46 protein-coding genes and 1 pseudogene (2 of these 47 cut by a window edge) are annotated in these 57,671 nt (G+C 41.6%); 23 read left to right on the top strand and 24 right to left on the bottom strand.

The window, feature by feature from the left end; translation table 11 throughout:
* Together BGP78_RS15860 and BGP78_RS15855 are read left to right on the top strand one after the other, a co-directional pair.
* Positions 1-302: the 3' portion of a hypothetical protein gene (locus tag BGP78_RS15860; protein WP_147386084.1), read on the top strand. 409 nt of this gene lie to the left of the window's left edge; 302 of the gene's 711 nt are visible here — the last part of the coding sequence; its start codon lies off the left edge, out of view; the stop codon is at positions 300-302.
* A 143-nt stretch (positions 303-445) separates the two neighbouring features.
* Positions 446-1,258 carry an ABC transporter substrate-binding protein gene (locus BGP78_RS15855; protein WP_119862291.1) on the top strand — a complete coding sequence of 271 codons (813 nt, stop codon included), beginning with the start codon at positions 446-448 and terminating at the stop codon, positions 1,256-1,258.
* Here BGP78_RS15855 and BGP78_RS15850 read toward each other — a convergent pair.
* Positions 1,209-1,922: an SIMPL domain-containing protein gene (locus BGP78_RS15850; RefSeq protein WP_119862290.1), complete on the bottom strand. Its 714-nt coding sequence runs from the start codon at positions 1,920-1,922 to the stop codon at positions 1,209-1,211. The genes BGP78_RS15855 and BGP78_RS15850 overlap by 50 nt on opposite strands.
* A gap of 132 nt (positions 1,923-2,054) precedes the next feature.
* Between BGP78_RS15850 and BGP78_RS15845 the strand changes: the two genes are divergently transcribed.
* Positions 2,055-4,733 (top strand): bifunctional acetate--CoA ligase family protein/GNAT family N-acetyltransferase, encoded by a 2,679-nt coding sequence (locus BGP78_RS15845; protein WP_119862289.1) that lies wholly within the window; start codon positions 2,055-2,057, stop codon positions 4,731-4,733.
* A complete protein-coding gene (locus BGP78_RS15840; protein ID WP_119862288.1) occupies positions 4,730-5,674 on the top strand; it encodes an ion transporter in 945 nt (314 codons plus the stop codon). Before BGP78_RS15845 ends, BGP78_RS15840 begins: the two co-directional genes overlap by 4 nt.
* Here BGP78_RS15840 and BGP78_RS15835 read toward each other — a convergent pair.
* The 3 genes from BGP78_RS15835 to BGP78_RS15825 are packed head-to-tail and all read right to left on the bottom strand — an operon-like array spanning position 5,671 to position 10,791.
* Positions 5,671-10,158: an EAL domain-containing protein gene (locus tag BGP78_RS15835; RefSeq protein ID WP_119862287.1), complete on the bottom strand. Its 4,488-nt coding sequence runs from the start codon at positions 10,156-10,158 to the stop codon at positions 5,671-5,673. The two genes, BGP78_RS15840 and BGP78_RS15835, sit on opposite strands and share 4 nt — an antisense overlap.
* A gap of 16 nt (positions 10,159-10,174) precedes the next feature.
* A complete protein-coding gene (locus tag BGP78_RS15830) occupies positions 10,175-10,564 on the bottom strand; it encodes a GNAT family N-acetyltransferase (protein ID WP_259386342.1) in 390 nt (129 codons plus the stop codon).
* A 17-nt stretch (positions 10,565-10,581) separates the two neighbouring features.
* Positions 10,582-10,791, bottom strand: coding sequence for a DUF3283 family protein (locus BGP78_RS15825; protein ID WP_119862285.1), 210 nt, complete (start codon positions 10,789-10,791; stop codon positions 10,582-10,584).
* Between the two features lie 117 nt (positions 10,792-10,908).
* Here BGP78_RS15825 and BGP78_RS15820 point away from each other — a divergent pair, with 117 nt between their 5' ends.
* Positions 10,909-11,595, top strand: coding sequence for an ABC transporter substrate-binding protein (locus tag BGP78_RS15820; protein WP_119862284.1), 687 nt, complete (start codon positions 10,909-10,911; stop codon positions 11,593-11,595).
* Here the strand turns inward: BGP78_RS15820 and BGP78_RS15815 are convergent.
* The 4 genes from BGP78_RS15815 to zntR form a co-directional block, all read right to left on the bottom strand.
* On the bottom strand, positions 11,592-11,840 hold the full coding sequence (locus BGP78_RS15815; RefSeq protein WP_119862283.1) for a DUF1289 domain-containing protein: 249 nt from the start codon (positions 11,838-11,840) through the stop codon (positions 11,592-11,594). The two genes, BGP78_RS15820 and BGP78_RS15815, sit on opposite strands and share 4 nt — an antisense overlap.
* A 222-nt stretch (positions 11,841-12,062) precedes the next feature.
* A complete protein-coding gene (locus tag BGP78_RS15810; protein WP_119862282.1) occupies positions 12,063-13,157 on the bottom strand; it encodes a 1-acyl-sn-glycerol-3-phosphate acyltransferase in 1,095 nt (364 codons plus the stop codon).
* A 106-nt stretch (positions 13,158-13,263) separates the two neighbouring features.
* Positions 13,264-14,493 (bottom strand): SO_0444 family Cu/Zn efflux transporter, encoded by a 1,230-nt coding sequence (locus BGP78_RS15805; RefSeq protein ID WP_119862281.1) that lies wholly within the window; start codon positions 14,491-14,493, stop codon positions 13,264-13,266.
* A complete protein-coding gene (gene zntR / locus BGP78_RS15800) occupies positions 14,480-14,890 on the bottom strand; it encodes a Zn(2+)-responsive transcriptional regulator (protein ID WP_119862280.1) in 411 nt (136 codons plus the stop codon). Before zntR ends, BGP78_RS15805 begins: the two co-directional genes overlap by 14 nt.
* 72 nt (positions 14,891-14,962) lie before the next feature.
* On the opposite strand from zntR, the gene BGP78_RS15795 reads away from it, so the two are divergent.
* Positions 14,963-15,910 (top strand): D-2-hydroxyacid dehydrogenase, encoded by a 948-nt coding sequence (locus tag BGP78_RS15795; RefSeq protein WP_119862279.1) that lies wholly within the window; start codon positions 14,963-14,965, stop codon positions 15,908-15,910.
* A gap of 149 nt (positions 15,911-16,059) precedes the next feature.
* Complete coding sequence (locus BGP78_RS15790) at positions 16,060-16,440, top strand: DUF3192 domain-containing protein (protein WP_119862278.1); 381 nt, start codon at positions 16,060-16,062, stop codon at positions 16,438-16,440.
* Positions 16,441-16,474: 34 nt separating this feature from the next.
* Here BGP78_RS15790 and BGP78_RS15785 read toward each other — a convergent pair whose 3' ends face one another.
* The 3 genes from BGP78_RS15785 to BGP78_RS15775 form a co-directional block, all read right to left on the bottom strand.
* Positions 16,475-17,377 (bottom strand): diguanylate cyclase domain-containing protein, encoded by a 903-nt coding sequence (locus BGP78_RS15785; RefSeq protein WP_119862277.1) that lies wholly within the window; start codon positions 17,375-17,377, stop codon positions 16,475-16,477.
* The gene (locus tag BGP78_RS15780; RefSeq protein ID WP_119862276.1) at positions 17,378-21,088 is read right to left on the bottom strand and encodes an ATP-binding protein; all 3,711 of its coding nucleotides are present in this window, start codon (positions 21,086-21,088) and stop codon (positions 17,378-17,380) included.
* Between the two features lie 142 nt (positions 21,089-21,230).
* The gene (locus tag BGP78_RS15775) at positions 21,231-22,637 is read right to left on the bottom strand and encodes a PhoH family protein (protein ID WP_119862275.1); all 1,407 of its coding nucleotides are present in this window, start codon (positions 22,635-22,637) and stop codon (positions 21,231-21,233) included.
* Positions 22,638-22,916: 279 nt separating this feature from the next.
* On the opposite strand from BGP78_RS15775, the gene rapA reads away from it, so the two are divergent.
* Complete coding sequence (rapA, locus tag BGP78_RS15770) at positions 22,917-25,811, top strand: RNA polymerase-associated protein RapA (protein WP_119862274.1); 2,895 nt, start codon at positions 22,917-22,919, stop codon at positions 25,809-25,811.
* 122 nt (positions 25,812-25,933) lie between these two features.
* Here the strand turns inward: rapA and BGP78_RS15765 are convergent, their stop codons facing one another.
* Complete coding sequence (locus BGP78_RS15765; RefSeq protein ID WP_119862273.1) at positions 25,934-26,977, bottom strand: hypothetical protein; 1,044 nt, start codon at positions 26,975-26,977, stop codon at positions 25,934-25,936.
* Between the two features lie 297 nt (positions 26,978-27,274).
* Here BGP78_RS15765 and BGP78_RS15760 point away from each other — a divergent pair, with 297 nt between their 5' ends.
* Entirely contained in the window at positions 27,275-28,438 is a 1,164-nt protein-coding gene (locus BGP78_RS15760; protein WP_119862272.1) for a LamG-like jellyroll fold domain-containing protein, read from the top strand.
* Between the two features lie 140 nt (positions 28,439-28,578).
* A complete protein-coding gene (gene rluA / locus BGP78_RS15755; RefSeq protein WP_119862271.1) occupies positions 28,579-29,232 on the top strand; it encodes a bifunctional tRNA pseudouridine(32) synthase/23S rRNA pseudouridine(746) synthase RluA in 654 nt (217 codons plus the stop codon).
* 34 nt (positions 29,233-29,266) lie between these two features.
* Here the strand turns inward: rluA and BGP78_RS15750 are convergent, their stop codons facing one another.
* On the bottom strand, positions 29,267-30,592 hold the full coding sequence (locus BGP78_RS15750) for a M20 family metallopeptidase (protein ID WP_119862270.1): 1,326 nt from the start codon (positions 30,590-30,592) through the stop codon (positions 29,267-29,269).
* A gap of 190 nt (positions 30,593-30,782) precedes the next feature.
* Here BGP78_RS15750 and BGP78_RS15745 point away from each other — a divergent pair, with 190 nt between their 5' ends.
* Entirely contained in the window at positions 30,783-32,723 is a 1,941-nt protein-coding gene (locus BGP78_RS15745; protein WP_182912300.1) for a diguanylate cyclase domain-containing protein, read from the top strand.
* Here BGP78_RS15745 and BGP78_RS15740 read toward each other — a convergent pair.
* Complete coding sequence (locus BGP78_RS15740) at positions 32,702-33,028, bottom strand: HIT family protein (protein ID WP_119862268.1); 327 nt, start codon at positions 33,026-33,028, stop codon at positions 32,702-32,704. The two genes, BGP78_RS15745 and BGP78_RS15740, sit on opposite strands and share 22 nt — an antisense overlap.
* 60 nt (positions 33,029-33,088) lie before the next feature.
* Positions 33,089-33,814 (bottom strand): S24 family peptidase, encoded by a 726-nt coding sequence (locus BGP78_RS15735; RefSeq protein ID WP_119862267.1) that lies wholly within the window; start codon positions 33,812-33,814, stop codon positions 33,089-33,091.
* 263 nt (positions 33,815-34,077) lie between these two features.
* Between BGP78_RS15735 and BGP78_RS15730 the strand changes: the two genes are divergently transcribed.
* The 3 genes from BGP78_RS15730 (at position 34,078) to BGP78_RS15720 (ending at position 36,329) form a co-directional block, all read left to right on the top strand.
* Positions 34,078-34,329, top strand: a complete 252-nt coding sequence (locus BGP78_RS15730; RefSeq protein WP_119862266.1) for a helix-turn-helix transcriptional regulator — start codon at positions 34,078-34,080, stop codon at positions 34,327-34,329.
* A gap of 46 nt (positions 34,330-34,375) precedes the next feature.
* The gene (locus BGP78_RS15725) at positions 34,376-34,975 is read left to right on the top strand and encodes a 1-acyl-sn-glycerol-3-phosphate acyltransferase (RefSeq protein ID WP_119862265.1); all 600 of its coding nucleotides are present in this window, start codon (positions 34,376-34,378) and stop codon (positions 34,973-34,975) included.
* A gap of 88 nt (positions 34,976-35,063) precedes the next feature.
* Positions 35,064-36,329 carry an amidohydrolase family protein gene (locus BGP78_RS15720; RefSeq protein ID WP_119862264.1) on the top strand — a complete coding sequence of 422 codons (1,266 nt, stop codon included), beginning with the start codon at positions 35,064-35,066 and terminating at the stop codon, positions 36,327-36,329.
* Positions 36,330-36,420: 91 nt separating this feature from the next.
* Here BGP78_RS15720 and BGP78_RS15715 read toward each other — a convergent pair whose 3' ends face one another.
* Positions 36,421-38,418 carry a S8 family serine peptidase gene (locus tag BGP78_RS15715; RefSeq protein WP_119862263.1) on the bottom strand — a complete coding sequence of 666 codons (1,998 nt, stop codon included), beginning with the start codon at positions 38,416-38,418 and terminating at the stop codon, positions 36,421-36,423.
* Between the two features lie 490 nt (positions 38,419-38,908).
* Here BGP78_RS15715 and BGP78_RS15710 point away from each other — a divergent pair, with 490 nt between their 5' ends.
* From BGP78_RS15710 to phaC, 5 genes are all read left to right on the top strand, one after another.
* Positions 38,909-40,684 (top strand): ABC transporter transmembrane domain-containing protein, encoded by a 1,776-nt coding sequence (locus BGP78_RS15710; RefSeq protein ID WP_119862432.1) that lies wholly within the window; start codon positions 38,909-38,911, stop codon positions 40,682-40,684.
* 158 nt (positions 40,685-40,842) lie between these two features.
* The gene (locus BGP78_RS15705) at positions 40,843-41,811 is read left to right on the top strand and encodes a phosphatidylinositol transfer protein (RefSeq protein WP_119862262.1); all 969 of its coding nucleotides are present in this window, start codon (positions 40,843-40,845) and stop codon (positions 41,809-41,811) included.
* Between the two features lie 298 nt (positions 41,812-42,109).
* Entirely contained in the window at positions 42,110-42,859 is a 750-nt protein-coding gene (locus BGP78_RS15700; RefSeq protein ID WP_119862261.1) for an SDR family oxidoreductase, read from the top strand.
* A gap of 78 nt (positions 42,860-42,937) precedes the next feature.
* The gene (locus BGP78_RS15695) at positions 42,938-43,288 is read left to right on the top strand and encodes a phasin family protein (RefSeq protein WP_119862260.1); all 351 of its coding nucleotides are present in this window, start codon (positions 42,938-42,940) and stop codon (positions 43,286-43,288) included.
* Between the two features lie 169 nt (positions 43,289-43,457).
* Positions 43,458-45,227, top strand: coding sequence for a class I poly(R)-hydroxyalkanoic acid synthase (phaC, locus tag BGP78_RS15690; protein ID WP_119862259.1), 1,770 nt, complete (start codon positions 43,458-43,460; stop codon positions 45,225-45,227).
* A 62-nt stretch (positions 45,228-45,289) separates the two neighbouring features.
* Here the strand turns inward: phaC and BGP78_RS15685 are convergent, their stop codons facing one another.
* The 3 genes from BGP78_RS15685 to BGP78_RS15675 are packed head-to-tail and all read right to left on the bottom strand — an operon-like array spanning position 45,290 to position 47,224.
* A complete protein-coding gene (locus tag BGP78_RS15685) occupies positions 45,290-45,592 on the bottom strand; it encodes an AzlD domain-containing protein (protein ID WP_119862258.1) in 303 nt (100 codons plus the stop codon).
* Complete coding sequence (locus BGP78_RS15680) at positions 45,589-46,335, bottom strand: AzlC family ABC transporter permease (RefSeq protein ID WP_404936052.1); 747 nt, start codon at positions 46,333-46,335, stop codon at positions 45,589-45,591. Before BGP78_RS15680 ends, BGP78_RS15685 begins: the two co-directional genes overlap by 4 nt.
* A 40-nt stretch (positions 46,336-46,375) precedes the next feature.
* The gene (locus tag BGP78_RS15675; RefSeq protein WP_119862257.1) at positions 46,376-47,224 is read right to left on the bottom strand and encodes an AraC family transcriptional regulator; all 849 of its coding nucleotides are present in this window, start codon (positions 47,222-47,224) and stop codon (positions 46,376-46,378) included.
* A gap of 509 nt (positions 47,225-47,733) precedes the next feature.
* Between BGP78_RS15675 and BGP78_RS15670 the strand changes: the two genes are divergently transcribed.
* Complete coding sequence (locus BGP78_RS15670) at positions 47,734-49,023, top strand: hemolysin D (protein ID WP_119862256.1); 1,290 nt, start codon at positions 47,734-47,736, stop codon at positions 49,021-49,023.
* 212 nt (positions 49,024-49,235) lie between these two features.
* On the opposite strand, the gene BGP78_RS15665 is transcribed toward BGP78_RS15670, so the two are convergent.
* Together BGP78_RS15665 and BGP78_RS15660 are read right to left on the bottom strand one after the other, a co-directional pair.
* On the bottom strand, positions 49,236-50,903 hold the full coding sequence (locus BGP78_RS15665; protein ID WP_119862255.1) for an alpha/beta fold hydrolase: 1,668 nt from the start codon (positions 50,901-50,903) through the stop codon (positions 49,236-49,238).
* A gap of 147 nt (positions 50,904-51,050) precedes the next feature.
* A pseudogene (locus BGP78_RS15660) lies at positions 51,051-51,692 on the bottom strand (MBL fold metallo-hydrolase); the annotation flags it as partial.
* Between the two features lie 20 nt (positions 51,693-51,712).
* On the opposite strand from BGP78_RS15660, the gene BGP78_RS15655 reads away from it, so the two are divergent.
* Together BGP78_RS15655 and BGP78_RS22960 are read left to right on the top strand one after the other, a co-directional pair.
* Entirely contained in the window at positions 51,713-51,955 is a 243-nt protein-coding gene (locus BGP78_RS15655) for a TetR/AcrR family transcriptional regulator (RefSeq protein WP_259386341.1), read from the top strand.
* Positions 51,874-52,068: a TetR/AcrR family transcriptional regulator C-terminal domain-containing protein gene (locus tag BGP78_RS22960; protein ID WP_310732137.1), complete on the top strand. Its 195-nt coding sequence runs from the start codon at positions 51,874-51,876 to the stop codon at positions 52,066-52,068. Before BGP78_RS15655 ends, BGP78_RS22960 begins: the two co-directional genes overlap by 82 nt.
* 252 nt (positions 52,069-52,320) lie before the next feature.
* Here the strand turns inward: BGP78_RS22960 and BGP78_RS15645 are convergent, their stop codons facing one another.
* Positions 52,321-55,008, bottom strand: a complete 2,688-nt coding sequence (locus BGP78_RS15645; RefSeq protein ID WP_119862253.1) for an Ig-like domain-containing protein — start codon at positions 55,006-55,008, stop codon at positions 52,321-52,323.
* Positions 55,009-55,525: 517 nt separating this feature from the next.
* On the opposite strand from BGP78_RS15645, the gene BGP78_RS22955 reads away from it, so the two are divergent.
* On the top strand, positions 55,526-55,648 hold the full coding sequence (locus tag BGP78_RS22955) for a hypothetical protein (protein WP_259386339.1): 123 nt from the start codon (positions 55,526-55,528) through the stop codon (positions 55,646-55,648).
* A gap of 311 nt (positions 55,649-55,959) precedes the next feature.
* On the opposite strand, the gene BGP78_RS15640 is transcribed toward BGP78_RS22955, so the two are convergent.
* On the bottom strand, positions 55,960-57,072 hold the full coding sequence (locus BGP78_RS15640) for an RNA polymerase sigma factor (RefSeq protein ID WP_119862252.1): 1,113 nt from the start codon (positions 57,070-57,072) through the stop codon (positions 55,960-55,962).
* Positions 57,073-57,247: 175 nt separating this feature from the next.
* Positions 57,248-57,671: the end of a hypothetical protein gene (locus BGP78_RS15635; RefSeq protein ID WP_119862251.1), read on the bottom strand. 584 nt of this gene lie beyond the right edge of the window; the window shows 424 of its 1,008 coding nt (coding positions 585-1,008); the start codon falls outside the window, past its right edge; its stop codon occupies positions 57,248-57,250.

Raw genomic sequence — 57,671 nt, 5'->3', positions numbered from 1 at the left:
CTAAAGGGTTGTCGTATACACCCCCCCATTCATCATCAACTCAGCAAAAAAGAATTAACGTCCCTGCCCACTATAAAAACACAAATAAAGGAGAAGCATTGGTCATTTCAAAAAACCAGACCTTCACTGAGTATCAAAACGGTACGACCTGTTTTAAAGTGTTTAATGGCGATGTGAACAATCGCGTTTCAGATAGCGGACTCACAAACCAGTGGCAGAGCTTGCCATATACATGCAACAAAACAGCTATCACTCAAGCATATGACAAAGCAATGGGTAAGTGGCTCAAGAAAAAACCATAACATTGTAAACCTCACTTTCTAGCACCATGCTAGGAAGCAATTACGTGCGACCTAACATCGCAATGATTGAAATAACAAATTACTACTATCCCTTAATGACTAAATTCCCTACAATCAAAAATCACTTATGAAGAGGTAGTTGTATGCGATGTACGCTTTATATACTCGTTTATCTTGCGCTTTTTTGGCCGAAGCATAGTCATGCACAGCCCCTAACGTTTGTCGCCGAAGATTTACCTCCGTACCACTATATTGACAAAAATGGGAACGCAGCAGGTGCATTGGTAGATATTACAAAAGCGATACTGCATGAAGCGCAGCTCAGTGGGCAATTTGAAATAATGCCTATGGCACGAGCGTATCATGAGCTCAAAAATAATCCCTTAGCGTTAATGATGTCCTTATTACAGACCCCTGAACGTCAACCCCAATTTACTTGGTTAGGTCAATTGTATTTTGCAGATGCTTATCTTGTTGGCTTAAAAAACTTACCTCATCAAGTCGTAAGCCTCACTGACGCTAAAGGATTAAAAGTCAGTACTATTCGGGGGTATTCAAGTGCACATTATTTGCAAAAAGAGGGATTTCAAGAGGATAAAAACCTGGTGCTTGCAAGCCATTACAAGCAATTGTGGGATCTACTCTTTAAACAAAGGGTAGATTTAGTTATGACAAATACCATGACACTAAAAAAAGAATTAAAAAACTCAGGGTATAGCGTAAACCAAGTTTCCAAAATGCTACATATTGATCGTTTTCCCTCTGCACTACAGCTAGTTGCCAATAAGCATATCCCTCGCAATATATGCCAGCAACTAGCCAAAGCGTTACAAAAAATAAAGCAAACGGGCATGTATGAAAAAATACTCACCCGCTGGCAATTGGCGATACCGCGTCAACATATAGCTAGTCCGACAGATAATATTCCACACCCGCGACAACCCGCACAACTTTAATGTATGGCGTATTGCTGTCTCTATCTCGAATACTAAATTGACCTTGTCGAGCTGATTTAATTTTACCTAGTTGAGAGTCTGAGTCTTTTGCAAATTTAAGCGCGACTTCTCTGGCTTTTTGGGTCGCCAATTGAACCATCTGGGGTTTAATATCATTAAGCCCTGTAAACATATATTCTACGCGATTTTGATAATCGTCTTGAGTGATGGCTATCCCTTGCTTTGCCAATTGACTCAGTTGCGACAATGCGGTTCTCACTTTATCTGGAGAATGACTAAAAACAGTGATGCCCGCTTTGGCCACATAACGAAAACCACGCTCATTTTGACTATATTCTTGCGCAAATTTGTCCACAATAGAGGGCGCTGTGACGCTGACTTCATCATCATTAAACCCCTGAAGCACTAAAAAAGCGCGAATTGCAGCATTCTTCTTATCAACACGTGCAATTAACACATCTAAATCATTATCTGCATCTTTATAAAAAACGGGCCAAATAACCGTATCTGCGGGCACCTCTTGCTCCGCTAACCCCTTCACTTGCACCGTTCTTTCCATTGCCTTTACATCAATGACAGTATGTTTAATCAACCAAGTACTACACACTAAACCCAATGCTAGAACAGTCGCCGCCCCAACATGCTTGAACACGTCAGCCCTCATACCTGTTTCTCCTAAAATAATTACTCAGATCAAAGTCTAATGTAAATCAACTCGATCATTGCTAAAAAAATGATAGAGTGATACCTAGCCGATGAGCCTAAGCTGAACTCGAAAAATAATTAAGGAACCTTTATGAGCGTGAAACGCATAAGTCAGTTTTTTTCCCCTCGCTCTGTTGCCGTCATTGGTGCATCTAATAACCCTAGTCGAGCCGGCTATATTGTTATGCGTAATTTGTTACAAGGCGGTTTTAAAGGACCTATTATGCCTGTTAGCCCCAAACATAACGCTGTCCATGGTGTTTTGGCGTACCCTGATATAAGTAGCTTACCCCATACGCCTGATCTAGCTGTCATATGCACGAATAAAACCACTGTAAATAGCATTATTGAGCAGCTCGGAAAACATGGCTGCCAACATGCAATCGTGATTGCTGCAGGCTTAAATGTGCAGCAAAAAGCCTCTTTAAAACAAATCGCAAACGCGGTTAACGTCACTTTACTTGGCCCAAATTGCCTAGGGTTACTCATCCCACATCTTGGCCTAAATGCCAGTTTCTCTCACACAGTTGCCAAACCAGGGCGACTTGCCTTTGTATCCCAATCCGCAGCCGTATGCTCTACAATTCTGGATTGGGCTAAAAACAAAAGAATAGGGTTCTCATATTTTATATCGGTTGGCGATTGCCTAGATATTGATTTTGACGAGCTGCTCGACTTTCTTGGCCGCGATGCTAAAACAAAAGCAATCTTGCTCTATATCGACAATATCGAAGATGTAAGACGATTTATCTCTGCAGCTCGAGCCGCAGCATTCAGCAAACCGGTCATCGTCATTAAGACCGGCCGCACACAAGCTGGAGCTGAAGCCGCTTTTATTCATACTGGCGGTAAAACATCTGATGATGCGGTATACGATGCGATGTTCCAACGGGCAGGAATGCTACGTGTTAACGACTTAAGGGAGCTATTTGCTGCAACTCAAACCCTCGCTTTACACCCAAAGCTATTGCAAGTCGAGCAGCTGACCATTTTAACCAATGGAGGGGGCCCGGGGATCATGGCCGTAGATACCCTGTTACAACGCTCAGGTAAATTGGCGCAACTTTCACAACAAACCAAAGATGCTCTGAATAAAGTGATCCCGCAATCAGACATGACCTCTAACCCTGTTGATATCTTTGGTGACTCCTCTCCTAAGCGTTACCAGCAGGCACTTGAGATTTTACTCAAAGCCCCAGAGGTTAAGAACTTACTCATTATGCATACCCCCTCAGCTTTGGCTCCCAGTGAAGAGTATGCTCAAATTATCGCTACAACGCTCAATAAAATACCGAAAATGGCACGCCCGTATGTCATGACTAACTTTATGGGTGAGGAAGCCGCCTACGAAGCACGCTATGAATGTGCTGAACACGGTATTCCAACTTATCGCACGCCTGAGGGAGCGGTTGGAGCCTTCATGCATTTGGTGAGTTACCGAAGAAACCAAAAACATCTAACACAAACCCCGGAATCCACCAGCGAAGATAATCAAGTAGATAGCCTGTCAGCAAAACAGCAAGTTGAACACTTCATCGAGCAAGGCTTCACACATTTATCAACTCATCTAGCCAGCCAAATACTGTGTCATTATGGCGTGAACTGTATAGAAACATTAGTTGCCCTAACCCCCAGCGAAGCAAAAGAGCAGGCTCTATTATTGGGCTTTCCAATTGCGTTGAAACTTATCAGTGCATCAATCCCATCCAAGTCTGAAGTGGGAGGCGTAGTATTAAATCTCAATGACGCGAATGAAGTTGAGCAAACGGCTTTTGCCATGCTATTGCGTATCAAAGAAACCTACCCTGATGCTGAAATAGAAGGGTTTTCACTACAAAAAATGGCACCGCGTGCGGGTGCACAAGAGCTTCGTATCGCGGTAAAAACGGAACATAATTTTGGCCCTGTCATATTATTGGGTGAGGCTGGCACAGGCTTGGAGTTTTCTCAAGCCGCAGTATCGCTCCCACCATTAAATATGAACTTAGCGAAATATCTCATTGCCGCAGCACAAGATAAAGGCGTCCTAAAAAATCGCACGTTACCAGATAAAGTTGATAAATATCGTTTATGTGCGCTATTAACACGCGTATCCCAGCTAGTGGTAGATCAGCCGAATATCCACAGTATTGAGCTTAACCCTATTTTAGCAAGCTCCGGACAATTTCTCGTATTGGATGCCAATATTACGCTGCGTGCATATCAGCCACAACAAGGGAAAAAAAGACTTGCGATCAGGCCTTATCCAAAAGAACTCGAATCACAAATCACCCTGAAAAACGAGACTATTGCGACATTACGCCCTATCAAGCCAGAAGATGAACGTGCTCATCAAGAGTTTGATCAATCACTTACCAAAGAAGACCGATACCGACGCTTTTTTGGTGAGCTTCCCCAGTTTAATCATGACCAGCTCGCCAAGATGACACAGATTGACTATGATCGTGAAATGGCATTTATTGTCTCACAACCCTATAAAAGCACCTATAAAACACTCGGGGTGTCACGGGTGTTAATGGACCCTGATAATTATAGCGCGGAGTTTTCAGTCATTGTACGCTCCGACTGCCAAGGACTTGGACTTGGAAAAGTGTTAATGCAAGCTGCTATTAAACATTGCCAATCTCTTGGTGTTTCAATCATTGAAGGCATTACGCTCCCAGAGAATACCGGTATGATTGAACTATCGAAAAGGCTGGGGTTTTCCGTTACTCGGGATTTTGAAGAAGGTACCGTAAATATGCGCTTAATAGTAGGTAGCGAAGCATGACGGCATATCGTACAAAGGTCGCTGCACTATTGGCGGGTCAAGGCGCTTATCAAAAGGCTGGCGGATATCTAGATGCTTTCTTAATTACACTCATTATGATTAATGTCGTCGCCATTGTATTGGAGTCTGTACCTGAACTAACCGCGCAATATCACCATCACTTTTTATTATTAGAGGTGACATCGGTGGGGATCTTTGCCATCGAGTACTTACTAAGACTCTGGTCTTGTGTAGAGCAAACAGGCGATAAAGAACTCAACACATCCAACAGTAGAAAACGCATCAAATACCTATTTTCCCCCTTAGCGCTTATTGATTTGATGGCGATTCTTCCCTCTTTACTCATGATGTTTTTTGCATTTGATTTACGCTTCTTAAGGGTAATACGGTTATTTAGGATATTTAAACTCACCCGATACTCTCGAGCCATGCAACTGTTGCTCGCCGCATTTAAACAAGAAGGCAGTAGTTTACTTGCAGCCTTTTTTATTATGTCTGTGGTGCTCATTATGGCATCGTGTGGCATATATTTGCTCGAACATGATGTACAGCCTGACAAATTTGGCTCAATCCCTGAGTCCATGTGGTGGGCAATGGCAACGCTAACCACCGTCGGTTACGGTGACGTTGTGCCAATTACACCCATAGGCCGGTTTTTTGGCGGCGTGATCACATTACTGAGTATGGGTATGGTGGCTATTCCTACTGGTTTACTTGCATCGAGTTTCGCTGAACAGCTTAGAAAACGTAGAGATGCATTTAATGAAGCTGTATTGCATAGCCTCCATGATGGTGCTTTAGACGAGCAAGAGCGACAACATTTAGAAACCCTACGCATTGAACTAGGGTTAAGCCCCAGCGAAGCAAACCAAGCCATCAAACTTATGACCAGTCAACGGGCATATGCGATGTATTGTAGGCATTGCGGTCACAAACTTTAAAAGCGTTGTTGCCACCCATATTTGAGCAATTCATCAACGTGCTCACCGAGCACAGGCTCACTAAACAGTGCGCCTTGAAAGTAATCACAGCCAAGTAAACGTAAAAACTTCATTTGAGCACGCGCTTCAATGCCATCGGCAACACATTGGATCCCCAAACTGTGCGCCAAAGATAATATTGAATGAATAATGATTTCATGCTCAGTATCAATGCCAATATCTTGAATAAAGCCTTTATCAATTTTAAGGACATCAACCGGGAATTTTTTCAAATACGTCAATGAGGCATAACTGGTACCAAAGTCATCCATAAACAAGCGGCAACCAAGTACCTTCAACTGATACATGCGCGCTAATGCGTTGGGTATATCTGTCATCATGACGGGTTCTGATACCTCAAACACCACATACTTACCATGTACCTGTGCTCGCTTTAAGATACCATCTATCTTATTTACTAAGTCCGGATACTGAAAATCGTAAGGAGACAAGTTAACCGAAATATACAACTGTGGAGCAATCAAATGCCATTGTTTTAACTCAATTAACGCCCTTTCTAAGGTATGCAACATTAACTCTGTGATCAAACCAGACTGCTGCGCAGCGTCGGATAATTCCGTTTGGCTATAATTGTCGTTTTTCGGCCAGTGTAACATGACTTCAAACCCATCAATCACTTTGCTCGTACCGTTTATAATGGGCTGATACAAATTACTAAATTCACTCCTTTGACATGCTATTTGTAGCATATTCTCAATTTCAATGGTCTTTTGTACCTGCTTATTAAGCTCACTTCGATAAAATTGGTAATGATTACCCGCATGCTTTATTGCATGACTTAACGCTATTTTCGCATTATCACTCAGTGTAAACGCATCCATTGCATCTTCTGGGTACATTGCAACACCTATACTTAACTGCATATTACAGCTTTGCTCTAGGACACAAATCGGGGCATCAAAACGACTCATTAAGCAACTCACATAACGTATCACCTGAGACACATCATCAACTTGTTCCATGAGTACATAAAACGCTTTATTGACGCCAATGGCTAAACTGTCTTGGTCTCGAAAGCAGCATTGCAATGTCGTCGCCAATTGTTGTACCAGCGCTTCAAAAAAATCTCGATCGTAACTGTCTTGGTAATGTTGTAAACGCTTAAAACGAATCGCTAATACAGCCACAGGTTGCGTATTATGATTTTGTTCAATGGCATGGTGCGTTCTATCAATAAATAAGGCTTTGTTAGGTAGCTGTGTTAATGCGTCATAATTCGCTAATTGATATAGCTCTTTCTCTGTACGCTTTTGCGAAGATATATCAGTTAAAACAACAACATAATTATGTAACTCACCTTGTAACCCATCCACTGCACTTATTTTTATCAACACATGACATGTTTGATTATTCGCTAATACTAATTGCTCTTCAGCACTAATATGCTCCCCCACTTTTAATTGGGTCATTTTACGTAAATAGTCCATGCGTGTATGGCGACTAAGGCCCAAGTGCAAATTAGTGCTGGATTTGGGTTCAGCCTCAATGTTAAAGGCGTGCTGTAATGCAGTATTACATGCTTGGATACGCAAGTTCTTATCCAAAATAAACACCCAGTCACGGGTTTTTTCAAATGCGGCCCCAAACAACCGGGCTCGCTCTTCAAACATTCGCTCCCGGGTCAAGTTCGTATATGTGCCCGTCACACGTTCAGGTGTGCCATCACGCCAAGCCATCACTTTGCCAAAGTCTTTATACCAACGCCAGTGACCTTCTGCATGCTTAAGTCGATAGGTGCAATTGAACACACCTTTATTGGTAGACACGAACTCCAACCACTCGAGTCGAAATAGACCTCTATCATGCGGATGAATTAGCTGTAAATACTCATCAAGACCAATATTACTTTGTGCGTACTCTAATTCTGAAAATAACCGAGGCTGATAAATCAACTGACTTTGTAAGTGCCAATCCCATACGCCAGAACCACTACTTTCAAGCGCAAGCTTTAACCGGGCTTCACTATTTTGCGTCTCCTTGTGGGCCGCAATGATCATCTGCTCAATACGACTTTTTCGGTATAGCCACAAGCCAAAAATAAACAATGCCAACATCAAATAAATGACTAAGGCGGTCGGTGAGCGCCAAACTGGATACTTAACACGAATATTCAATTTTGCGGGTTTCGTATAATCTCCAGTTAAAGGGTCTTTTGCCCACACTTTTAATTGATAATGTCCTGGATTAAGTTTTGGAAAAGTAACGCGATTATTGCCACGGGTGAGAATTTTTTGCCCACCCGATATTTGATACTCATACACAATGCCCTGCTGATAATTGAATACCATGGCAGAAAATGCGACTTCAAGGCCAATATCATCATGATTCAACACAATATCGCCGAAGGTTTTTAAGCCATATGAATGTAATTTTCGTGACATGAGGTCCACAGAGGTAATGTTAACACGAGATAGCAAGGGTTCATGAGGACGGTTTTTTTGGGGATCAAAAATAGTAAAACCTTTTAAGGAGCCATAAACAATCCGACCATCCGATAATTTTAATGATGAGCCGCCATTAAACTCATTGGTAGACAAACCATCATTGATGGTAAATTGCTGCATATGTAGGTTATCGGGGTCCAAACGCCAAATTCCCTTGTGTGACGACATCCAAATCATTTGTGCGTCGTCTTGGTGCATCCCATACATTGGGGTTCCCAGTTTTAGCTTTTTTAAATCAATGGTATGAACTACTTCAAAACCATCTAGAGATAAACCCACTAAGCCAAAGTTTGAAAATGCCAACCACAGGATATTATTCTTATCGACGCTATAAGTTAACAGAGAAACGGGAAGGTTTTCATTTGCATCTGGTACAGAGTAAATAATATCTAACTCACAAGTATCTGGGTCCATTCTGTATAACACACCACCAGAGTAATACAGGGGGGACGTAGGCTCATCAGGTAATGGCGGTAAAAAACCATAAGACAAAAACGGGTTTCTCGACCCAATATCTCCCTCAAGCTTCTGTAATGACTCTTTCTCAATGTCATAATAAAAAAAGCCTTCGCTTGGGTGGATAAAATATAACTTCCCGTTAGGCATCAAAAGTGTTCCAAACAAAAATCCATCAATGACTTTTTGCTGCTCGCTATTTTTGACTATTGGCCGGCTGACTTCGTAGGTATTAGGGTCAAAGGTATATAACCCTCGGTTACTTTCGAGCCAAATTTTGTCTTTATATAAGAAAGTACGAGAAATAGAAAACTCTGGCATAACAGGTTCTCCCATGTACCCTTTAAGATAAGCAGCTGTTTCATTGCTCGCAATATCATAACTTGTCAGGCCATCATTGGTTGATGCCCAAATCTTGCCTTTATATTCCAATAAGGACCACACAGTCGAATGAGAAAACCCAGAGCCATTTACTGAGCTGTTGTTTACGTTTTTAAACTGCGTTTTTTGTTTTGGAATATAAAAGGCCCCATCACGTTTAGTGGCTAGCCATAAAGCCCCATATTTATCCTCCAAAAAATCAATGATGCTTTTATCTGTTAATGTATATTGACTAGTCGCTATCCGTTCATCTCTCGTCAGTGTGCCATCAGAAAGACGATAGTGCATGAGCCCTTTATCTGTTCCCAATAATAGAGCTTCTGGTTTTACGGCTATTTTCCACACGTTCATGTCATGTAAAAGTTGCCTCCCCTGCCAATCGTGAGTCCCTTCCTCTAACCTCTCTAAGTGTGCAATATTTACTTCATATAATCCGTTAACTGCGCCAACAAGCAGTTTATCATCACCTAAAAGCGCCAAAGATTTAGTATGTTGTTGTAAGTTATGAGCTGGGTTGTTGACATGTGTAATGTGACTTAAAACCTTGGAATCAAGGTTATATGCGAATGCACCTTCTGACGTCGCAATAAATAAATGGTTTCCTTTACGCAGTAACTGCCTAACAAAACCCGACTGCTTATTGATCGGAAGTGTCACCTCTATAGATACATCACCCGATGCAATATCCAATAACGCAACATTATCCCCGCGTCCCAGCCAAAGCTGTTCATCGTTTTTTGCCAGCATTTGATTGACTGACTGCTCTATCATTTCTTCTTGAGATTTAACGGCTTGCAAATATTTTTGGTATACATCTAAGACTGGATCATAGCTGTAGAGACCTAAGCGACGTGACGCTATCCAAATGCGGTTTAGTGGGTCTTGGTAAATTCGATCGATGACAACTTCTTCAAGCTCACCTTGCGGACCTTTAACACGTAAGACTTGATATCCATCGTATCGATTTAAACCGCCTTCAGTAGATAGCCATAGATAACCTTTGTTGTCTATGATGAGCGTATTTACATAGCTTTGCGATAACCCCTCTGAAGGAGATAATCGTTTTATTTCAGCTGCAACACTAAAACAAGAACTAAAACTCAAAATTATCAGTAAAGTATATAAAAATACCAAAGATTTCATAAACGACAGTTAACAATTATTTATAAATACACATAGCCACAATATCACGTTTTTGCCTCACGTAATTAGCAAAACTAATCGATAAATGCTCAGGCATGCTTAATGCTCGTTCAAAACCTAACCCCTGATAAAACGGCTCAAGGTCACGATATGCAAAAGTGAAAATGCTACAGTGCTGCGATGCTACCGCGGTGACGATTAACTGCCTTGCCACACCTTGGGATCTAAATGCAGGGTCAACAAATACGGTCGATAAGAAAAGGGCTTCACCTTTATGTTGTACTCTACATGCCGCAATGATTCTGTCGGACTTAGCAACCCAACATTGATCTTGTTTGTTCGCCCGCCCCCTTACTGAGAATTGCTTATAAAACTTATTTACCAAAGGGACTGTTATCGGCTGCAAACAATGAACCGAGTACACTATGATCCTGCAAGCATAATACTAAGATAATACTCAAATCGCTGTTTTAAAAAGGTCTGCTCTGATACAGGGCGGCTATTGATGGTGTCGTACACCATTTCTCTAGAGCGCTTTCCGCGTTTAATTTGATATGCCCAAAATGACGATTCATATTCTAACTGGATTTGATACTTTTCATGGCGAGGTAATTTGCAAAGATTAAAACTCATAATGACATTATTGCAGAAGTAAACATTTTGCTAGTGTAACATAAATTATTAATTTGCTAGACTGAGATATGCAACACCTATAAAACAGCCTGAAATAATAATAAAATAACAGGACCTATGAACATTACACTGCGCGCCTTGGCATTATGCCTTTTAATTTTTAGCTCTACTGCCAATAGTAGCAATACCTTATTGTTTAATCGCCCTGCCGACAACCCTCAGTCTCGGTATGTTATTGAGTTAATGACGTTAGTTTACAAAGAGCTTGGCTATTCATTAAAAGTGATAGACTTCAATCATCAAAGTGCTTTAGTCGCCGCTAATGAAGGGGTATTAGATGGTCAGTTAGGGAGAGTGAATAGTGTAACTGAGCAGTACCCTGCATTAATGCAAATTAGTTTCCCAATTATGCATGCTAATCTGCAACTCCTCAGTTACTGTAAAACGTGCTCTATGTTTGAATCCGAGTCCATCGTTATTATAAGCTCTTATGTAGCGCCAGAAGCCTATTTAAAGGCTCAGAATTATCAAGGGGAAATCATTAAAGTTAAGAGTAGCTCTGCACAGCTCAACCTTCTTATACAGAAAAAAGTCAGTGCGGCCCTTGTCGTCGAGTTTCATGTAAAAAAATATAGAGAAAAGCTACAGTCATTAGACATCACCAGCAAAACATTACACAAAATAAATATCTATCATTACTTACACAAAAAGCACGCTAAGCTGATCCCTCAAATTAATCATATTTTAGGAACTATGGCTAAGGAAGGTACTATCGCTATGCTCAAGCAAAAGTATGGCATTTAAAAATCGAGTTGTTGCTGTTCTTTATTATCCTTTGTGACTGTCTTGCTGCTTGTTTTCTTTTTTAAGTAGCGCTGATACCTTTGCTGGCATAAAATCACAACAGCGCGTTTTTGTTGATCTGTTAGTTGCCCCCAAGTAAACCGTTCATCTCTGCTACGATAACAGCCTTTGCAATAGCCCCTATTATTTACTTCGCATACCCCTTTGCACGGACTTGGGATCTCAAATATTTCAATTTGTTCCACACACTCTCACTACACGTCGAATTTATACTGATAAACAAAACCATAGCACTGTGCTTAGTTGAGTCTAAAATCAGACAATCTAACGAAACCCAGTATTTGCCTACCTAGAGTATAAACCCATTTTGTATGATAAATCACCAAATCTAAGAAACATGATTTTATGAAACAAAAAACGCCACATTAAATATGGCGTTTTCTAATGAAGACTGTTGCTCGTTGCTATTATGTCGCTTTACGTTTTAAAGGTTCAGCGTACATATCCAACACTTGCTTTTTTAACTCTTCCGGCACTAGCTCTAGCCGACTCATAAAATCAAGTTGTTCTTCATCTGACACCTCATGCTTATTACCAGCGGCAATGTAGTTACTGGGATGCAAAAAATACTGTCCAATAATTTGTTTATCTATGGTTTCTGCCAACATTTCTGGTGAGTCACACTGTTCAGTGATCGGTTGCCCAAACGAAATATGAACATGCCCTTTATCTGAACGGATCCCCTCAAGAATACTCTCTATATCTTCTCCGTCAGCCTTAACGTAGCTCCCATGTTGTTGCTTATGCACTAACTCTTTGGCTTTGGCAACCGCACAGGGTTCATACTGATAAGAAATAGACACAGGAACAATCTTTAACTGCTTTATATACTCACTAAAAGGCAGTTTTTGTTTTCTTCCGTACAGCTGTAACATTTTAAGTAATGCAGGATCAGTTTGATCCACCCCATCTTTCGCACGGCCTTCTTTCTGTGCGATCCAAATAGACTGCCCGGAGTCCAAAGAATCAAAAATATAACTTGAAAGATGTGTGAGTGCTTTTAGCATCTCTTTAGGCGCCTTTGCTGAGCGCTTTACTATAAAGCTTTTGTTTAGCCTCATTAACTCCGTGATGTAAGGTACTTGTAGTAAGTTATCACCAATTGCGATGCGCACTGTATTCATATTATGACTGTGCAAACCCCAGTTCATTAGTGCGGGGTCCAGCACAATATCTCTATGGTTAGAAATAAACAAATACGCAGACTCTTTATCCAATGAATCAAGGCCTGAATATGTCACTTTACTCGTTGTATTGTGTACCAGCATCTCTAAATAACGCGCAACTTCATTTTGCACTTGTTTAACCGTATTGAAGTCCCCCCATTTACGACGTAATTGACTACGCACGAGAGGGCGGCACAATGCAGACCATCTGCTTAACCATGTAGGTAAAGTATGTGTTGTGATCACATCAATGAAGCTATTGTCTGCGAGCAACCGACTTAATGCCGCGGCAACTTCTTCATCATTGTAAGGTCTTATATCTGCGTATTTATCCACTCAACGGCTCTTTTTGTCAAAAATTAAACGAAATAACGGGACTATTTTATCGTGCTATTGGCTGTTAAGCTAAGATTAACAAGTCTGACCACCATTGCAAGTAATACTACTGCATTGAAACATAATGACTTTTAGTCCATTTAATCAGGGACAGCCGTAACATTAATAAAGACAGTATTATTGCACAGCCAGTAGAAAACCAATGAGGTAATATTTCGTGCTGCATTATCATTGTCGAATTCACTTCAAATCCATAGTAATCAACTAAATAGTCTGTCAAAAAGCCAAATGCAATCGCAACCCCTATCACGCCTATTAAATACGCGAAAACGGCTCTTTTCCCTAACTCTTTACCCACCACACCCAATGTGGCAATATTCGTTGCCGGCCCTGCCAACATAAAGACCAATACCGCACCTGGTGACACACCCGCCATCAATAACCCTGCCGCAATAGGTGTTGAAGCTGTTGCACATATATACATTGGAATGCTTACTAAGATCACCACCAGCATGGCAATAATCCCATTACCCCACTGACTGAGAAACGAAGTCGGCACAAATGTTTGCACCAATGCAGCAAAAAAGAGCCCTATCATTAACCAAACCATGGTGTCTGATAATAATTTGTTTGAACTGAACTTAACGGCTTGCCACATCTTACTTAAAAGTGCATTTTGTTCAGGTTGGGAAGCTTGAGAGGCGCAACACGAACTAACTATTGCTGCATCATCGTTTTGTACTTTTTCCTGATGTTCAAGCTGTGTTTGAGTAACCATCTGTGTTTGAGCCGGTGTTGCAGAGTTACAACATGCCGTACTTTGCCTAGGTTGTGGCTTTGCAGAAGCGCAGCAGCTAGATGAGGTACTGCCCTCTTTTTCATCAAGGTTTTGTGTGCTGTCGCTAGAAAGCGTATTACATTCTCGGTCTGTGTTTATCGGCTTTTCACTGCCAACAAGTATCCCTGCAACAATCGCACTCGTGACGGCTGCAATAGGCCTAATAACCGCCATAAAAGGGCCCAACAAGACGTAAGATACCGAGACTGAGTCTACCCCAGTTTCTGGTGTTGAGACCAAAAAGGCAGTGGTTGCACTCTTTGATGCGCCTGCTCGTCTTAAGCCCACAGCGGCAGGAATAACACCGCAAGAGCATAACGGCATGGGAGCTCCAATCAGTGCGGCTTTAATGGTAGTCCATACCCCTTCTTTACCTAAATGACGCTGCAAAAAATTAGCGGGTATAAAAACATTTAGTATTCCCGCTAACAATAACCCCAGCATGAGCCAAGGTGCCGACAGTAAAAACAACGCCCAAAAGTTATTAATTAATATCATCTATTTCCTCTAAAGCCGTTAATATTGAACAATAGTCAGCACTTTCTTTACCGCCACAGCAGCGGTCAGCCAAAAACGTTAATGAACGTTCAAATCTCTGCAATTCATTAATTTTTTTTTGCACCAAATCTCGCTTTTGCAGCGTAATATACTTTACTTCTTCACAGCGGTGTTGATGCTTATCAATTTGAATATGCAACAGCTCCTGAATTTCTCGTAGACTAAAGCCAACGTCTTTCGCTCTCAGTATAAAGTGCATTTGCTGTAAGTGCATTTCGGTATAAACTCTATAACCAGACTCAGTACGTGAAGATGGCGCTAGTAATCCATGCGCTTCATAGTAACGCAACGTATCTGTACTCACATCTAGTGCCTTTGCTAACTGACCAATTTTCATATCTTCCTCCTGAGTATGATAGAGTATAAACCTTAGAGTAAACCCCAAGGTCAAGCATAGCAAAGGTCGTTTATGAAAATAGTTCTTCTCGACGCCAAAACGTTGGCAAACAACCCCCTCACTCCAATTGAATTATTGGGCGAGTTAACTTCTTACCCAATCACGGATGGCGCTCAGGTTGTCACTCGCTGTATAGACGCTGACATTATTATTACGAATAAAGTCGTTCTCAACGCAGAGACATTATCAGCACTACCTAAACTAAAACTCATTTGCGTGGCTGCAACTGGCACAAACAATATCGATCTCGTTGCTGCTAAAGCACACGGTGTTGCCGTGTGTAATGTGGCTGGGTATTCCACACCAGCCGTTGTGCAACACACCTTTACCTTACTCGGTAATTTAATGGGTAATATGCACCGCTATCTTAATGACAGCAGCAATGGTTTATGGCAAAAAAGCGATATGTTTTGTAGATTAGATCATTCAATCAATGAAATTGCACATAAAAACTTTGTCATAATTGGCTATGGTACGCTGGGTCAAGCCGTTGCAACTGTTGCACGCGCGTTTGGCGCTAACGTCATTATCGCTGAACGCCCAAATGAAACATCCGTAAGAGCTGGACGCGTTGCATTTTTAGACGCTGTGCAATCGGCTGATATTATTTCAATACATTGCCCACTCAATGAGCAAACTAAAGATTTATTTAATGCTCACGTATTTAAACAACTGAAGCCTTCTGCCGTATTGCTCAATACTGCCCGCGGCGGTATCGTTAACGAACAAGCGCTGGTAGATGCCCTAAAACAAAAGGTTATAGCTGCTGCCGGATTTGATGTACTCACGGTAGAACCGGCACAAAATACCAATCCTTTATTAAATTACACGGGAGATAACTTACTCCTTACTCCACACAATGCATGGGCGGCCCAAGAGTCAATTAACAGGTTGATAAAGTGTATCGCTGAGAATATTACCGCTTTTCACCGTGGTGATAATATCAACCGCATTGTATAAAAAGCTAAGTGTTAGCTAAAAATACTAATAAGTTGTCTATTATAAAAAACCATAAATTAGATTAAACTCAAAATACTGATTTTATTGAAAAAAATTATTGGCAGTTTATTTGCACCTGTTTAAGTAAAATGACTCTCTAGGAAGAAACAATGAAAAAACTACTTATCGCCGCATTACTAGCAACGCCATTCTTATCTGGCTGTATCGTCGCGGTATCTGATGGTGAGGCTGACTATGGCTGGAAATCAAAGCACAATGGCAAAAATTGGCAAGCGCATCAAAAATCTAATAGAGATAAAATTGCCAACTTGGTAAGTGGTGCTGACTATAGCACTGTAATTCAACAGTTCGACACGCCAGATTTTTCAGAGCTAGTAAGTAAAGGTGACACTGTATTTCAAGTGCTATATTTCTCAACAAACAGCAAACATTCAGACGGTAAAGTGACCAAAGATGAGTGTACTCCATTAGTATTCAAAGATGGTAAATTAATTGGATTTGGTCAAAGCGCAATCACTGAATATCTCTAACACCCGTTTATTGGTAGTGCTAAACAAATAGCTGTTATTTGTTTATCACTACTACTCGCTCTTGGTGCTGGTGCGCTTGATGTAGCGCACTATCGGCTAACTTAAACACTTGCAGTTCATTGCCACCAAAGTCTGTCGCAATATGCACTATACCTATACTAATACTTAAATGTGCACAAATTGGTGACGTGCCATGTGCGATCATTAAACAATCAATTGCATCATGCATATGAGATGCGGCTTCTAACGCACTTTCGCTACTATGACCTGTTAATATAACGGCAAAGCGAACGCCATCATAACGCGCAACAAACCCCTGATGAGCTTGAATAGCATAATCCAAAGCATGGGCAACTTTAACTAAGCACTCATCCCCAGCTGCATACCCATAGTGCTCATTGAATTCTTTAAAATAGTCTATATCAATTAGCAATAAACTAAGAGGCCTACTATGTTCAGCACACAGCAGATACTGTTGAGACAAGGTGTCATCAAGCAAACGCCTGTTAGGGATCTCTGTTAACCCATCAATTGATGCTAACTTCTCCAACAAATCGTTTTTCTGTTTAATTGCTAAATGATTTTTTACTCTGGCTTTTACAATTAATGGGCTAAAAGGCTTCGTAATATAGTCCATCGCCCCCATTTGTAGCCCTTTCGCTTCATCATTATAGCTATTACTTGCGGAAATAATGATGACAGGGATTGCATATGTGTTCTGGTTAGCTTTCAGACGCTCAAGTAAATCGTATCCAGACATGCCCGGCATGCGAATGTCTGAAATAATCAAATCAACCTTATTATCAGCTAAAAATGTTAAAGCTTGCTCAGCACTTTCGCATTGCGATATTTGATACTCTTCCGATAATGTATTGTCTAATACCACCCGATTTAGTGGATCATCATCAACAATTAGAATTCGAGCAGTCTTTTGCATTTAATCCCCTTGGCATTCAATCGCCAGATATGACTCGGTTTGTTTCAGCTTTTGCTTAAGATTGGTAACGAGTGCCTGTTCTTTAATTCCATCTGTTTGTTTTATATGCAGCTCTAGCAACTTTGCAGCCTCAGCAAGCCTATTGAAACCCAAACCAGCAGCGGCCCCTTTAATACTGTGGGCTAACAACGCCACGTCAGTGGCTGGCTGTGGCTCTTCCAATTGTTGCATATATCCTATGCATAGCTTAGCAAACTTTTGCAACATTGTGAGCAAAAACGCTTCTTTGCCCATAACCTGTTTTAGCGCGAATGTACGATCAAAAAAACTAACTGGCGACTTTGTATATTGTGCCAGCACCTGTGTGAGTAACTCTCTCGACACCGGTTTTATCAAATAATTATCCATACCATGTGCCAAAGCTTGATCAATTTCTTGAGCTTGCTCATTTGCTGTAAGCGCGACAATTGACACTGGTAATTCGGGAGTTTCTCGGCGTAATAGTCGTGTTGCTGTATAGCCATCTAGCTCAGGCATATGTACATCCATTAATATCACATCAGGTTGTAATTGCCTTACAAGCAAAACAACATCTTTTGCTGAGTTACACTTTACAACACTGGCTGATTGCTGCTGGAGTAGGTTCGCTGTGATATCTAAATTCAATTCATTATCATCTATCACCAAGCACAGCATACCTTCAATAGTAGCTAGTTTATCATTGGCTTTTTCTGGGTTCTGTTGCTGAGCTTCAATATCATTGCGTATGCGTTGTATATAGCCATCTTGCAACACTCCAACCACTGTTTCATTGTGTTCAATAAACGAATGTGAGCTATCAGGCATATAAATCCGTTGCACTAAACTCATTACCTCTTCACTCATGAGCATATCCATTATTGGCGGCTCAGGTGTGACTTCACATAGTAAGTAGTCAAAATCATGCTCTTTTAATCTCGTAATCACATGTGCGATATCTGGTTCACGCTCCATATGAACATCATTAAGTACAATTGGAGGTCTTGAACCGCCAAACCATAGAACTCTGACGTGACCTAAATTAGACTCAGCCTTAGATAAGGGTAGAGAGAAATAGAATTGACTCCCTTGTCCATATTGACTGTGAAGTTTTATTTCACCTCCGAGTAAGGCAACTTCTTGTTTTACGATTGCAAGCCCCAGTCCAATACCTTCATGTTTGCGTGATAATGAATCATCACCTTGCGTGAAAGCATCAAACAACCGCTCTTGGTTCTGCGCTTTTATCCCTACTCCCGTATCACTGACGCTAAAACACAAGTGCTCTTCTTCCTGTTCTTTTACTGGCGTGACAGATAAAGTGATCTGGCCACTTTCTGAGTACTTAACTGCATTATTGAGTAGATTAATTAAAACCAATTTAAGTTTATTCATATCACCAAGACGCTTAGGTGACACAGAGCTATCTATTTGGTTCACTAAAACCAAGCTTTTTTGATCACACAAAGGCTTAATTAACCGAGAGCAATCATCAAATAAGTCGATTAGATTAAAATCCTTCATAACCAAACTATCTTGATTACTCTCTACTTTTGCAAACTCCAAAATACTATTTAGCATATTTAATAGCTGCTGGGCCGCATACGTAACTTGGCTCATGTATGCCATTTGCGAATCACTAAGCCCTTGCTTTTTAATAATATCGATTAACCCAAGTACAACATTGATCGGTGTGCGGATCTCATGGCTCATATTCGCAATAAAACGACTTTTCGCCAACGTCGCGCGCTCTGCATCTAACTTGGCACGCGTTAACTGTGTAATATTCTGAAGATGAATAACAAAATACTTTGGCTGTCGTTGTTTGTCCCACACTAGCGAAACACTTAATTGCAACCAACTATAATGCCCCGGCTGGGCTAATGTAAGCTCGGCCATTTTTTGCTCATGCTTCAATAAACAGTCAAACGTTTCCACTAGTGATTGGTAACTTTCTTCAGAGAATAACGCTGATAACTGGCTACCCGCTGCTGTCGTATGTGCTGCTAGATAGCGCTTAGCAGCCTTATTTAATACTAAAACACGCCTGTCAATCGATGCCAAAATAACACCATTTGGCGCATACTCCATGGCCGCTTTAAAGTTTTCTTCTGAAGTTTGTAAAGACTTCATAGTTTGCTGCTGCTCAGTGACATCGCGCGCGACACCAAAGCTGCCGATCAGTCGGTGCTGCTCATTATAAAAAGGTGCCAATGTCAGCATGTAACTTTTTTCATCCATGACCAATGTCTGAGTGAGTGATCGTTGCTGCAAACGCATATACTGCTCAAGGGCTGTTAACTCTGAAAATTTATCGGTTATTTCGTGTAACTCTCGGCCGACGATTTCCTCTCTTTTTACATGTAAGAACGCTTCAAAAGCAGCATTACAGCCAATGAATGACCCATCTATATTTTTAAAGTAAATTAAATCAGGAATATTATCTAACATGGTATTGAGGAGTGATGCCTGACGCTCTTTTACATCTAAAGAACGCGCAAGCGCCTTTTTTTGCTCTTGTACTTGCTCATCTAATACCAGATTATGCTGCTTAAGCTGCTCTAATAGCGCTTGTTTTTGCATCACCACACGCTTTATTTGAGCAAACCATGGTTGCCAATCAATTGGGATCACATAATCAAATGTCGTCTTCGGTGTATGCTCTTGTAAGGTCAGATACCTAACAAAATGACTAACCGGTCGAATAAATATTCGTCCACTTAGCCATGTAACGGCTAAAAATGTGGCGATTATAAAACCTGTCAAAAATAACAGCTCTAAGACTATCTCATACAGAATAGGGTTTCTAAAAGCCCGTTCACTTTGCTTGAACGCCAAATCAATTGGCCTTGCCTCTTTTTGACTGAATAAATGCACACCACCAACCCAAGGTGCCAACAATGTCATTTCATTCAGTGGCTCAAGATTAAATTCTTTTTCAGATAACAGGTTTATATGTGATTTATTGATTAGTGTCGCTTCAGAGTCTGTTAGAGTTACCTTATTAAGCCAAGCCTCTACCTTTTCTGCATTGTAAATTAATACCACATGTTCATTAGAGGTACTTGAACGCCGCTGCCCAATACTGAAGTACGTCTGACCATTCACCTCAATTTTACTGCTGCTGTTATATGCTTTTTTTGTAAAATCTGGACTTAATTTACCATCCAGTATTGCCGTTAATAAACGACTATCGTTACTTTCACGGCGTTTCACAAACGCAAAGCCATTGTCTTTGATATAAGCCACAGCATCGACAGAACGGATCAAAGCCAATGCTGTATTAAAAGCGGGGCCTAACGCCATAACCTGCTGCCATTGCCGTGCAGCTTGCGTACTTTGTAAAAATAGCCCCTGCCCTATAATTTCGCCTGCACCATGGGGTAATTTGCGGTAATAATAGTTAGCATGCTGATCTAAAGTCGCCATAATAAACGGGTCAAAGTGATAGGTTAAAGGCTGCTCTAAGCTAACAAAAACGCTTTGAAATACACTATCAGCGGCAAACATAGCACGGTCTAACTGTCCACTCAGTCGTTGAAAATGCGCGACGCGATCGTCATAGCTTCTTTCTAATTTAATGTGGTAAAGGTGAAGACATAAAATCCCAGCAAGCAACATAGCAACACTTAAGGTTACTGCTATCGCACGCCGATACTTTTTGAGTGGCACAAATTCTTGTTCAAAGTCCATAAAGGATGACTGGTTCGTTCCTTATGGCAAACACCATAACCAGCAAAACACCGATAAGCAAGAGATTCGTCAATCTCTGGAGATATAAACAAAAGGTGATAGAAAGCCACCAACCACAGTGACTTTCTAAAAGATACTAATACTACAAATTTTCTTCCGCAAACGAGGCTAAACGACTACGTACTACCCCATTGAGGTTAATGGTTGCGCTGCCTTCGAAGTGTTTAAAACGTTCAACAATATACGTCAAACCAGAAGTTAAAGGGGTTAAGTAATTACTGTCAATTTGCGCTAAATTCCCCGTACAAATGAGCTTAGTGCCCTCTCCGCAACGAGTAATAATGGTCTTTAACTGTGATGCCGTTAAGTTTTGGCTTTCATCTAAAATAACCACGGCATTTTGAATACTCCGCCCTCGCATGAAGTTAACTGATTTAAACTGAATATTGGCCTTTTCCATAATGTAGTTTCGACTAGAAATAGGGCTTTCATCATTTTTGTGCAGGACTTCGAGTGTATCAGTAATAGCAGCTAGCCACGGTGCCATTTTCTCTTCTTCAGTACCGGGTAAAAACCCAATGCTTTCAGCAATTTCAGGGGTGTTGCGCGTGACGATTACTTTATCGTAAATGCCCTTTTCAATGATCATTTCAAGTGCGCTCGCAAGAGCCAATAGCGTTTTACCACACCCAGCAGGCCCCGTTAATATTACCAGCTCAATATTCGGATCAAGCAATGCATCCATCGCCATACCTTGATACACATTTTTCGGCTGTACACCCCATGCATTCTGATGCATCAGTCGCTCAACCCCTAAATCTTTCAAAGTGATATTCGCATCATCATAGCCAGTAATGCGGGCTGCAAAATGCTCACTGTCATCCACTAAATACTCATTACAGAACACATCAGGCAACAAGCTTTTTGGAACATGATGCAATGTATAGCGGCCTTGCTGCTCCGACGTACAATCACCCACACTTTGCCAAAAATCCCCACTAAACTTCTTATAGCCTAGGCTCAATAACTTAATATCATCAATAAGCTGATCGGTACGGTAGTCTTCTACAAACTGTAACCCCGCACCTTTGGCTTTCAACCGCATATTAATGTCTTTGGTAACCAGCACCACCTTAGTTTGTGTGTGTTGCTTTTGCAGTCTTACGGCACAATTAATAATAATATGATCATTCTCGTTTCCAGGAAGGCCTGAAATACTGTCTGGAAATAAGTGGTCGTTCACAATGATCAGTTTACCGCGTGACAATGGGCCTGATTCATTGCTCGATTGCACACTGGGTAAACGCACACCGTCAAGCATTTCTTCAGGAGACGCGTCTTTTAATACCCCATCTAAGCTGCGAATCGCAATTCTTGCATCGCGACTAACATCGCGCTTTCGGTCTTTAATATGATCTAACTCTTCAAGTACTGTCATCGGAATGACAACATCGTGCTCTTGAAATGAAAGATAAGCGAGGGGTTCGTGAAGTAGTACGTTGGTGTCAAGTACGTACATTTTTTTGTCGAGTTCTTGATCTTTTCCCATAGCGTATTCCTGTCGTTTGCAAATATTTATGCCATAGCCGATACTCTGATTCATCATCAAACATACAGGCTATAGTCCAAGTTTAGTCTATTTGTCATAAAAGTCCGTTTTATGACAGCAGCGAAGCAAATAAATGTTCCGAATACAAATAAATCTCAATAATTTACAAGAACCACAGTAAGAATCGAGATAGGCACATTCGCTTAAAATAAACAAGATTGAACAAGCTTAAATGAACGGGTAACATAGCCGCCTTTTTTCGGGTTAAACGAGACGAACATGAATTTTTCCTTAGGTCAGCGCTGGATCAGTGATACTGAATCAGATTTAGGATTGGGCACCATCGTGGCATTAGAAGGCCGCCAAGTGACTATATTATTTCCCGCCAGTGGAGAAAACCGCGTTTACTCAATGCAAGAAGCCCCTGTGACGCGCGTTGTGTTCAATCCAGGTGATGTCATCCGCAGTGCTGATGAGTGGGAGCTACAGGTCGAAACCGTTGAACCTGTCGGTGATTTATTGTGTTATCACGGCATTCGTCTCGACACCGAAGAAAAAACCACATTAAAAGAAACGTTTCTTGATCATTTTATCAAATTTAATAAACCACAAGACAGGCTATTTGCCGGTCAAGTAGATAGATTCGACCGCTACACGCTGCGCTATCAAACATGGCAACATCAATTTGCCCGTCAGCAGTCTCATTTGAAAGGCGTTGTCGGACAAAGAGCAAGCCTGATCCCACACCAGTTATATATTGCCGATGAAGTCGGTAAACGTTTTGCACCTCGGGTGTTACTCTCTGATGAAGTAGGTCTGGGTAAAACTATCGAAGCAGGCATGATTTTACATCAACAGATCTTAACCGGTCGTGCTAACCGCGTATTAATTGTGGTACCAGAAAACTTACAACACCAATGGCTCGTAGAAATGTTACGTCGCTTTAATCTGCGCTTCTCTATTTTTGATGAAGAACGCTGTGATGAAGCCTTTGCAGATTCTCCCAACGTATTTGAAACCGAGCAACTTATTTTAGTCAGTCTTGAGTTTATCGCGAAGAAGCGTCGCTGGTTTGAACAAGCAACCTTGGCAGATTGGGATTTGCTGGTGATTGACGAAGCGCACCATTTAACAATAGAAAACAATAAGCCAAGCACTGAATACTCACGTATGGCAGAATTAGCACAAGATATTCCTGGGTTAATTCTTCTGACGGCAACCCCTGATCAGCTAGGCCACCGTAGTCATTTTGCACGATTACAACTACTCGACCCTGATAGATTTTACGACTACGACGCATTTGTGAGTGAAGAAAGCAAATATAAAGACGTTGCAGAAGCGGCAAACCAGCTATTACAAGAAAGTGCATTAGACGAGCAAGCAAAAGCAACGCTCATTGATTTATTACAAGAAACTGATATCAGCACCCTACTTACCAACGCACAAGCTGGCGACGAGCAAGCCAAACAAGAAATACTATCTATGCTATTAGATAGACATGGCACTGGCCGAATTTTGTTCCGTAACAGCCGTAGTGGCATTGACGGATACCCAGGCAGAAAACTGCACAGCTACCCTGTTGAAATTCCAAAACAGTACAAAACAGCCATGTCTGTGCTAGGTAATATGGGCGGGATCCAAAGTGCTGAAAAGTCCGCTTTAAGAGCTTTATTCCCAGAAAAGATTTTCCAAGAATTTGAAGGCGAAGGCAGCGGCTGGACCGCATTTGACCCGCGTGTTGACTGGTTAATTGAAACGTTAAAATCATTAAAACATGAAAAAGTGTTGCTGATCTGTGCAGAAGCACAAACTGCAATTAGCCTAGAGCAGACGCTACGCGAACGTGAAGCCATTAAAGCAGCAGTATTCCATGAAGGCATGTCTATCGTTGAGCGTGACCGTGCTGCAGCTTTTTTCGCTGACGAGTACGACTCGGCACAAATTTTACTGTGTTCTGAAATCGGTTCAGAAGGCCGCAATTTCCAGTTTTCACATCATTTGGTGTTATTTGATTTACCATTGAACCCTGATTTACTCGAACAACGGATCGGACGCTTAGACCGAATTGGACAAAAGTATGATGTAAATATTCACGTACCCTACTTTGAAAGCACGGCTCAAGAAGTGCTACTGCGTTGGTACAATGAAGGCCTAGATGCATTTGAAACCACCAGCACAACAGGACAAATGCTATACAAAGAGTTTAGTGAAGATTTACTTGAGTTTATTGGCGCACATAACTGTGATGAAGATGAGCTTGACCCATTAATAGAGCAAGCAGCTAAACAAAATAAAGTCTTGCGTGCACAAATGGAACAAGGCCGTGACCGTTTACTAGAGCTGCATTCAAGTGGGCAAGGCCGTGCTGAATCTTTGGTAGCTGAAATTGAAAAACTTGATAATGGCGTGATCTTACCAGGTTACATGATCAATGTTTTCGATACCTTTGGGGTTAACCAAGAAGATAAAGGCGAGAACACCATTATTCTCAAGCCAACAGAACATATGCTCAACCCTTCTTTTCCATGTTTAAAAGAAGATGGCATCACAGTGACATTTGACCGAGATACGTCTTTATCACAAGAAGATGCACACTTTATCAGTTGGGACCACCCTATGGTGCAAGGTGCCATGGATATGATCTGTGATGATGATTTTGGCTGTGCATCGGTTGCCTTATTGAAAAATAAAAAGTTACCAGCGGGTACCTTTTTCGTTGAACTGATCTACATTGCAGAAGCATCTGCACCTAAAGCACTCCAAGTTGGTCGCTTTTTACCGCCAACCCCGGTGCGGGTCTTACTGGATAAAGCAGGTAATAACCTAGCTGATAATGTTGCTTTTGATGCATTCAATAGCCAGCTCTCTGCTGTTGGCCGTCAGACGGCAAGTAAACTCGCCAATGCATTACAAAGCGCAATTCATCCGCTCATTACCCAAGCGACAGAATTAGCGAATGCACAACTAAGTACACTGACTGAAAATGCAATGGTGAAAATGCAATCAACAATGGGTGAAGAGCAAGCTCGCTTAGAAGCATTGAAAGCAATTAATCCAAATATTCGTGATGAAGAAATTCAAGTGTTTACCAAACAAAAATCAGAGCTCAGCACTTATATAGAAAAAGCACAATTAAAGCTGGACGCGATTCGCCTCATCGTTGTGTCTCACTAAACAAAGCTTTAACATCACGCTAAGAACGCATTAAAAAAGCCCTGTCACTCAATCAAATGACAGGGCTTTTTTGAAGTGATCCATATCGGACGATATATATAAAATTATTCATACCACTTTAGCTAAAATTTGACGATATTCTCCCATCTCCCCCACAGTTTAAATACCGCTGGGCACTCAAAAACAGTCATATTGTTTAACGCCTTTATATGCTTTACTTGCAGTAGACCATATTCAAACATAAAGCTTGATGCCTCTAAATGAACATGCGCGATTTCCATGGTAATAACCGGCTTGGCCAACAATAACATTTTTAATTCGCGCCACCCCTTAGGCATAGGCTTTGTTTTTAATACTAAATCAAACTCATTATCGAATGCCTTCAAAGCATTATAAATATACCGCTGCTTATCAACTAACTTTTCGAACTGACTTTCCCAGGCTGACATAACGCCTTCAATATCTGGGTATGAATGCTGATGCGGTGTTGAATAATGACGAGGTTGAACAAGCAATGGGGTTAACCAATAGCCGTTGTCTGGACGTAAGTCATTTAACATCGCATCTAAAAACACGCGAGCTACTCGGCCTTCATCTTTCTCATGACTACGAAGTAAACATAGCTGCTCATACGCCACCAATATGCGTTCAATACTATGTGAGCGATTTACATAATCAAACCATTCGTCTAAAGAATGAGGGCTAATATCATAATTAAGCCCTTCTCTTGCGATTGGCCATTGCTCTGCATGCTCTATCGACAGCATATCATCGACCCTTAACAACCATTCGAGCCGGCGAATAGCGCCAGGTTGCCAACGAGGCGTTGAATGAGAGCTTTGCTTTGCCCACTCTAGCGCTCGATGAGTATGCTGTAATTGAGACCACAAAGCCTTCACATTGTCTAATTTGGAAGGTATACCGACATTATGCATTGCTAATGCATAATGTATATCTGTATCACACTCCGTTACATTGAGGCTAGAACTCAAGTAACGTAAAAAAAACCCTTGATGGACTGAGCTTATAGCGTATTTATTTAATTGAACTAATGCAGTTTGTAAGCGTGATGATGCTCGCAATTTCTTTTGATTGAATGCATCTAAAAGATTAGGTTTATGACTGTGATGCTGAAAAGATTGTGAACGAGATTTAAGTATTTCCATTATTTATTTGTGTTACACCACCATAAGGCAATGCCGACACTGCTCCCTAATTCCATTTATGAACAAAGTACGGTATTTATTATCCACATAAATACAGCTGTTACTATACATTCTTAATTGTATATTTGTTAATAAGTAGCATACACATGCCGTATATTTTTACTAACTAATTAAAAGGTAAATGTGACATAAAATTAAGAACTCTGCGAGTAAAAGTAGGTAAAAGTTTTACAAACTATACAAAAACGACCAAGGTCCTATGGTAAATCTAGTCAACTAGTAGGTAAACTTAGACGAATGCAGATAAAAAAATCAAAAACTATGCGTGAACAGCCTGAGCAAGAATCAAATATGACTACAACACCCCAAAAATATATTGGAGTCTGGGTATACGATTTATATGTTTGCTTTACAGAGCGAAAAGTATTTCGTGACAACCTTGATTTAAACCTATCTGACTTGTCATATAACTTACTGATCTGCCTTATTATAAAATCCCCTACTCCTCTTTCATCTCGTGAGTTACTCAACTTAGTTTGGGGAAAAGTGATCACTGCAGATGAAAATGTGAAACAACGGATCAGTATATTGCGTAAACAATTAGAGCATCCTGAACAATACAGCTATATAAAAAATAGACGGGGTTATGGATACTATATAGATGCGCCATTAAAATGGAAAAAAAAGAATTTAACTCAAGCGCTTGAAAGTGAAAATATAAAAGTAAAAGTGGCTGCTATTAGCCTTTTTAGTGTCATTATTAGTATCATTTTACTATCTGCATTGACCTCTGACGATATAAATTCAACTCACATTGCTAAAATCACACCACAAAGCATACACCTTGCAACAGAAGCTGAAGACCTTGCATTTTGTCTTGACGGGTTTGATGATTATATCGAGATTGCAAATCAAGATATACTAGATGTTGGACTTGATGACTTTTCAATTACCACTTGGATACGCACTGCTGCACTGGGCCAACACGTTATAGTAGACAAGCGATATGAAAACCAAGTAAGCGATGTTCAGGGCTACGTTTTTTATATTGATGATGGTTATATCGCTTTACAACTGGCTGACGGAGGAGGCACTTGGTACTGCCAAGAAGAAAACTCATCTTGCACTTTTTACGACTCTCAAGCATTTGCTGCAGACAACCAATGGCACCATGTCGCGGTCACTATAGACAGAGATAAAATCGATGGTATTCGATTCTACCTCAATGGTGAACATATCGACAGCCATGACCCTACCAACAGGCAGGGCTCATTAAGTAATAGTATGCCTTTAAGGATTGGCAGTCGCTCCTCATATATATCTGGTCTATTTCAAGGTGCGATAGGAGAAGTTGTATTACACCACAAAGCTCTAGCCCCTCAAGAGGTACAAGCACTCTTTCATACAGGAAATACAAGGCATTGTTACAACATTGCTCAAAAAGGAGGGAAAATGCTCTAACACCGCAGTTCACTATTTTTATCAAAAACAGAGCGTTAATTACAAGTTAGGATACCCATTTCAGATTCATAGATTTAACCCTTTATGATTTTTTAAAATATAGCTAGAATAGCCCGCCTGATTTGACCTAGGGTGATCCTGTGCTTTTAAACTACGCGCCACCGTGCGACCCATATTTAGAAATTCTCTATCAAGATGACTTTATGCTGGTTATCAATAAACCAAGTGGGTTATTAACAGTACCAGGTAAAGACCCCAAACATGCCGACTGTGCAATCGCACGAGTTAATAGGGTATTTCCCAGCGCACGTATCGTTCATCGCCTCGATATGGCAACCTCTGGCGTACTGTGTTTAGCAATGAGTAAAGAAGCGCACCGGTTTTTAAGCATACAATTCCAAGACCGCCTTACCAATAAACACTACATTGCTCGCGTTCATGGACAATTAGCGTCAAAAACGGGTTCCATTGACTTACCACTGATATGTGACTGGCCAAATAGGCCAAAACAAATGGTCTGTCATGATACAGGGAAACCATCTCTTACACATTATCAAGTACTTGAGAGTGAGCCCAATGCAACTCGCGTAAAGTTGACACCAATCACTGGCCGCTCACATCAATTACGCGTTCATATGTTATCGCTAGGGAATGTGATCTTGGGCGACCGGCTGTACGCCACAGGAGACGCCCTAGCAGCAGCTGAACGTTTGCAACTGCACGCCGAAATGCTCCAGATCAGTCATCCAGCTACTAAGCAACTCATGACATTTGAAGCACCAGTGCCATTTTAGCCTGTTTGCTTATTCAGTGACTGACTAAGTACCTTCACCTCTGGTGCGCCTTGTTAAACAAATCTAACGCGCTGGAGGTCATAGCCCTAACCCCTGTAGAAATTGCCAATGGGTAATCAGGCGCAAACTTGCTTGAATGCAGTGAAGGAAGTGTGAGCCCTTGCTTAACACTTTCCTGATACTTATTCGGTTCAACACCACCCAGCCAAAAAATAGTGATCGGCAGCTGATGCTCAGTTCGTCCATACATGCCAAAATCTTCTCCAGCCATTACCGGCTCAGCCTTAACAACATTATCAGCACCAATCTCTTGCTTAATACTCTTTGTCATTGCCAGAGCCAACGCGGGATCATTATACGTTGAAGGGATTGTCTCATCCTCATGCACAAATACCTCTGGAGCTAGCTGCTCAGGTAAACCGGCACTCATAGCAATGCCTTTGGTTATACGCTTAATTGCGGCAATTTGCAGCGCACGTACTTTTGGACTATACGAGCGCAGCGTCAACTGCAATTTTACCTCATTCGATATAATATTGTGTTTTGAACCACCATGTATCGAGCCTACCGTGATCACTGACGGCTCCAAAGGCGTTATCTCTCGACTAGTGACTGTTTGTAAAGCCAAAACAATACGAGAAGCCAACACGACGGGGTCAATTGTGGTGTGTGGATATGCGCCATGACCACCTTTTCCTTTTACGGTAATATCAACAGAGTCAACATTTGCTAATGCATAACCTGGCGCAATAGCGACTTTGCCTGCCGGAAGCGACGCACTAACATGCAACCCAAGTACGTGATCTGGTGTAGAAAACTTATCAAACAGCCCCTCTTTGATCATCGCCTTGGCACCACCACCAACTTCTTCAGCTGGTTGCGCTACCATCATTAATGTCCCCTGCCAATGAGATTTATGCTGCACCAATTGCTCTGCGGTACCAATAAAGCTGGTCATATGAATATCATGCCCACACCCATGCATCACGCCCACTTTGTTATTATTCGCATCAAGTGTTCTAACTGTGGAAGCATAAGGTTTACCCGTTTGCTCTATTATTGGTAACCCATCCGTATCAGCTCGGATCATCACTGTAGGACCTACCCCATTTTTAAAAATACCCACAACGCCAAATCCACCAACTTCATCGGTTACACTAAAATTTAGCGCACGAAGCTCTGTGGCTAATCGCTTACCTGTTTGCTGCTCTTGATAAGAAAGCTCCGGGTTTTGATGCAAATGCAAATATAAAGACTCTAAATCTGGCAGCCTTTTTGCTACAGAGTGAGATAAATCTAGCGTGCTGGCATATGCGTGGCTTGCAAATAAAAAAAGTAAGCTCGAAGAGAGTATTTTCATCAGTTTAATTATCGTTATTAGAGATAACTTCAAAGTAACAACTTAGTGACAGTTCAGCAATAATAATTCAAAACGAAGCCACGATTTATTGAGCTAAAAGCCTTATTGAATCACTCGACACTATGCTAAAATGTGGGCTTTGAAGGCACAAGGAAGCGCTAAAGCGTTTAATTCATTTGTGTCTGAGTGTATGAAATTATTTTATTCTTTTAGCTGGTTTGTATTAATCACCGTTTCCGTATGTAGTTTAGCTGCTGCGCCCTCATGGTTTACCAACTACGAAGCGACACACCTTCAAGCTCCCCAAAAAACGTTGCACTCTCTGTTAGCGCAGCACAAAGCCCTGCCCGCAGGAACCGAGCGGATATACTTGAGTACCACAGCCAGTAAGCTTGCCCACAAACTCAAGCTGCCATTAGACATTAAGATAGACGCTACTCACCCATTAGGCTTCGTTGAGCAACAGATGCTTGACGCCGAAAAGCTTGCATTACAAGGGTATTATCAACGCAGTATTGCTTTGTTAAATAAGATTAAAAGCAATATCGATGAATCTGAATACCCAGAACTACATGTACTCATTTTAAGAAAAATAATATGGCTCCACATCAAACAAGGGAACTATAAATCGCTTGAGCAACTGACAACTAAAATGAATCAGCTCAGTGAAAAAGTCATAGATTCTATTTTAGACTCAAGAATTCAACTCAACCTATCGGCACTGGTTGCAAGTCATAATGGTTATTTTGATGACGCACTGTCGTTGTACCAGCGCATATTAAACGGTAACCCATCGTCAACAAGCCAAGCCGCCACGTTCAACAATATTGGTTTAACATTGATGAATATGGGCCAATACAATGGCGCGATAGACTATTTTAATCAAGCACTTGAAATACGCGTCATACAAAATGACACACGACGCATCGCGCTCACTTCGTTAAATTTAGGCATTGCTTACAGGAAAAGTAAAGCGTACTCACGCGCAAAACCCTACCTATTAAAGGCTCAACAGCTCTTTCGTACCTTAAGTAATGACTATGGCGTTGGTAATAGCAATATTCAACTGGCTAAACTCTACTTAGCCACGAACCAGCCAGCTCTGTCGTTAACGTTATTATCGCAAACAATACATTCTCTAGATTTAGAACACTACACAGAGCTCTACTTTGATACACACATTGCGCTAGCTAAAAGCCATCTACAACTAAAGCAATATGATTGGGCACTTAATGCAGCAACAACATCCCTCGAGCTCACAACACGCCATAACGATATAGAACATCAACTCGATGCCCTTTTGGTAATCATAGATATCCATGATGCGCTCAAACAATTTGAACAGGCTTATACTTTTCAAAAACGCTATCTGGCAATCGTTCAGCAATATACACAAGTACAAAATCAAAACGCATTAGTGAACATTCAAAGAGAATTAAAACTGACAGAACGAGACTTACATACCGCCCGACTTGAGCAAAGTAACTTGCTGCAACAACATCGAATTCAAGAATTACAATATAACCAATATCGCTTGTGGCTCACTATTGCCTGTGTGGTGTTGATTGCTCTTTTATTTTGGCGATCTCGAAATAAGCAACGCTATTTGGCAGAGCATGATGCTTTGACTGGCGCACTTAACCGTACTGCCATGTACAAAAGGCTTGCTAAACACCCAGAACCAAAAAAAGGAACCTCTCATCTATTCGTATTATTCGATTTAGATCACTTTAAAAAAATAAATGACACATTTGGACACCCAGCCGGCGATCACACATTAATTCACTGCTGTAAAAGCATTCACTCAGCCATTGAGCAATCCCATTTCATTGCACGGATCGGCGGTGAGGAGTTTGTGTTATTCATCCCAAATATAAAACCAGAACATGCATACCCAGTCGTTGAAAAAGCCAGATTAAGCCTTTGCGAAACACCCATTATACTGGACGATAAAACACACATAACCGCCACCGCAAGTTTTGCGTATTACACCAGTAAACACACTGAGCATAGTCAATTTACTCCTATCTACAATTCACTCGACGCCAGTTTGTACCAAGCAAAAGCACAAGGGCGCAATTGCGTCGTCGCCGCTGCGCAGCCCTTAAGTCATGAAAAGGAGTCGCCATAATTCACATGAAAATGCAGGTGCTTTGAATCCTGATAATCGCCTAAGTTAGTTAATACCCGGCACGCGCCATGTTCCGCTTCTACTTGTTTGGCAACTTGTGTCACCAATGCCATTACCGCATGCACAATGGTCGCGTCGTAATTAGCTAGATCAGTCAAGGAAGGGACATGAACTTTTGGTATCACCACAATATGCACAGGCCAAAATGGTTTGGTATGATGAAAGGCTATGGCGTCGGCTGTTTCGGCAACAACATTAACGACCGTTTTTTTACTTAAAACCTGCTCACAATAAAAATCATCCATGTTGATAGCTCCTTTAAAATAGGCTGAACTTTACATTATCTTAGCCTATGAATAGCCACACTAGGCTAAATCCTTCCCAATCCAAACCACTTTGCCAATTATTTCAAGTTGATCAAGTTCATGTGCTTGTACATGTTGTTCTACGTATTCTTTATTATCACTGATCAAACGTACTGAGCCATCAATATATTGCTGTAAACGTTTTGCATAAAGCTCTTCCCCTAACCTAACAACGTAGATCAATCCTTCGCTCAGCTTTTTATCGGATAAATCCACTAAGATAGTGTTGTTGTTATGAATGGTCGGTTCCATTGAATCACCCTTGGCAAACACAACCGCTAGCTGACTTTTGTCTAGGTTCTTATAATCAATCCACTTTTTCCTAAAAGCAAGATGACGTTCAACCAAAGCTGCATCATTAAATGCGCCATACCCTGTACTAACCGAAATGTGATATCCCGGTACTAATACAAACTTTTCTTGAAATTCGTCCACACTCACAACACGTTGACTCAGTAATGGTGAGGTTGAATTATCACTAGGCTGGTTGTCTTCCCCCTTAACCAACCACAAAAAATCGGTCTTCGACTCTTGTGCTATTCGTTCAATAATACTGAGCTTAGGATCTTCACCCTTCAATATTCTACGCAGAGTCCCTTCAGAAACACCTATTTTTGACGCAAACGTGCGTATACTGTCAGGTTTTATCGCTTGCTCAACACGCGTGGCAAATGACGCACGTGGGTGCTCATCGCTAAAAACACTTTCACTAAAACTTTCAGACATATAGATAAAGCCTTATAAAAAATTCAAGGTAATTCATACGCATTTATAAATATAAGCAAATGAGAATGGCACAAAAAGTTACAAATAACATTTGCAGTGCGTAACTTTTGAATCTATAATTCAAAAAAATACGCAGTTAGTGACGTATTAAGTCGTCGTTAAAAACAATACTTGCGTATTTAATGCTGCATTATACACCTATTTATAGCATTTTTCATACTATAAATACATTAATGCGTAATAAATGAAGGAGAATATGAATTATGCAAAAAAGCATCCCAGCTAGAATTAACAGAACACCCAGAGGCTCAGATATTTTAAAGTTCGCACGTAAAAGTCGCGGATATACGCAAGCTGAATCAGCTGCAAATTACGGCATTGAAGAGCGTACACTTCGTCGCTGGGAAAATAACGAATTCAATCCTCGGTGGAATGATGTTGTAGGATTAGTCGAAGACGTTTATTTACTTGATATTACTAACATTATTATCGGGATGAAAAAACCGAATTCATAACATAGTCAGAAGCTATGATACAATACCAAGAAAAAGCGTAACAGTAATGCATAACCTAAACAGTAGAGATATTCCTAAAGCAATACCAAAAACACATAGCCCAATTGGCCGTTGCATTGGCTCTGTGATCCTAAAAGTAATGGGGTGGCGAATTGAAGGGGCTTTTCCCAGCGATGCAAAGTTCATTGCAGCCGTTGCACCTCATACATCAAATTGGGACTTTGTCATTGCCATTGCGGTCAAACTAAAACTTGGCCTCAAAGTACAATTCCTCGGTAAGCATAGTATTTTTATAGGGCCTTTCGGATACTTGTTAAAGAAATTGGGCGGTATTGCTGTTGACCGCAGCGCGGCCCATGGGGTTGTGGAGCAAATCACCCAACAATTTAACCAACAAGACGCGCTGATATTAGGGTTAGCGCCAGAAGGGACGCGTAAATATACTAAACAGTGGAAAACAGGCTTTTTATATATGGCAAGCGCAGCTAATGTGCCAGTTGTTCCAATGCGACTAGATTACCGCTCAAAAACATTTACGGTATTACCCGCATTGAATATAGCTCACGATATAGAGTCTGAGCTAACGCGGTTTAAACAGCTATTTCCTAAAGAGGTGGCAAAATACCCTTCCCAAGTATCTGACTGATCGGGTTGTTCACCTTGTACCCTTTGGCTAGTAGTTTTGACTTATTCTATACTTGGCATTCCTCACCACGAAATAAGAATAAAGTACAATGAAGCTCAAATACACGTTATTTAGCCTAGCACTTGCCAGCATGTCAACAGCCTATGCCCAGACCACACTGCTAACAGCCAAGGCATACCTTGATGTAAAAAGTGGTAAACTGATCGACAACCCCACTCTATTAATAGAAAACAAAAAAATCGTTAGGGTGTCAACACAAGGCCAATTGCGCCCACCCAAAGGTGCAATAGTCATAAATTTACCAAATAAAGTACTCGTGCCCGGCTTAATGGATATGCATGTGCACCTTACGTCAGACGCGACAGATAATTTTTTAGCATCTCGTAATTACTCTATTCCACGGCAAACCGTTAAAGCTGTAAAAAATGCCAAAATAACCTTGCTCGCAGGCTTCACAACCGTGCGTAACTTAGGTGCTGCGGGGTATAGCGTCATAGCAACCCGTGATGGTATAAATGCCAAAGAAATACCTGGCCCACGAATATTTAGTGCTGGACATTCCATTTCTATTACTGGCGGTCATTGCGACGATAATTTCAGTGCGCCAGAGAAAAAATCACGCTCAGCGGGAGTCGCTGACGGGCCGTGGGCCGTCCGTGCTAAAGTAAGAGAAAATATAAAATATGGTGCTAACACCATTAAAATATGTGCTACTGGCGGTGTCTTCTCTAAAGGTACTAAAGTAGGCGTGCAGCAATTTAGTGAACAAGAACTTAAAGCGGCCGCGGATGAAGCCCACCTAAGAGGACTCGTCATTGCCGCCCACGCGCATGGGACAAGTGGTATTAAAGCTGCGATCCGTGCAGGTATTGATAGCATTGAACACTGTAGCTTTATGGACAAAGAAGCAATTCAACTGGCCCTTAAGCACGGTACTTTTTTATCGTGTGACATCTACAATACCGAATATACATTAGCCTTTGGCGAGGCAAATGGTGTACCGCAAGAAAATATAAATAAAGAAAAACTTGTTTCAAAAGCACAACGCGATAGCTTCACTAAAGCGGTTAATGCTGGCGTAAAAATGGTCTTTGGCTCCGATGCGGCAATTTACCCTCATGGGGATAACGCAAAGCAATTTTCTCGTATGGTAAAATTTGGTATGACGCCTTTACAAGCAATTCAATCGTCGACAATCAATAGCGCAGATTTACTCAAACTAGATAATGTAGGGCAAATCAAAGCTGGTTTTATGGCTGATATCATTGCGGTGGATGAAAACCCTCTAAAGAACATATCAACCCTTGAACAAGTCCGTTTTGTAATGAAAGAAGGCACTGTTTTTAAAAAATAATCTATAACATCAGACATAAAAAGCGCCTGTATGTTTCCATAAAGGCGCTTTTATCACTTATAAATAATTAAGGCTATTTTAACAGTCGAGGTTATTTACATACACCTAAGTCAGTCCAAACCTTCCAGTTGTTGCCAACATTTGAGTTTTGTTCTGGGTTTTTGTTACTGTGCCACCAGTTATTACTATATTTTTTGCCATTGTACGATACTAAGGCACCCGTCTTGCTGTATGTTTTGCTTGCAGACCACGCTTCAATCCCCTCACAACCAGACACTACGTCACCATCAGCAACCGTGATTGATTTATTAAAGCTTGATGCAGTCCCTTCGTTATCCGTAACCGTTAGTTCAATCGCATAAGTACCGGCTTTAGCAAATGTGTATGATGTTGTCGAACCAGTCGCAACTTGGCCAGCAATATTCCAATCAAACTGTGTGATTTGACCATCCGCATCTCGGCTGCTGCTAGCATCAAATGAACAACTCAGTGCTGTACACTGTGTATCAAATTGCGCAATAGGTGCTTGGTTTTGTACAGAACCAGCACACCCGTTTTGCGTTAGGTAATCTGTTGCGGCCTTGGCTTGAACTAAACCATAGCCAAACTGATGATCACGCCCAGCACCGCCTAAATCAACGGTTGTTGCATTTAAAGCGTTACGAATTTCTACGTTTGTACATTGTGTATGATTGCTCCAAACCAATGCAGCAACACCTGCAACGTGCGGACTTGCCATAGATGTACCCGACTTAACGTCGTAATCTGAAATGCTTTCAAGTTGTGCTGTAACTTGCTTTGCAACATACGGCTTCAAGCTATTTCCCGTAGCCTGCGTTAACGCTAATACAGGAATGGTTACACCATGATTCGCGTTATCTCCCAAAGTACCACCAAAAGAACCCGCCGCGTTGTTATACACTAATGCAGCAATACCGCCACCAGCTTGACAGTTCAACGCTTTACTTGCGAAAGTCGCGCCACCACGCTCAATTAAACAAATTTTTGCAGGGGCTGTACATGTACTAAGTGCTTGACCACAGTCCGCAAGTTCAGCTGTTAGCTTACCTTCTACTGAATGTGTCATACCACTGGCACTAAATGCTGAACCACCTGATACCGTCACACCTGCAACAACACCTGTCCCTCTAGGCACAGTTGACAAAACATCGGTGCCAGGGCCTGAAATCTCAACTTGCGCATTATACTGAGACGAATCATTTTTGTTACGGTCTTTATCAATATTAGCTACAGATACAACGCTGTCATAACTTGCCGGATAACTAAGCGTTGCGTCACCACCATTACCAGCCGCCGCGATGATCAAAACACCTTTGTTGTAGGCCGCATTTAGACGGTCTTCTAAGTATTGGCTTTTTGAAGCACCACCTAAACTCATGTTAATTACTTTTGCGCCATTTTCGACACAATTATCTACAGCACGACCAATTCGAGAATTTAGACCTTGTTTGCCTTCATCATCAAATACACGAACAGAATGAATGCCTACTTTATCACTTGGTAATACACCGACAACACCCACGCTGTTGTTAATTGCGGCAATCGAACCTGCAACGTGCGTCCCGTGGCCTGATCCATCTTTGTACCATAAACCAACAGCTGCATCAGCAAATCCAGTTGCGTTTTGTGGCAAGTCTGGATGACCTAAGTCATAGCCAGAATCAATGATACATACCTTGATTTGATCTACATTCGTATCTGATACTAAATTAGCTTGTACTTGCGCGATGCCATAAGGGCTCGTCTGTGATGTTGAAAATGGCGTGTATTCGAAATCTTCTTCGATGTAAGCAAACTGGCCTGATGCATTCATTAATGCAACTTGCTCTTCAGTTAATGTCATCGTAACGACTTGCTCAGCTACATTTGACACCAAAGTATCAACAATATTCTGGCTCATCACATCATTAATTGCATGCTGGGCTTGTGTGTTTACCTGTTGAGTGTGAGCTTGAACGCCTTTGTTCATTTTAACAATATATGTTTGCTCGGCATGGGCTTGGCTTGAAAAGCTGCTGGCAGCAATTAATGACAATGCGACTGTATTTAACTTAAAATTATTGCTCATTATGAACTTCCTTCGTGCGAATTATTATTGTTATGGCGCATCCACTGTGCAGGAGGTTGTCCTTTTTTACTTTTGTTATTCACAGTATATTTGTTACCAAATACACCTTGTTATTTTCGGTACAAGCTACCGTAATAAAATTATCCATGCAATAAATATTTAACTTAAACGACTAAATATTTAAATACTTGTATACAAAAAGGCAGCAAGTTAACTTCGAGAGTACCTGTATATCCATTTCGGGATCGAACCGCCAATAGAAGAATAAAGCATTGATTTATATAAAAAGAAGAGGTTTATTAAGATAATAGGTAGACACCAAACATAAAGTGTTACAGTAAATACAAAAAGAGTCGTGTGTAACGCATATACAACATGCCTGAAACACACGTATTCTGCGTAAAAGTCATTCTCAGCTTAACCATTTGACTGTAATAATTGCCCCAATCAACTTATAACCCCAGGAACAGTAAACGTGCACAGTGACCAGATGAGCGAACAAAACAACCACACTTCAAGTAACAAAAAATTGTCAATTTTGTTTGAATTAAAACGCTTTATTCGTCCCTATTTAGGCCGAGCTATCATGGCAGCCGCGGCACTAATATTTACCGCAGGGTTAACCCTTTCTATTGGTCAAGGCGTCAGGTTGTTAATTGACCAAGGCTTTGCTGAGCAATCTCTTGAGCAATTAAAGCATGCCGTACAATTTATTTTACTCATAACTGTGCTGATCTCTATCGGCACATACGCACGGTTTTACTTAGTGTCATGGATAGGTGAACGAGTCAGTGCTGATATTCGTTTAGCTGTGTTTAATCACGTTATTTCTCTGCATCCAAGTTATTTCGAAACCACAAAAAGTGGCGATATCATGTCACGCCTCACCACAGATACAACGCTCCTCCAAAGCATCGTAGGATCATCATTATCGATGGCTATTCGTAGCGTTTTAATGCTCATCGGTGCATTATTTATGCTATTTGCGACCAATATAAAACTGACTCTGATCGTACTCTGTGCAGTTCCTTTTATCTTAGTGCCCATTTTAGTCTATGGCCGCAAAGTAAGAACACTGTCTCGGCAAAGCCAAGACTCCATGTCTGATGTGGGGAGTTATGCGGGTGAAGCGATTGAGCACATAAAAACAGTGCAAAGTTACACACAAGAGAGCGCTGAGAAAACCTCATTTAAAAATGAGGTTGAGCAAGCTTTCGCGATAGGTCGTCGTCGAATACAGCAACGTGCAACATTGATCGCGGGCGTAATTATTATCGTGTTTGGTGCCATTACCGGTATGCTTTGGGTGGGGGGGAGCGACGTTATCTCTGGTCAGATGAGCGGCGGGGACTTAGGTGCATTTGTCTTTTATGCTATTTTAGTCGCATCTTCGTTAGCCACAATTTCTGAGGTGATTGGAGAGTTACAACGAGCCGCTGGCGCGACCGAGCGACTCATAGAGATACTACAAGCAAAAAGTCTAATTCAAGCCCCGTATGATGTTACATCATCCAATGCCGGATCTCTCGCTGCGCAAATAACCGTTAAAGATGTTTGCTTTAATTACCCGTCTCGCCCGAATCAAGCCGCGACTGAACACTTAAACTTAATCATAGAACAAGGCAAAGTGTTAGCACTTGTGGGACCCTCAGGCGCCGGAAAAAGTACCTTATTTGAACTTCTACAGCGATTTTACGACCCTCAATCAGGAAAAATCCTCTTAGACAACGTTGATATTCGCGATCTTTCTCCGCAAGATTTACGACAACAAATGGCCATTGTGCCTCAACAACCAGCACTATTTAGTAGCGACGTGATGCATAATATTCGGTACGGCAACGAGCACGCAAGTGATGAACAAGTCATTGAAGCCGCCAAGAAAGCTCATGCCCACGAATTCATTCTTGCCCTACCTGATGGCTATAACAGCTTTTTAGGTGAACGCGGAGTGCGGTTATCGGGCGGACAAAAACAACGTATTGCGATTGCACGTGCAATCTTAAAAGACCCACACATTTTATTATTAGATGAAGCAACCAGTGCCCTAGACAGCGAGAGTGAATATCATGTACAACAAGCACTTGACACTCTCATGCACAACCGAACGACCATCATTATTGCCCATCGCCTATCCACCATACAGCACGCTGACAAAATCGCTGTATTAGATGCAGGAAAACTCGTTGAAGTGGGTAGTCATGAGCAATTAATGCAAAGCTGCGAACTGTATCAGCGCTTAGTGAAACTGCAATTCAAATCGGTTTAAAGCCACTTTAAAAAGAGGAGTCGCGTTTTTTCAGGTGCGACTCTCGCGAGGTTTAGTGGGCCCTAGGTTGAATTGGCGCAAAACATCAAAATTAAACATTTTTGCAACATAAAGTATTTATTCTAAACTTTATCCACACTGGAAATTAAGGAAGAATAATGAAAAATACCTGTCTCGTTGCCACACTTTTTACTACCACTTTATCAGTACAGGCGTTGCCAAAGTGCCCACAACCTGAGGTCATGGAGCGCACTATTGCGCCGCCCAATGTTGCCAAAGCCCCCTACCATAATACATTAAATCGTTTTATTACGTGGTTGCCCAATTATCATATGATCCATGATGAAGTGACTCCATCGGGCCAACCTGTAACTGTCACAGCTAAATTTGATTATGGCAGTATCGCCCATAAAGATTTAGAGTTTGAAACGGTCCATTTTTATTTACGTGGAGAACATGACCCTGACTGGCAGTTCATTGCGCAAGCAATAACAAATCATGATGGTAAAGCCAGAGTCTCTTTACCCCCATTAACAGCCGGACAATATCGACTATATGCAGCAGTCCCTGCTGATGGCACTGGTACACAAGGTTTTTTGAGTGTTATCGACCCCAACACCCCAGCAGTATTATTTGATATAGACGGTACATTGACCGAGTCTGATGCAGAACAAATTGGCGATTATACTGGCATTAAACGCGCAGAGCCAAAAGAAGCTGCATACGCACTCGTGCGTCGATATATTGATTTAGGCTATCAACCCATCTATTTAACAGCCCGCGTGTATTGGTACGCCAAAGGCACCAGAAGTTGGCTATCTTGGATGAACTTACCGCAAGGCTACCTACGAACATCACTGAACAACGAAACAAGCTTGTTCCGTACTGCCGAGTATAAAACAGCACAAATTAACCAACTAAAAGCCAAAGGGCTCAACATTGTAAGAGCCTACGGGAATGCTAAAACTGACGCACAAGCCTTTATCAACTCAGGGTTGGGCGCATCAAACAGCTTTACAATTGGTGAAGAGGCTGGACATTTTGGCACCTCAGCTATTCTAGATAACAGCTATCGTGAGCACATAACGCAAGAAGTTGACACTTTTCCACCAGCCCAATGTGAATAATTAAACTGGCTAAAACGACTCAAGTTAGACTTATTATTCAAAAATTGCGATTTACAAATAATTAACACCTATATCAGCCATAAATATGCGAAATACAGCAAATTCTCTGGTTTGCATTAGGTTTATAGGCAGTTAAAGCTACGTGTATTAAAAATGACACCCTTTTGTTACTTGAACGTCATGTTCACCATCAACAATGAGGTTATCACTTTAAACCTTTCTAGTGCCATGCCAAACGCATTAGAGAACGTAGTAAAGGTTTGCAGTTAATTTGCTACAACAGATACGGAGTATCATTATGGAAAATCAACAAACAGCCATTGTCACTGGCGCCTTTGGTGGAATTGGAACTGCGATCGCTAAGCAACTTGCTAATGCCAATTATTTTATTATTGCCGTTGCAAGTGAACGCCGCACACAAGCAGATTATGATGCTTGGTTGAACCAAACCCAGATAAACCCTAATCAAGTCAAACCCCTTTTCTTAGATGTGACCAATGTACAAGCGTGTGAAACACAACTCACTGACACAATTGTTGAACGGGGTCGCATTGATGTATTAGTGAATAATGCAGGGATCACGCGTGATACATCATTTAAAAAGATGTCATCAACGCAATGGAATGAAGTTATAAATACGAACCTCAATTCATTGTTTAATATGACACAACCGCTTTTTGCACATATGTGTAATAACAAATACGGTCGCATCATTAATATTTCCAGCGTTAATGGCCAAAAAGGTCAATTTGGTCAAGCCAATTACGCCGCAGCCAAAGCGGGTATGGTCGGGTTTACCAAATCATTAGCCTATGAAGGGGCAAGAGCTGGTGTGACCGTAAATGTCATCGCTCCAGGCTATACAGAAACGCCAATGGTTGCCGCTATGCGCCAAGACGTACTAGACAATATTAAAGCCCAAGTCCCTATGCAACGGCTTGCTTCACCTGATGAAGTTGCACATGCCGTAGTGTATTTGGCCTCAGAGAAAGCGGCCTATATTACGGGTGAAACACTCGCGCTTAACGGCGGTTTATACATGAACTAAATCTAAGTTGGGTCATCACGGCCCAATACAGATAACCCATGCAGTATTAATTAATGAACGTTAAAAGGACCAGCAATCATGTACACAGATCTATTAAAAACATTCTCAGAGCAAAATGAAAAGTTTCTATCACCTGTGCTTAAGTTCAACCAATTAGTTGCACAAAATATTGAACAACTTGCAAGCATTCAAGTGAATGCGGTACAGAACTTTTCAAATACCTCAGTAGCACAAGTGAAAGCTGCTGCAGACGTAAAAGATGCAAAATCATTCGTTGATTTTAATGCAAGCCAAGTTAACGTCTTGAATAATATCAGCCAACAAATGATTGAAGATGGTCAAAAGCTGTCTCAATTAGGTCAAGAGTTCAAAGACAATCTTGAAGAGTTAACAAAAGAGAACCTTCAAGCAGCTCAAACACCGGCTTAATCGCGCATCAATTTGCTAAGCCGAATAATTACATCACGTAATCATTCGCCAACTTGAGGTGTGTGATGGTCACTGTGTTTAAGTATAGGTGTATGTAAACACACTATTGACCTAGCGCACCTACTCCTTGTTGTTATTGATATTAACCAATGCCATTAGGATGAACGTAATGGATACTCAAGATAAAGATCTAAACCAAACTCTGAATGCATGGTGGCAATACAACCAAGACATGTACACTGCATTCAATAATTCGTTATTCAACGATAACCCTGTGCAAAAGGCTCTTTCTGAACAAAGTAACCGTGATTTTAGTGCATGGCTCGATGCCATAATAAAAAAACCTGAAACCATGCAACAAAACCAATTAGATTGGTGGCAAAACCAACTAAACATTATTCAACAAACTTTCGCGCCCACAGATCCCGACAATACAACACAAGCCGTAACAGAAGAGAGAGGCGATCGCCGCTTTAAAGCCGATGAATGGCAAGAAAACCCGTGGTTCAATTATATCAAGCAAAGCTATTTACTTTTTGGCCAATCATTACTGAGTTCAATTCGTGAAACCCCGGGACTTGACGACAAACTAAAAGAGCGCTTAGAATTTTTTGCCCGACAAACAGTAAACTCACTGTCGCCGTCAAACTTTATCTCTACTAACCCAGAACTGTTAAAGCTAACTTTAGACTCTAACGGACAAAACCTCATTGACGGCTTTGAGTTATTTAAAAGCGATTTAGAAAAAGGCGGAGACATGCTGCGGATCAGCATGACAGATGAAAGCGCCTTTGAATTAGGCACTGATTTAGCAACGACACCTGGTCGTATTGTCTACCAAAATCATTTATTTGAGCTCATTCAATATAACGCCAGCAGTGATGAAGTGTATCAAGCTCCTCTCTTATTCGTGCCGCCGTTTGTCAATAAGTATTATATTCTTGACTTGCAAAGCAGTAATTCGATGGTGAAGTGGGCGGTTGAACAAGGTCATACCGTTTTCATGATGTCGTGGAAAAACCCAGATATCAGCATGAAAGATATTGGCTTTGAAGACTATGTGGTTGATGGCGTCATAGCCGCCGTTGACGCCATAGAAAAACACACTGGTGAAAGTGATATCAATGCAATCGGTTACTGTATTGGAGGCACGCTTTTAGCAACCGCCATGGCTTACTTTGTTTCAAAGCGTATGAAACAAAGGATAAAAAGTGCCACGCTACTTACAACCCTGCTGGACTTCTCACAACCTGGTGAGCTCGGTGTTTTTGTCAATGAACCCACAGTGAGTGCGCTGGAAGCATACAATACACAAAATGGTATTATGCACGGGCATATGCTCGGCACCTCATTCAGCATGCTTAGAGAAAATAGCCTTTATTGGAATTATTACGTCAATAATTACCTCAAAGGCAAAGCACCAATGAGTATGGATTTATTATATTGGAACAGCGATAGCACCAACTTAACCGCTAACTGCCATAACTTTATGCTCAGAGATCTGTACTTAGAAAATAAGCTTATTTGTGAAAAGCAAGTCAGCATTCGCGGTACTAAAATTGATTTAAGTAAAATCAAACAACCTTTATATATGCTCTCAACCAGAGACGATCATATTGCACTTTGGCAAGGCACATTTAAAGGTGCACAAAAAACCAGTAAAAATGTCACTTTTGTACTGGGAGAGTCAGGGCACATAGCCGGCGTAATTAACCCGCCACAAGCCAATAAGTATGGTTATTGGTTTGGCCCAGATGTTACTGGTGAACCGCAGCAGTGGTTTGATAAAGCCAAGCACAGTAAAGGGTCATGGTGGACGCATTGGCAAAAATGGGTAACGAGCCACAACAGTGACAAAGTCCCTGCTAGAGCAACTCACTCAGAAGATGCACCTGGCATTTATGATGCACCTGGAGAATATGTCAAAGTAAAACTTTAGCCCAAAAGGTGAGGAACTACTTTAGGGTAGTAACTCACCTTTTCTTTTACTCATCAGTGGGTTTATAACACAAAGAAAAATAGCCCCATACTACCAAGCACCGTCACTAAGGTATTACGAGTTAACACAATGAGTAAACATGCGACTACTGCGCCAATAAAGTAACGACTTTGCAGCCCAATATGTAATTGCTCACCGTCAATAAAGACCAAAGGTGCAGCAATCGCACTCAATACCGCAGGTGCAGAGTAGGTTAGTAACCGCTGAATGTTAGGGCTAAGCACCAAAGGTAGCCTAGGCTCTAAGAACACGTAACGACTGATAAAGATAATCGCTGCCATAGCGAATAAAAGAGCCCAGCTCATAACTCTTCCCTCCTTTTATTTTTATACGCAACTTCAGTTATGTACCCTGCCAACATACCGAGCACAGAAGATAGCAATAAACCCACCTGCCACTGCAAAAGCGCAAAAACAACGGCGCTATACGCCGCAACGGCAACACATACCAAGATGGGAAACGTTTTAATACTAGGCACAATCAACGCGATAAACGTCGCTACAATGGCAAAGTCTAGCCCTAAGCTATGTAGCTGAGGCATGGACGTGCCAAGCACAATACCCAGCGCCGTTGCAAGATTCCATGCAATATAAAAGCAACCACCGACTCCCAAGGCAAACCAGGGATCAGCCTTAAAGCTTTTAAACTTATCGGCCATCACAATGGCAAACATCTCATCGGTCAGTAAAAAGCCTAAAGCAATTCGCCATCGTGTAGGTAATGTGTGTAATGAAGGACGCATTGATAAACTATAGAGTATGTGCCGAGCCGTGATCAAAACGGTCGTAAGCAAAATACCCACAGCGCCAATGCCAGATGCCAACATACCCAATGCTGCGAGCTGCGCCGCGCCGGCAAACACGACAGCTGACATGGCCTGTGCCTCTAGCCATGTTAGTCCAACCTCAATCGCATAAGAGCCCGCAAGTATCCCCCACGGCACCACAGCCAGTGCCAGCGGCAAAACAGCCAGGGCACCACGCATGAGTGAACCATATTTATTATGACTTTCTGAACTGTGCATTCTAAAACCAAGCATTTTCATCATTATTACCTCATTGAATGATAGAAATACCCTACCCTATGCGCTAATAAATAACTTGTACGTTATTGCAGCTCACAGCCTTAGCATAATGCCCGGGCGTCACCCCCATGGTACGTTTGAAGTGTCGGTGAAAATGGCTTTGGTCATGAAAACCACATGCAAGTGCGACATCAAGTTGATTATTGCCTTGACGCAACAACCCTTTAGCATGCCTCAATCGCGCTTGAATTTGATAGGTATGTGGCGGCAAGCCAAATTGCTTTTGAAACTCGCGTAACAAATGACATGCGCTAATACCTGCTAAGACTGAAAGTTCTTGTAATGAAATATTGGACTCTGGGTGTTCATCCAAAAACTGTTTAACCAACAGCAACGACACATTAGCGCTGCTATACCGCTCGCCTTTTTTAGTAGAGCGACCATGTCGCGCAACCAATTTAGCCAATGAAGTGTAAAGTAAAGACTCCCTAACTAGGCGATTACCCGACGTATCTAATGTCGTAAACATCATCCTCAGTAACTCCGCTAACTGTGGATCATTCACCACCGCATCTGGAAAATAAGGCGCACCATGTATTACCCCTAGTTCGCGACTAATGGTTTCAAATACTTCAGGAGTTGGATACATAGCACGATATGCCCACCCGTGCTCGGTTGCTGAACAACCGTTGTGAACCTCATCGGCATTCACAAGTATAATACTGTGCTGAGGCGCAATATGATTTCCGCCAGTGCGGTAAAAGCGTTGGGCCCCTGACTCAATAACACCAATGGTATACCCTTCATGGCTATGACGAGAGAAGGTTTGTTTTGTATAAGTAGCGTTAAGTAACTCAACTCCCCCTAATTCTGTAGCATAGGCAAAATCTGCAATTTCAGTTTTACTGCTCATGATAAGTCCAAGGCCCCCTTGAAGTTGATTGGCTAGGCAGCTTTATGCACCGGGCTTCCTACTCTAGCGCAAAACACATAGTAAGTTTTGTACAAAATGCGCCTAATTTGCCACATCAGTAAACAAAAATGATAAATAGCGTGCCTCCGCTTTCAAAAGGCTAACCAAAGGACTGAAAACCTTTCATACACTCAATCCAAAAAATTAAGTGTATTAAAAATAATATGATATCTACCATTGCAAACTAGCCAATAGCACTTCCCTTAATTTGCAGAACTAAATTCAATGATATGGGCGATTGTGCATGATGACTTGCAAATTTCACCTCTCAGCCCTTTCAATTATTAGCTTCCACCTTAAAAGTAAATTCCCCCCTCGCATTAGCGCCAAAAAACCACATAGATTTACAAACTTGCAAAATAAAGGTAAATAAATTAACTTGTCCGACCTCTTCATATGACAACAACAATATTTCAGCATAAACATGCTGAATACCATAAAGGAATAGTATGAGAATCAAAAAGCTCAGTGCATGTATTATCTTGCTCACAACCACTACATCCAGTGCATTTACCCAATTAGGTGGCGGTGGCGCGATGCCCATGGGGCATGAGTGGTTAACCAGAACAGCAGCTCTAGAGGTACTCGGTGCTGAACACATTATTGAACCCGACCCTGATGATCCGCGCCAACACTGGCAGCTTGGTTTAGCTAAAAAAGTACACATCGCTAACGCCTCGAGCGAAGTTATGGACATTAAAGCTGAACTTAATAACAATAAAAAATATCAACCCAAATACCATGCTATTTATTCGGCTATTATTGGCGAGCGATGGGTCGATATTGCAGGGTTTAACGTCACCAATGCCAGCGCTGATCCTACGGGTCCGAACTGCTTTAATGCCGTATCGCAAGAACCAGCACAATTGCAGCAAGATCACTTTATGCGCCGTTATGACGATGTCGGAGGTGAGGGCGGCGTAAACGCCGCTTATCGTGCACAAAGCCGCTTTATTAATCACTTTGTCAACGCCGCAATGGCGGACGAAAAAAGCATAAAAGTATGGGATGGAGGAGGTTATTCAGCAAAAACTGACGTTGACCATAACTATTTCTTATTCGGCCGAGCAGTACACCTATTTCAAGATGCTTTTAGTCCAGAGCATACCGTCCGATTAGCCCAAGACAACTACGAAAAAATTTGGCAAGTTAAAGCCTATTTGTGTTCTCAAGGGGCTGAACAACATACACATGATACCGCCGATATTGTGAATTTTGACAGCGGTGATGTTATTTGGAAAAAGCACACTCGTAAACAACTTGGTTGGTCTTCCTATAAAGCCAGTAATATGAAGCCTGTCGCTTTGGTCGCATTGGAGGCGAGTAAAGACTTGTGGGCCGCTTTTATTCGCACAATGGCAGTAGAAGGTACACAACGAGAAAGCTATGCCCGCACAGAAGCGCAATTATTGGTTGATAATTGGTTATCGTTTGATGCCCAAGCAATGCTCACTTGGTATCAAAACCAACAACATCGTGATCACACCTATGTGTTAGCTCCCACAGATATTGGGACAGGTAAAACACAACACGCCTGTATGACTGAGTTAAAAGTGGGTACCACAGATCAGCTAGAACGCGTAGCACAACTCACCGAAGAGCGCCGCCAATGTTTATATAATATTGAAGCGCAGCGCGGTTATGAAGACGCATACGACCCTTATATAAAAATGCCCTATAACTGGCGCTGGAAGTCACTGACGTGGAAAAAACCACCTACTGATTGGCAAGTTCCGTAAATCATTGCGCGAAGTATGAATAACTTACTGATGCTGGGTATCACCTAACACAAGCTCAAAAACACATGTGGCTGCTGTATAAAAGGCATTCAAAGCTTACAAAGCAGTCACATGATTTAATGCAATAACGCCTGTTATAAATCACGCAACAAAAGCGCTCCCCTTTGCACCGCGTGTGACTTATTAAGTCAGCGAAACCTGCTACGACGCTATTATCGTGTAAAGGGAATTGTTAGCTCAGATTCTCTGCCATTGCCGTATTCAATATCAATGTAATACGCCCGACTGTTTGGCTTTTTATATTGTGGATCTTGTGTATCAAGCGCCAGTACAACGCGATGGCCTTGAGGGACATCATAAGCGGTGGTCGCCATTTCTATATCTAGTTTAATAACTTCACCCGCCTCAGCTTTTGGGAGTGTATACACACCATGAGTAATAAGCTTCGCCGTGCCAAGTACATTCATATCATATAAGTAAGCAACTATCTGAGCCTGCTCTGCATGCGGCTGTACATATAAACTCACTGAGGGATTGCCTCTTATTTTCATCTTGGTCACTGCTTTTGGCGATTGATAATAAATTCCACGTATATTTGAAGCCGCATATATGTGACTGTATACAGGAACCTCCAGCTGCTCCAATAACTGCGAGAGTACAGGGATGCTGGTGGTAAATAAGGTGCCAGCCCAAGCATTTAAGGTATTGTCTTTACTCTGTGATACGCCATACGGCGTTACCTCTAAATCCCCATTATCAAACCATGTTCTTGGGTGTAAGAAATATCGCTGTGTTGCAATTTTAGTGTCCGATAATGAAGTAAACTGGTCAGTACCATCACTAAACTTTACTTTCATATTGATGGGTTTATCACTGGGTAACCTATTTGGCTGTTGCTTTAAGTGTAAATCAAACCAGTGGTATACATTTTCCCATACAAGATTCTCTCCGATCCCCAATAGATCAGGTAAAACCTCAGCAGTACCATGGGTGCCTGGCAGCAAATCGATGTATTTCGGGGTGGTTAATTGCTCAAATAGGGTCATTAAACTATTCGGCTGAAATAAATTATCACCATAGCTTTTCGCTAAATAGATGGCTGTGCCATTGGCATTTAACTTATCAATATATTCTGAGGGAGAGCGCACTAACGCCCAGTCAATGACCTCCGGTAATGTACTTTCATCGTGAGACTTTATTGCCTCCCAGTAACGTGGCACATTCACATCAAGATTACCGGTTAATTGACCAGACAACGTTAATATCTCGCCCCAAGCAAGTCGCGGCGACTGGTTGCCATACAGTGAATCAACCAGACTGCCCCAGCTACTTAACGCAGCCACAGCTTTTACCCGGCTGTCTTGTGCCGCTCCAATTAAACTAATGCCTGAACCATACGATATGCCGCCCGTCCCAATCGCATTTACATCTACGGGATAGTTATCAATTAGAAAGTCTATGACCTTGCGGTAATCAGCAATATCGTTAGGCCCAGCGGTATCAACCACCCCTTCAGAGCCACCAAAGCCTCGCGTTGCATAGCTCAGTACAATATACCCACGTTCAGCCAAATAAGCGGCTTGCTTAATATACTGGTACTCATTAAGTGCCCAGCTATTAATAAATATCACCGCAGGGGCTTTTTCATCTAATTGCGTCGGGACAAATATATTTGCTTTTAGATTTAATCCATCTTCTGTTGTGATCTCAATAGAATCGTCAATGGTAAAGTGTTCTGAGCGAGGAAGGAGCAACTCCTGCGGCTTACTCAGCCAATCAAGTATAGGCAAATGTGACGCTGCATTGGCATGAAGGCTTATAAGCAGCGTGCTAAATAGAGCCACCCATAATACCGTAAATATTCGAGTCATTATTTTCATTATGTGTCCTTAACTGTTGTCATTTAATTGCATCTAGTGCAAAAACACCACTAGTTACAATTTATTTACTTTAGTCGGACATACTGAAGTTGCAAACTTTCTGATAACTCTTGTGCTTGGGCAACGGCCTTTTGTTGTGCAAAATGCCTACAAAGTTCGCCACCAGCGAGTGCTTTGCTGTTCACAATCCCCTACGGTGATCACCGCACCTATAATCGGTGTATTTAGTACAACTGACTGTTTGTCCGCGGCACTCAGCGCTCGCTCTAATGGCTCGTACCACGCGTGAAACGCCAAATCGAAGGTACCATTGTGAATGGGGATCATCACCTTTCCTTGCAAATCAATGTGTGCTTGTACTGATTGCTCTGGAGTCATATGTACATCGGCCCAATTTTTATCATAAGCACCGGTTTCTATGAGGGTATAATCAAAAGGCCCATATTTATCACCGATGCTTTTAAACCCTGAAAAGTATCAAGAATCGCCGCTAAAATAGAGACTTTCATCGTTCGTTTTAATCACCCACGAGCCCCATAGCGTGGTATTGGCATCGCTTAGGCCGCGTCCTGAAAAATGCTGCGTTGGCGTGAATGCCACTAAGACCTCTTCAGTATTTAGCTCTTGCCACCAGTCAAATGACGTGATTTTTTGCTTATCAATGCCCCATGCAACTAAGTCACCTTCTACCCCTAACGGTACCAAGAACTGAGCGGTTTTATATGCCAGCGCACGAACCGCCTTGTCTAAGTGGTCATAATGATTATGCGAAATGATGACTTTATCAATACGGACTAGACCAAACGAGTATGGATACAGTGTCGCGTCATGCAGGGGGATCTAAGCGCACCGTCTATGATCATTTTGCCTCAAAAAAGGTACTGTTTCATGCGATTTTAGAAAGAATGTTTAAAAAGGTCTGCAATGTCAGTACTATAGAGTTTGACAGTACTCGCCCGATACAAGCCCAATTAACCGACATTGCCACGCAAGAAGTGGCCTCAAAATCACAGATGCTGACTACGCAGCAAAGCAATTTGTATATCAATTAAAATCATTCACTTTTTATCCACTACTTTATGGCTTTGAAGAGGTCAGTGACACGGCAATGAACCGAGCAATTGAAGAAACGGTGATGATGTTCGTTGCACGGTATCAGCCTTAAAAATAACAAGTAAGCGCTAACTTTAGCCTCTAACAACTTGCTTTTTAATGAGTTCTATTACCCGTTAATATAGTAAAATAGTAAAACAGTAAAACAGTAAAACAGTAAAACAATAAGCTAGGCTCGATTTTATTTTTTGACAATAGTGTCAAAAAAGGCATTGATTGGCCTGCCAGCAAAGTCAGTGGCAAGCCAAAATAAAAGCGTAATTCAGACCTCGGCTTTAAGCCTGAATTACTACTCAACATTAAATTAAAGTGTATAGCGTCGTTGCATACCAACGAGCAACAATCCAACTAAATAAAACCAGCTTACCGTGCCGCCGCTACTGTCATTACTGTTACCCGTTGCAATTGGCGTGGTTGCAACTGGCTGAGTGGAAATAGTCACATTGACTTTTTTCCTTGCCGTCACCCCTACTGCATCAGATACCATCACAACAAAGCTATCTGTACCTGCGGTGCTGGTGTTAGGTGCATATGTTACAACACCCTGGCTATCAACATCGGCACTACCTAGCGTAGCTTGATCGGTAATTTCAAAGGTTAACTTATCACCATCAACATCTGTCACATCAAGTGCAACACGCTTCGTTTGGCCTAATCCAACTAACAGAGTGACAGGTTGGTCATTAAATAAAGGTGCATCATTGATGGGCTTTATATTGATTGTTAAGTTAAATTCACTCGCGCCACCGTGAGCATCCGTTACCAATAGCTTCGCGGTATCGGTACCATTGGCGTTACCCGCTCCTACATAGCTTAAACTGATATTGTCTTGAATTGTAACAGTACCCTTTGTTGGCTCATCAAGAATACTAAACGTGACACTATCGTTTTCATTATCTGATGGCGAAAGGGCGGTCATCGTTTGACCATCCTCATCTAAATTCAGCGTCAAATCACCTTGTTGTGGCGCAAAATTTATGCAAGAGCGTTGTAAACGCCCTGCGCTATTCATAGGTACCGTAAACAAATCATTCTCAAAACCGGCGCCAATACCATTGGTACTGATATCTAAATTCTCATCAACCATCGCGGGCTTTTCAGGTACAGAAATATCGAGTAAAGCCCCTTGAGAGCCGATTGCTATCAAGTAATTGCCATCAATATGTAATGTGGCAGTGGCAGTACTGCGACCCACTTCAACACTTGGTAATTCCACGGGCTCAGCCGGATTACTTATGTTGTAAGGCGTGATTGCAAAGCGCCCATTCTCAAGAGCTACTGGAATATAAAGATAATTATCTTTAACAGCAACATTGCTATATATTGCATAATTACGCTTAATGCGGGTGAGCTCAGTTACGTTTGATAAATCTGACGTATCATACACAGCAACCTCACTAGGGTATCCCATAGGTACAAATAGCACATGCTCAGACGCGACCATTCCCACTTTATCAGTGTAAGAGCCTAATGGACTTGTTATGGTCGACATTATATTTTTTGACTCATCAATGAAGCTTAACTGACCAAACGCTACAGCTGCATAGCCATTTTTAAGTTTGATAATCTGGCCATCGCTGCCCTGACTACCCAAACTGCCATGACGTGTGCCGACATTGATATTGTTTTTTAAATTCTCAACCAAATGAGACTCTAATTGAGCACTATCATTAATAACCATTTCATCCCCCTCCCATACAACGCCTTGTACGCTATATCCACCATGGTACGTTGTATTAAGCGACGCAGGGTCGGTATCGCCCATACCCCAAAAATACAAATTATGATTAAAGGTAGCGACTGCAAGCTCATTGCCATGCATTGCAATGTCCCCTATAACACCCGATTGAGAGAAGCTGTGTAAATTGGTTAGCGTTGTGTTATCTTCAATTTTTAAAGCTGAAATGCCTTCAGAGCCCTGTGTAATAAATAATGTATCATCAGCAATGAGCATATCACGGTTGAATCCATAATCTGATGGTGTTAACGAAAACCTATGCGAAATCGTTTTGTCATGGCCTATTTGAAAAACATCCACGTCTCCAAAAGTGTCTAAACCAAAAATTAAGTTTCCTTTTACTTCAAGGGCGTTATACCAAGAGTTACTTTCATGTTCAAAGATAACTTGTAACGCATCGCCTTTCAGTTGTGCTACCTGAAACCCCCAATTTTCATATGATAATAACCACAAATCTCCAGACATTTTAGAAACGTAATACTTCGACTTTGCGTTTTTAAGTGTCAGCTCGACGACCGCTTGCGGTGAGCCATCATCTGCCAACGGCAGCTTATAAAGCCCTGCTGGGGTATCATCTTGATTACTTGTAAGGTATAAGGCGTGATTGTCGTAAGAGACACTGAAGTGAACACGGTAATCTGGTTCATTGGGTCTAATACCAAAATTGACTGCGCTGTTGTGTTTTATTGCGCCATTATCTTCAATATTAAAGTGGATTACTGACATTCCACTTTTGGGGTCCACTGAACTCCAGTCACCACTCACAACATACAAGTTACCGCTATTACCAGAAACAAGCTGAGCCATAGGATTAGAAATGCCAACCCTGAGTTCGCTCACAATGGTCAGCTTTTCATTCGTCAATGTTGCTGAAGTGAGATAATTGCCGAAGGCACTTTCAGCTAGTATCACCCAATACCCATTAACATAACTTAAGCCGAGAATACTCCAATAGGGTAAGTCATCTTTTGGGCTAATTAATGGCGCTTGGCTGAGAAGGTCAAACCCTTTGTCGCTATACCGCAACACATCAATAGTGCCACTTTTATCGCCGCTGCCTACGCCTGTAAGCCCAGATACGAGCAACACACCATCGTGGTAAGCCATTTTATTGTAAGGATCTGAACCAAAGGTCTCTTTTAGTATTAATGAAGCCGCCTTTTCTTGTGCATTGCCCGCAAACGCGGTTAAAAATAGTGTGGTTATTAAGAACGTATTTCTCATTATTAAAGAAATACTTTTGTATATACTCATGAGTTTTCCATGTGTTTATCATCATTGCATCCAATCAGGTATTTCCTAAACTACAACTCAGTAAAGTCTGTAGTCTGTTAGTCATGTATGTTACCTGAGGTAAGAGCGCGAAATTATAATCAACTGCTAACTTTGTTTCAATAAACTCAACAAAAATTCAAAGCGCGCTCTGATCTCAGATAATAAATACCGCACATCTAACCCGTCCAAAAAAGCAACCAGCCGCAAAAATGATGCGCTCCTTTTATCAAATAAAAAGTATCAAATGACCGATTCAATTACACCAAAACGACTTGTAGCTCACATCAAAAATCCACATTATATTGCAGCCGCTTGTAACTCTCACGTTAAAGCCATATGGATGTGTAAAATAACGGTAAAATCACTTCAATCTGGACTATCCCAGATTGTCATTTTTATTTATTAACGTGGTTATGCTCTTTTAATAACCAAGTTAATATTATGAACAAGAGGGTCACTGAGGTCGTCTGGGACTTTACAATCAAATAAAGCGTTAGTGCCTGAAACCACCAGTTATGCGGTCATACATTTAACGGGGACTCGTCATAGCGGAACAGACAATGATAGCTATTTCGATGAAGTATTTTTAGACATTGAAGTGGCCAGTGGCTGTGAGTAACTTAGCCAGGTAAGCGTATCTTAATCAGTAACGCATAAGAAGTAAGCGCTTATAAATATTGAAACAATGAGCACATGCTATCAGTGATAACTATACTACGTGCTCATGTTATTTTATATCTAGCGCGTTTTATTTCTAGAACACTCTATATCTGTGTATGCAAATTTAAAGTCTTAGGCCTTTATTATCAGTGCCTAAAAAACAAAACTATCAACTTGGTTAATGCGCCTTATCTCTCACTATCGTTAATTTGTTCTGAAGGTTAACCCAACGCCATAACACTATCCAGCCTGCTACCACATCGCATTCTTTTACATTAAATAAGCTAAGCGGCCACTGTTTTCAAGACCAAAATACAGTCCTGTGCCGCCCCCTATAACCCCAAAGATAAGGCCTAATAACCCTCCAATATACTGCACTCTTTGCTGGGTTTTAGTGGCACCCGCACACAGCTTGTGGGTAATCTTGTTAAGATGCAATGTGCTCCAAACTAGCCAACCCACGATGACCATAAAACCCAATACAGGAATTAGCCAACCTTGTGTCAGCCCGTAACCTAGGCTCATGACGCCAGCCCCGATACCAACCGCTATAAAATTATGATTTCTTATTTGTGTTACTACTTGCCTATCGCGTTCATTATCTAACTTATTTGAAATTAAGCGGGTACTCAACCAGATTGCAAGCATCGCAATCATGCCGCCAATACCTGCCCCACCTAACATCATGAACAACTTACTGTACCAAGGTGTTGGCGCAGCGGCTGCACCAATCGACGCCGCAACTGGGGTTGATGATATGCTTATAGTGACAAGACTCGCCAGCTCTATTGGCGCATTGGCGAGAATAACACGGCCATAGTCATTTAATATTTGTGACTTAATTTTTTCTCGGACTCTCTGTAAGCGCTTTCTAACTGTGGCTGGTGCTAGGTCGAGTAAGTGTGCTACAGCTTCACAACTTTGTTCTTCTCTATAGTACAGTAGCGTGATCTCTCGAGATTCGTCTGGGAGTTGCTCAATCAAATGTGCGATGAGTTGGCTTTGTTCAGCCTGTTGCAGCGTAGTTTCTAAATCACTTCCTTCGCAAGCTAACTTTGCCAGCAATCTTTCGGCAGACTCTGCATCTATATCAGCGTTTACAGTATTACGACGCAAACTATTCATTGCCGTATAACGGGTGATTTGTCGCACCCAAGGTAAAAAGCTGCTCGCTTCCTTAAGTTGCTTTATATCAGTCCATACTTTTATATATACCTTTTGGACTACATCTTTAGCGGCATCAATATCGCGGACAACTCCTAAGGCAATACACTCGACGACATTGCTTGAATGCTTTACTAAAGATGTAAAAGCATCGACATTGCCCGTTTGTGCCAGTCGTACTTGGATTTTTAATTCAGTTTCATTGAGCGTGCTAGTCATGTTTCTCTCTCATTAAATTAAGCGTACTTATAAGACACAACCCAAGCACGCAGTGTGACTATTCAACTCTTATTGTTATTAATTTATATTTTATGGAGGAAAAGATTGCAATGCTACGCACTTCATTAAACCCTAACCAACTCTAGCACCAGCTAGGGTTTATAAACTTCAAAGCTTATGGCTCATTACCATCTTGCCCTGCCCATGACCAAGACGGGTACAAAGTCCCGTTTACGGTGGCATTATTACCGATCAAAATAGACTGTGGTTTATCGACGCTCACCCAGTTACTGGCTGTGGAATGCTCTAGTTCAAACACTACATTACCATATAAAAAGTATGGCCCCGTAATAGATGAATTACGATAGGCAGCAAACAGGGTTTGCCCGCCCATCTGCAATTGGGCAACAGAGCTTTCACGGTTAACCTCTGCCGAAGCTTTGCCCCATATCATTAGAGACTCTATATGGGTTTTGTTATCTCCCAAAAAATACCCATTGCCCGACACCTGCACAGACTCGAATTGATTTTGGGCAACCGAACGCGCCATTGACGTGTCGAGCACATTGACAACGTGATCTTTATTTCCAGCGTTAAAC

Origin of the sequence: Pseudoalteromonas sp. MSK9-3, assembly GCF_003590335.1 — a bacterium.
GTDB lineage: Bacteria > Pseudomonadota > Gammaproteobacteria > Enterobacterales > Alteromonadaceae > Pseudoalteromonas.
The sequence above is the reverse complement of the archived record's forward strand: the minus strand, read 5'-3'. Positions and strand labels throughout refer to the sequence as shown.

Excerpts from the sequence above, each read along its gene's own strand:
- BGP78_RS15715 (WP_119862263.1), bottom strand. The coding sequence starts at position 38,418 with ATGAGCAATAATTTTAAGTTAAATACAGTCGCATTGTCATTAATTGCT.
- BGP78_RS15710 (WP_119862432.1), top strand. The coding sequence starts at position 38,909 with ATGAGCGAACAAAACAACCACACTTCAAGTAACAAAAAATTGTCAATT.
- BGP78_RS15680 (WP_404936052.1), bottom strand. The coding sequence starts at position 46,335 with ATGATGAAAATGCTTGGTTTTAGAATGCACAGTTCAGAAAGTCATAAT.
- BGP78_RS15655 (WP_259386341.1), top strand. The coding sequence starts at position 51,713 with ATGGATACAGTGTCGCGTCATGCAGGGGGATCTAAGCGCACCGTCTAT.
- BGP78_RS15735 (WP_119862267.1), bottom strand. The coding sequence starts at position 33,814 with ATGTCTGAAAGTTTTAGTGAAAGTGTTTTTAGCGATGAGCACCCACGT.
- BGP78_RS15840 (WP_119862288.1), top strand. The coding sequence starts at position 4,730 with ATGACGGCATATCGTACAAAGGTCGCTGCACTATTGGCGGGTCAAGGC.
- BGP78_RS15665 (WP_119862255.1), bottom strand. The coding sequence starts at position 50,903 with ATGAAAATAATGACTCGAATATTTACGGTATTATGGGTGGCTCTATTT.
- BGP78_RS15695 (WP_119862260.1), top strand. The coding sequence starts at position 42,938 with ATGTACACAGATCTATTAAAAACATTCTCAGAGCAAAATGAAAAGTTT.
- BGP78_RS15775 (WP_119862275.1), bottom strand. The coding sequence starts at position 22,637 with ATGGGAAAAGATCAAGAACTCGACAAAAAAATGTACGTACTTGACACC.
- BGP78_RS15685 (WP_119862258.1), bottom strand. The coding sequence starts at position 45,592 with ATGAGCTGGGCTCTTTTATTCGCTATGGCAGCGATTATCTTTATCAGT.
- BGP78_RS15790 (WP_119862278.1), top strand. The coding sequence starts at position 16,060 with ATGAAAAAACTACTTATCGCCGCATTACTAGCAACGCCATTCTTATCT.
- BGP78_RS15640 (WP_119862252.1), bottom strand. The coding sequence starts at position 57,072 with ATGACTAGCACGCTCAATGAAACTGAATTAAAAATCCAAGTACGACTG.
- BGP78_RS15645 (WP_119862253.1), bottom strand. The coding sequence starts at position 55,008 with ATGAGTATATACAAAAGTATTTCTTTAATAATGAGAAATACGTTCTTA.
- BGP78_RS15850 (WP_119862290.1), bottom strand. The coding sequence starts at position 1,922 with ATGAGGGCTGACGTGTTCAAGCATGTTGGGGCGGCGACTGTTCTAGCA.
- BGP78_RS15820 (WP_119862284.1), top strand. The coding sequence starts at position 10,909 with ATGAACATTACACTGCGCGCCTTGGCATTATGCCTTTTAATTTTTAGC.
- BGP78_RS15705 (WP_119862262.1), top strand. The coding sequence starts at position 40,843 with ATGAAAAATACCTGTCTCGTTGCCACACTTTTTACTACCACTTTATCA.
- BGP78_RS15725 (WP_119862265.1), top strand. The coding sequence starts at position 34,376 with ATGCATAACCTAAACAGTAGAGATATTCCTAAAGCAATACCAAAAACA.
- BGP78_RS15845 (WP_119862289.1), top strand. The coding sequence starts at position 2,055 with ATGAGCGTGAAACGCATAAGTCAGTTTTTTTCCCCTCGCTCTGTTGCC.
- BGP78_RS15720 (WP_119862264.1), top strand. The coding sequence starts at position 35,064 with ATGAAGCTCAAATACACGTTATTTAGCCTAGCACTTGCCAGCATGTCA.
- BGP78_RS15730 (WP_119862266.1), top strand. The coding sequence starts at position 34,078 with ATGCAAAAAAGCATCCCAGCTAGAATTAACAGAACACCCAGAGGCTCA.
- BGP78_RS15795 (WP_119862279.1), top strand. The coding sequence starts at position 14,963 with ATGAAAATAGTTCTTCTCGACGCCAAAACGTTGGCAAACAACCCCCTC.
- BGP78_RS15785 (WP_119862277.1), bottom strand. The coding sequence starts at position 17,377 with ATGCAAAAGACTGCTCGAATTCTAATTGTTGATGATGATCCACTAAAT.
- BGP78_RS15700 (WP_119862261.1), top strand. The coding sequence starts at position 42,110 with ATGGAAAATCAACAAACAGCCATTGTCACTGGCGCCTTTGGTGGAATT.
- BGP78_RS15825 (WP_119862285.1), bottom strand. The coding sequence starts at position 10,791 with ATGAGTTTTAATCTTTGCAAATTACCTCGCCATGAAAAGTATCAAATC.
- BGP78_RS15740 (WP_119862268.1), bottom strand. The coding sequence starts at position 33,028 with ATGGATGATTTTTATTGTGAGCAGGTTTTAAGTAAAAAAACGGTCGTT.
- BGP78_RS15745 (WP_182912300.1), top strand. The coding sequence starts at position 30,783 with ATGAAATTATTTTATTCTTTTAGCTGGTTTGTATTAATCACCGTTTCC.
- rapA (WP_119862274.1), top strand. The coding sequence starts at position 22,917 with ATGAATTTTTCCTTAGGTCAGCGCTGGATCAGTGATACTGAATCAGAT.
- BGP78_RS15805 (WP_119862281.1), bottom strand. The coding sequence starts at position 14,493 with ATGATATTAATTAATAACTTTTGGGCGTTGTTTTTACTGTCGGCACCT.
- BGP78_RS15835 (WP_119862287.1), bottom strand. The coding sequence starts at position 10,158 with ATGAAATCTTTGGTATTTTTATATACTTTACTGATAATTTTGAGTTTT.
- BGP78_RS15750 (WP_119862270.1), bottom strand. The coding sequence starts at position 30,592 with ATGAAAATACTCTCTTCGAGCTTACTTTTTTTATTTGCAAGCCACGCA.
- BGP78_RS15780 (WP_119862276.1), bottom strand. The coding sequence starts at position 21,088 with ATGGACTTTGAACAAGAATTTGTGCCACTCAAAAAGTATCGGCGTGCG.
- BGP78_RS15675 (WP_119862257.1), bottom strand. The coding sequence starts at position 47,224 with ATGAGCAGTAAAACTGAAATTGCAGATTTTGCCTATGCTACAGAATTA.
- BGP78_RS15855 (WP_119862291.1), top strand. The coding sequence starts at position 446 with ATGCGATGTACGCTTTATATACTCGTTTATCTTGCGCTTTTTTGGCCG.
- phaC (WP_119862259.1), top strand. The coding sequence starts at position 43,458 with ATGGATACTCAAGATAAAGATCTAAACCAAACTCTGAATGCATGGTGG.
- BGP78_RS15760 (WP_119862272.1), top strand. The coding sequence starts at position 27,275 with ATGCAGATAAAAAAATCAAAAACTATGCGTGAACAGCCTGAGCAAGAA.
- BGP78_RS15765 (WP_119862273.1), bottom strand. The coding sequence starts at position 26,977 with ATGGAAATACTTAAATCTCGTTCACAATCTTTTCAGCATCACAGTCAT.
- zntR (WP_119862280.1), bottom strand. The coding sequence starts at position 14,890 with ATGAAAATTGGTCAGTTAGCAAAGGCACTAGATGTGAGTACAGATACG.
- BGP78_RS15670 (WP_119862256.1), top strand. The coding sequence starts at position 47,734 with ATGAGAATCAAAAAGCTCAGTGCATGTATTATCTTGCTCACAACCACT.